This is a genomic window from Amycolatopsis sp. NPDC043889 (genome assembly GCF_056435645.1).
In genome coordinates this window covers 56390-109099 of record NZ_JBWKEC010000027.1, presented here as the reverse complement: position 1 = coordinate 109099, position 52710 = coordinate 56390, and the positions used below count along the sequence as shown (strand labels likewise).

General features: G+C 69.2%; 53 protein-coding genes and 3 tRNA genes (1 of these 56 running past the window's edge). 25 read left to right on the top strand and 31 right to left on the bottom strand.

Annotation, left to right across the window (positions count from 1 at the left end; all coding sequences use genetic code 11):
- Positions 1 to 204 precede the first annotated feature (204 nt).
- Positions 205 to 278: transfer RNA gene (locus AC0685_RS33975), tRNA-Gly, on the bottom strand.
- 84 nt (positions 279 to 362) lie between these two features.
- Here AC0685_RS33975 and AC0685_RS33970 point away from each other — a divergent pair.
- Positions 363 to 439: transfer RNA gene (locus tag AC0685_RS33970), tRNA-Pro, on the top strand.
- Between the two features lie 62 nt (positions 440 to 501).
- Here the strand turns inward: AC0685_RS33970 and AC0685_RS33965 are convergent.
- Together AC0685_RS33965 and AC0685_RS33960 are read right to left on the bottom strand one after the other, a co-directional pair.
- Positions 502 to 744: a hypothetical protein gene (locus tag AC0685_RS33965; protein ID WP_478229236.1), complete on the bottom strand. Its 243-nt coding sequence runs from the start codon at positions 742 to 744 to the stop codon at positions 502 to 504.
- Positions 745 to 985: 241 nt separating this feature from the next.
- Positions 986 to 1384: a hypothetical protein gene (locus tag AC0685_RS33960; RefSeq protein ID WP_478229235.1), complete on the bottom strand. Its 399-nt coding sequence runs from the start codon at positions 1382 to 1384 to the stop codon at positions 986 to 988.
- 20 nt (positions 1385 to 1404) lie between these two features.
- Between AC0685_RS33960 and AC0685_RS33955 the strand changes: the two genes are divergently transcribed.
- The 3 genes from AC0685_RS33955 to AC0685_RS33945 all read left to right on the top strand — a co-directional run bounded on the left by AC0685_RS33955 (position 1405) and on the right by AC0685_RS33945 (position 3666).
- Positions 1405 to 1845, top strand: coding sequence for an N-acetyltransferase family protein (locus AC0685_RS33955; RefSeq protein ID WP_478229234.1), 441 nt, complete (start codon positions 1405 to 1407; stop codon positions 1843 to 1845).
- 234 nt (positions 1846 to 2079) lie between these two features.
- A complete protein-coding gene (locus tag AC0685_RS33950; protein WP_478229233.1) occupies positions 2080 to 2325 on the top strand; it encodes a TauD/TfdA family dioxygenase in 246 nt (81 codons plus the stop codon).
- Between the two features lie 126 nt (positions 2326 to 2451).
- Positions 2452 to 3666 (top strand): RNA polymerase sigma factor, encoded by a 1215-nt coding sequence (locus AC0685_RS33945; protein WP_478229232.1) that lies wholly within the window; start codon positions 2452 to 2454, stop codon positions 3664 to 3666.
- Here the strand turns inward: AC0685_RS33945 and AC0685_RS33940 are convergent.
- A complete protein-coding gene (locus AC0685_RS33940) occupies positions 3663 to 4109 on the bottom strand; it encodes a nuclear transport factor 2 family protein (RefSeq protein WP_478229231.1) in 447 nt (148 codons plus the stop codon). The two genes, AC0685_RS33945 and AC0685_RS33940, sit on opposite strands and share 4 nt — an antisense overlap.
- Before the next feature lie 3 nt (positions 4110 to 4112).
- Positions 4113 to 4988: a TIGR03619 family F420-dependent LLM class oxidoreductase gene (locus tag AC0685_RS33935; protein WP_192745900.1), complete on the bottom strand. Its 876-nt coding sequence runs from the start codon at positions 4986 to 4988 to the stop codon at positions 4113 to 4115.
- A 110-nt stretch (positions 4989 to 5098) separates the two neighbouring features.
- Here AC0685_RS33935 and AC0685_RS33930 point away from each other — a divergent pair, with 110 nt between their 5' ends.
- Entirely contained in the window at positions 5099 to 5869 is a 771-nt protein-coding gene (locus AC0685_RS33930; RefSeq protein ID WP_340687634.1) for a hypothetical protein, read from the top strand.
- Between the two features lie 185 nt (positions 5870 to 6054).
- On the opposite strand, the gene AC0685_RS33925 is transcribed toward AC0685_RS33930, so the two are convergent.
- Positions 6055 to 6864: an Fpg/Nei family DNA glycosylase gene (locus AC0685_RS33925; RefSeq protein WP_478229230.1), complete on the bottom strand. Its 810-nt coding sequence runs from the start codon at positions 6862 to 6864 to the stop codon at positions 6055 to 6057.
- Position 6865: 1 nt separating this feature from the next.
- Positions 6866 to 7339 (bottom strand): ribose-5-phosphate isomerase, encoded by a 474-nt coding sequence (locus tag AC0685_RS33920; protein ID WP_007034718.1) that lies wholly within the window; start codon positions 7337 to 7339, stop codon positions 6866 to 6868.
- 45 nt (positions 7340 to 7384) lie between these two features.
- Between AC0685_RS33920 and AC0685_RS33915 the strand changes: the two genes are divergently transcribed.
- Positions 7385 to 8104 carry a 2-phosphosulfolactate phosphatase gene (locus AC0685_RS33915; protein WP_478229229.1) on the top strand — a complete coding sequence of 240 codons (720 nt, stop codon included), beginning with the start codon at positions 7385 to 7387 and terminating at the stop codon, positions 8102 to 8104.
- A complete protein-coding gene (locus tag AC0685_RS33910; protein WP_478229228.1) occupies positions 8101 to 8904 on the top strand; it encodes an MBL fold metallo-hydrolase in 804 nt (267 codons plus the stop codon). The genes AC0685_RS33915 and AC0685_RS33910 overlap by 4 nt, the downstream gene beginning before the upstream one ends.
- On the opposite strand, the gene AC0685_RS33905 is transcribed toward AC0685_RS33910, so the two are convergent.
- Positions 8901 to 9521 carry a mycothiol-dependent nitroreductase Rv2466c family protein gene (locus AC0685_RS33905; protein WP_340687630.1) on the bottom strand — a complete coding sequence of 207 codons (621 nt, stop codon included), beginning with the start codon at positions 9519 to 9521 and terminating at the stop codon, positions 8901 to 8903. The genes AC0685_RS33910 and AC0685_RS33905 overlap by 4 nt on opposite strands.
- A gap of 170 nt (positions 9522 to 9691) precedes the next feature.
- Here AC0685_RS33905 and pepN point away from each other — a divergent pair, with 170 nt between their 5' ends.
- Positions 9692 to 12265 (top strand): aminopeptidase N, encoded by a 2574-nt coding sequence (gene pepN / locus AC0685_RS33900; RefSeq protein ID WP_478229227.1) that lies wholly within the window; start codon positions 9692 to 9694, stop codon positions 12263 to 12265.
- 73 nt (positions 12266 to 12338) lie between these two features.
- Here the strand turns inward: pepN and AC0685_RS33895 are convergent, their stop codons facing one another.
- Together AC0685_RS33895 and ctaJ are read right to left on the bottom strand one after the other, a co-directional pair.
- Positions 12339 to 12821, bottom strand: coding sequence for a DUF5130 family protein (locus AC0685_RS33895; protein ID WP_478229226.1), 483 nt, complete (start codon positions 12819 to 12821; stop codon positions 12339 to 12341).
- Positions 12808 to 13065 (bottom strand): aa3-type cytochrome oxidase subunit CtaJ, encoded by a 258-nt coding sequence (ctaJ, locus tag AC0685_RS33890; protein WP_340687628.1) that lies wholly within the window; start codon positions 13063 to 13065, stop codon positions 12808 to 12810. Before ctaJ ends, AC0685_RS33895 begins: the two co-directional genes overlap by 14 nt.
- A 291-nt stretch (positions 13066 to 13356) precedes the next feature.
- Between ctaJ and AC0685_RS33885 the strand changes: the two genes are divergently transcribed.
- Positions 13357 to 13701, top strand: coding sequence for a hypothetical protein (locus AC0685_RS33885; protein ID WP_478229225.1), 345 nt, complete (start codon positions 13357 to 13359; stop codon positions 13699 to 13701).
- A 118-nt stretch (positions 13702 to 13819) separates the two neighbouring features.
- Here AC0685_RS33885 and AC0685_RS33880 read toward each other — a convergent pair whose 3' ends face one another.
- The gene (locus tag AC0685_RS33880) at positions 13820 to 14314 is read right to left on the bottom strand and encodes an HNH endonuclease (RefSeq protein WP_478229224.1); all 495 of its coding nucleotides are present in this window, start codon (positions 14312 to 14314) and stop codon (positions 13820 to 13822) included.
- 410 nt (positions 14315 to 14724) lie between these two features.
- On the opposite strand from AC0685_RS33880, the gene AC0685_RS33875 reads away from it, so the two are divergent.
- Genes AC0685_RS33875 through AC0685_RS33865 form a run of 3 tightly spaced genes read left to right on the top strand, consistent with a single transcriptional unit; the run spans position 14725 to position 17671 of the window.
- Positions 14725 to 15702, top strand: coding sequence for a mechanosensitive ion channel family protein (locus AC0685_RS33875; RefSeq protein ID WP_478229223.1), 978 nt, complete (start codon positions 14725 to 14727; stop codon positions 15700 to 15702).
- 20 nt (positions 15703 to 15722) lie between these two features.
- Entirely contained in the window at positions 15723 to 16118 is a 396-nt protein-coding gene (locus tag AC0685_RS33870) for a globin (RefSeq protein ID WP_125676391.1), read from the top strand.
- Positions 16118 to 17671, top strand: a complete 1554-nt coding sequence (locus AC0685_RS33865; RefSeq protein ID WP_478229222.1) for a glycoside hydrolase family 13 protein — start codon at positions 16118 to 16120, stop codon at positions 17669 to 17671. Before AC0685_RS33870 ends, AC0685_RS33865 begins: the two co-directional genes overlap by 1 nt.
- A 71-nt stretch (positions 17672 to 17742) precedes the next feature.
- Here the strand turns inward: AC0685_RS33865 and AC0685_RS33860 are convergent, their stop codons facing one another.
- Complete coding sequence (locus tag AC0685_RS33860) at positions 17743 to 19197, bottom strand: LVIVD repeat-containing protein (RefSeq protein WP_478229221.1); 1455 nt, start codon at positions 19195 to 19197, stop codon at positions 17743 to 17745.
- Positions 19198 to 19284: 87 nt separating this feature from the next.
- On the opposite strand from AC0685_RS33860, the gene AC0685_RS33855 reads away from it, so the two are divergent.
- On the top strand, positions 19285 to 19926 hold the full coding sequence (locus AC0685_RS33855) for a DUF305 domain-containing protein (protein WP_478229220.1): 642 nt from the start codon (positions 19285 to 19287) through the stop codon (positions 19924 to 19926).
- A gap of 74 nt (positions 19927 to 20000) precedes the next feature.
- Here AC0685_RS33855 and AC0685_RS33850 read toward each other — a convergent pair whose 3' ends face one another.
- The 9 genes from AC0685_RS33850 to AC0685_RS33810 all read right to left on the bottom strand — a co-directional run bounded on the left by AC0685_RS33850 (position 20001) and on the right by AC0685_RS33810 (position 34203).
- Positions 20001 to 20288: a hypothetical protein gene (locus AC0685_RS33850; RefSeq protein ID WP_478229219.1), complete on the bottom strand. Its 288-nt coding sequence runs from the start codon at positions 20286 to 20288 to the stop codon at positions 20001 to 20003.
- 62 nt (positions 20289 to 20350) lie between these two features.
- Entirely contained in the window at positions 20351 to 20986 is a 636-nt protein-coding gene (locus AC0685_RS33845; RefSeq protein WP_340687621.1) for a DUF8010 domain-containing protein, read from the bottom strand.
- Positions 20979 to 21398 (bottom strand): acyl-CoA thioesterase, encoded by a 420-nt coding sequence (locus AC0685_RS33840; protein WP_340687620.1) that lies wholly within the window; start codon positions 21396 to 21398, stop codon positions 20979 to 20981. The genes AC0685_RS33845 and AC0685_RS33840 overlap by 8 nt, the downstream gene beginning before the upstream one ends.
- Positions 21398 to 26371 carry an NAD-glutamate dehydrogenase gene (locus AC0685_RS33835; protein ID WP_478229218.1) on the bottom strand — a complete coding sequence of 1658 codons (4974 nt, stop codon included), beginning with the start codon at positions 26369 to 26371 and terminating at the stop codon, positions 21398 to 21400. The genes AC0685_RS33840 and AC0685_RS33835 overlap by 1 nt, the downstream gene beginning before the upstream one ends.
- Before the next feature lie 345 nt (positions 26372 to 26716).
- Complete coding sequence (locus AC0685_RS33830) at positions 26717 to 29197, bottom strand: hypothetical protein (protein WP_478229217.1); 2481 nt, start codon at positions 29195 to 29197, stop codon at positions 26717 to 26719.
- A gap of 16 nt (positions 29198 to 29213) precedes the next feature.
- A complete protein-coding gene (gene ettA / locus AC0685_RS33825; RefSeq protein WP_478229216.1) occupies positions 29214 to 30890 on the bottom strand; it encodes an energy-dependent translational throttle protein EttA in 1677 nt (558 codons plus the stop codon).
- 96 nt (positions 30891 to 30986) lie between these two features.
- Positions 30987 to 31436 (bottom strand): single-stranded DNA-binding protein, encoded by a 450-nt coding sequence (locus tag AC0685_RS33820; RefSeq protein WP_340687617.1) that lies wholly within the window; start codon positions 31434 to 31436, stop codon positions 30987 to 30989.
- Positions 31437 to 31491: 55 nt separating this feature from the next.
- Positions 31492 to 32088 carry a hypothetical protein gene (locus AC0685_RS33815; protein ID WP_478229215.1) on the bottom strand — a complete coding sequence of 199 codons (597 nt, stop codon included), beginning with the start codon at positions 32086 to 32088 and terminating at the stop codon, positions 31492 to 31494.
- Between the two features lie 93 nt (positions 32089 to 32181).
- Positions 32182 to 34203 (bottom strand): bifunctional copper resistance protein CopD/cytochrome c oxidase assembly protein, encoded by a 2022-nt coding sequence (locus AC0685_RS33810; RefSeq protein WP_478229214.1) that lies wholly within the window; start codon positions 34201 to 34203, stop codon positions 32182 to 32184.
- 42 nt (positions 34204 to 34245) lie between these two features.
- Between AC0685_RS33810 and AC0685_RS33805 the strand changes: the two genes are divergently transcribed.
- Complete coding sequence (locus AC0685_RS33805) at positions 34246 to 34884, top strand: histidine phosphatase family protein (RefSeq protein WP_478229213.1); 639 nt, start codon at positions 34246 to 34248, stop codon at positions 34882 to 34884.
- Here the strand turns inward: AC0685_RS33805 and AC0685_RS33800 are convergent.
- Positions 34875 to 36047 (bottom strand): sensor histidine kinase, encoded by a 1173-nt coding sequence (locus AC0685_RS33800; protein ID WP_478229212.1) that lies wholly within the window; start codon positions 36045 to 36047, stop codon positions 34875 to 34877. The two genes, AC0685_RS33805 and AC0685_RS33800, sit on opposite strands and share 10 nt — an antisense overlap.
- 62 nt (positions 36048 to 36109) lie before the next feature.
- Complete coding sequence (locus AC0685_RS33795; protein WP_478229211.1) at positions 36110 to 37288, bottom strand: MFS transporter; 1179 nt, start codon at positions 37286 to 37288, stop codon at positions 36110 to 36112.
- A 121-nt stretch (positions 37289 to 37409) separates the two neighbouring features.
- Here AC0685_RS33795 and AC0685_RS33790 point away from each other — a divergent pair, with 121 nt between their 5' ends.
- From AC0685_RS33790 to AC0685_RS33775, 4 genes are all read left to right on the top strand, one after another.
- Positions 37410 to 38459 (top strand): LacI family DNA-binding transcriptional regulator, encoded by a 1050-nt coding sequence (locus AC0685_RS33790; RefSeq protein ID WP_478229244.1) that lies wholly within the window; start codon positions 37410 to 37412, stop codon positions 38457 to 38459.
- A gap of 186 nt (positions 38460 to 38645) precedes the next feature.
- Complete coding sequence (locus AC0685_RS33785; RefSeq protein WP_340687611.1) at positions 38646 to 39035, top strand: peptidase inhibitor family I36 protein; 390 nt, start codon at positions 38646 to 38648, stop codon at positions 39033 to 39035.
- A 243-nt stretch (positions 39036 to 39278) separates the two neighbouring features.
- A tRNA-Arg gene (locus AC0685_RS33780) sits at positions 39279 to 39352 on the top strand.
- Between the two features lie 240 nt (positions 39353 to 39592).
- Positions 39593 to 40210, top strand: coding sequence for an MFS transporter (locus AC0685_RS33775; RefSeq protein ID WP_478229210.1), 618 nt, complete (start codon positions 39593 to 39595; stop codon positions 40208 to 40210).
- A gap of 3 nt (positions 40211 to 40213) precedes the next feature.
- On the opposite strand, the gene AC0685_RS33770 is transcribed toward AC0685_RS33775, so the two are convergent.
- The gene (locus AC0685_RS33770) at positions 40214 to 40624 is read right to left on the bottom strand and encodes a MarR family transcriptional regulator (protein WP_478229209.1); all 411 of its coding nucleotides are present in this window, start codon (positions 40622 to 40624) and stop codon (positions 40214 to 40216) included.
- 87 nt (positions 40625 to 40711) lie between these two features.
- On the opposite strand from AC0685_RS33770, the gene AC0685_RS33765 reads away from it, so the two are divergent.
- The 3 genes from AC0685_RS33765 (at position 40712) to AC0685_RS33755 (ending at position 43481) form a co-directional block, all read left to right on the top strand.
- Positions 40712 to 41788, top strand: a complete 1077-nt coding sequence (locus tag AC0685_RS33765; RefSeq protein ID WP_478229208.1) for a substrate-binding domain-containing protein — start codon at positions 40712 to 40714, stop codon at positions 41786 to 41788.
- Between the two features lie 84 nt (positions 41789 to 41872).
- Positions 41873 to 42496: an AmiS/UreI family transporter gene (locus tag AC0685_RS33760; RefSeq protein ID WP_478229207.1), complete on the top strand. Its 624-nt coding sequence runs from the start codon at positions 41873 to 41875 to the stop codon at positions 42494 to 42496.
- Positions 42483 to 43481 (top strand): aliphatic amidase, encoded by a 999-nt coding sequence (locus tag AC0685_RS33755; protein WP_478229206.1) that lies wholly within the window; start codon positions 42483 to 42485, stop codon positions 43479 to 43481. The genes AC0685_RS33760 and AC0685_RS33755 overlap by 14 nt, the downstream gene beginning before the upstream one ends.
- On the opposite strand, the gene AC0685_RS33750 is transcribed toward AC0685_RS33755, so the two are convergent.
- Positions 43462 to 43707, bottom strand: coding sequence for a hypothetical protein (locus tag AC0685_RS33750; protein ID WP_478229205.1), 246 nt, complete (start codon positions 43705 to 43707; stop codon positions 43462 to 43464). The two genes, AC0685_RS33755 and AC0685_RS33750, sit on opposite strands and share 20 nt — an antisense overlap.
- 307 nt (positions 43708 to 44014) lie before the next feature.
- On the opposite strand from AC0685_RS33750, the gene AC0685_RS33745 reads away from it, so the two are divergent.
- On the top strand, positions 44015 to 44479 hold the full coding sequence (locus AC0685_RS33745) for an SRPBCC family protein (protein WP_478229204.1): 465 nt from the start codon (positions 44015 to 44017) through the stop codon (positions 44477 to 44479).
- Here the strand turns inward: AC0685_RS33745 and AC0685_RS33740 are convergent.
- Positions 44419 to 45867, bottom strand: a complete 1449-nt coding sequence (locus AC0685_RS33740) for an MFS transporter (RefSeq protein WP_478229203.1) — start codon at positions 45865 to 45867, stop codon at positions 44419 to 44421. The genes AC0685_RS33745 and AC0685_RS33740 overlap by 61 nt on opposite strands.
- A gap of 91 nt (positions 45868 to 45958) precedes the next feature.
- Between AC0685_RS33740 and AC0685_RS33735 the strand changes: the two genes are divergently transcribed.
- Both AC0685_RS33735 and AC0685_RS33730 read left to right on the top strand, forming a co-directional pair.
- Entirely contained in the window at positions 45959 to 46387 is a 429-nt protein-coding gene (locus AC0685_RS33735) for a winged helix-turn-helix transcriptional regulator (RefSeq protein WP_083649928.1), read from the top strand.
- A gap of 8 nt (positions 46388 to 46395) precedes the next feature.
- The gene (locus tag AC0685_RS33730) at positions 46396 to 47370 is read left to right on the top strand and encodes an ROK family transcriptional regulator (RefSeq protein WP_478229202.1); all 975 of its coding nucleotides are present in this window, start codon (positions 46396 to 46398) and stop codon (positions 47368 to 47370) included.
- Here the strand turns inward: AC0685_RS33730 and AC0685_RS33725 are convergent.
- The 5 genes from AC0685_RS33725 to ligD (AC0685_RS33705) all read right to left on the bottom strand — a co-directional run bounded on the left by AC0685_RS33725 (position 47348) and on the right by ligD (AC0685_RS33705) (position 52106).
- Positions 47348 to 48736: an amino acid permease gene (locus AC0685_RS33725; protein WP_478229201.1), complete on the bottom strand. Its 1389-nt coding sequence runs from the start codon at positions 48734 to 48736 to the stop codon at positions 47348 to 47350. The two genes, AC0685_RS33730 and AC0685_RS33725, sit on opposite strands and share 23 nt — an antisense overlap.
- Before the next feature lie 36 nt (positions 48737 to 48772).
- A complete protein-coding gene (locus AC0685_RS33720; protein ID WP_478229200.1) occupies positions 48773 to 50137 on the bottom strand; it encodes a pyridoxal phosphate-dependent decarboxylase family protein in 1365 nt (454 codons plus the stop codon).
- Positions 50138 to 50216: 79 nt separating this feature from the next.
- Entirely contained in the window at positions 50217 to 50750 is a 534-nt protein-coding gene (locus AC0685_RS33715) for a MarR family winged helix-turn-helix transcriptional regulator (protein WP_478229243.1), read from the bottom strand.
- A 105-nt stretch (positions 50751 to 50855) separates the two neighbouring features.
- Entirely contained in the window at positions 50856 to 51128 is a 273-nt protein-coding gene (locus tag AC0685_RS33710; RefSeq protein WP_478229199.1) for a hypothetical protein, read from the bottom strand.
- A 60-nt stretch (positions 51129 to 51188) separates the two neighbouring features.
- The gene (ligD, locus tag AC0685_RS33705) at positions 51189 to 52106 is read right to left on the bottom strand and encodes a non-homologous end-joining DNA ligase (RefSeq protein ID WP_478229198.1); all 918 of its coding nucleotides are present in this window, start codon (positions 52104 to 52106) and stop codon (positions 51189 to 51191) included.
- Between the two features lie 46 nt (positions 52107 to 52152).
- On the opposite strand from ligD (AC0685_RS33705), the gene ligD (AC0685_RS33700) reads away from it, so the two are divergent.
- On the top strand, positions 52153 to 52710 hold the 5' portion of the coding sequence (gene ligD / locus AC0685_RS33700) for a non-homologous end-joining DNA ligase (RefSeq protein ID WP_478229197.1). 408 nt of this gene lie beyond the right edge of the window; the window shows 558 of its 966 coding nt (coding positions 1-558); the start codon lies at positions 52153 to 52155; its stop codon lies off the right edge, out of view.

Below are 52710 nucleotides of genomic sequence, written 5' to 3'. Positions count from 1 at the left end.
GGGGCACCCCTTCTCCCAGAAAGGGCTCTTTCCGGGGTGGGGGGGGAGGGGGGGGGGGGGGGGGGGGGGGTTGGGGGGGGGGGGGGGGGGGGGGGGGTTGGGGGGGGAAAACAAAAAACCCCCCCCACGACCACCCCGGCCGATGCTTCCCTCTACACAAAAGAACCCGCAGGCCAGGCGCCTGCGGGTTCGGATGTGAAGCTGTGGAGCGGGTGACGGGAATCGAACCCGCGTAGCTAGTTTGGAAGACTAGGGCTCTACCATTGAGCTACACCCGCGTGCCCCCGGAGTACCGGGTGCGAAAACAGCTTAGCGTGACCCGCTAGGCTGTGCGCACACCCCCCGGGAGATCGGGGAAGTCACGGGATGTGGCGCAGCTTGGTAGCGCATCCGCTTTGGGAGCGGAGGGTCGCAGGTTCAAATCCTGTCATCCCGACCAGATGGGGCCGGACCTGCGGGTTCGGCCCTTTCGGATACCGCCGCTCGGCGACGTCGGAACGCTCAGTCCCACCACAGCACGATTGCCAGTCGACGGCGGGCGGCTTCCTCGTAGAAGTCGCGTAGGACGGTGTGTTCCCGAGTCAGTTGTCCGGCCAGATCACCGCCCATACCCAGCGCGCTCTTGCCCAGCTCGGCCTCGATCCGGTCCGGGTCCGACGGCACGACGGCGCGGACCGCATCGGGTGTCACGGCACGCAACGCTTCGGCGACCTCGCCGACCTGCGGTGGCTCCAACGCGGTCACCGGGTGTTCCCAGATCGTGTGGGGATGATCCCGGTAGGCCGAATTGACTTCTTCCTCACCGTTGAAACAACGCCGCAGCCGTGCCAAGGTCCGGCCATCGGCTCCGGTCAGCGCCCAAGCCCGTTCCAGGGTGGCAGGCCACCAATCCATAAGGAGCAGAGCTCGTGCAGCGCGTCGACCGACCGACGACATGCGGCGAGTCGCGTGGCCGGGATGTGCCAAGATCGTCGGCGGCGCCGGCTCAGCCCTGGGAGGGCCGCAAGCGCAGGAAGCTCCGGACGTCGTCGAAACCGTCCATCGCCCGCCCGTCCACGTCGGCCGGGTCCGCTTCCTCGCGGACGGCCAGGGATTCGGCGAGTTTCGCCGCCTCGTCGCCGAGCCGCCCGAAGCGCCGAGCGGTATGCCCCAAGCACAACCCTGCGAGCCCGAGCAAAGGGCCGCCCGGCTCGGCCCGTGTCCCCACCTCGGCACACCAAGGCTCGACGAACGCGTAGTCGTCGTCATTCAACGCGGTCCCGACCAAGGTCTCCGCCGCCTCGCCTTCGAACGATCTGTCCCGCAGGGCACGCTCCAGCGTCTCGACGACCGCGGCGTGGGGCAACGCGGGCGGGTTCTCGAAGCTCCGATGCGGCCGTCGCAAATCCGGGCAGGATGAGGATCATGGAAATCCGCCACGCCCTCAGCACCGACGCCCCCGCCGTGACCGCCCTCCTCACCGAGCTGGGCTACCCGGACAACGACGTGGAGGACGTGCGCGGCCGGCTCGAACGCTGGGCCCGGCATCCCGAAGGTGCCGCGTTCGTCGCCGAGGCGCACGGCAAGGTGGTCGGTGTCGTCGCGGTGGTCGCGATCCCACTTCTGGAGCGGCCGGGTTCCGGCGGGCGGATCGTGGCCTTGGTGGTGGACGAGACCCGGCGAGGCTCGGGTATCGGACGCGAGCTGGTCGCCGCGGCCGAAGCGGAGGCGCTGCGCTTGGGCTGCGACACCATGGAGGTCACCAGCTCCCGCCACCGGACCGCCGCGCACGCCTTCTATCGCGCGCGGGGATACGACGACCATTGTGAGCGCAGCGCCCGGTTCATCCGAAGGTTGACCGCCTGACCACTCCCGGATGCTGAGAGGCCCTAGGCCCACCAGCACCCGCTTGCGAACATCGGCACCGTGACCGGCAGGCGGAGCGCCAGTGCCGGCGCGGTGCCGGACGAAGGGGCGATCGCGCGCAGCACCATCGCGCCGCGCGAACCAGTGGCACACCGACGTCACCTTCGTGCTCGACCCGCCGAAGGCCAGCACGCTGCGCAGCCTGGTCGTCCCTCCTGCGAGGGGGCGCCATCGATGAGTGAAACGCTGATCGCCAACTCGGCCGCCGCCTACCGCGACCTGCCCGAACCGCTCCGGGCGTTCGCGGACACGCTGCGCGCCGAGCACACCGACGACTACGACTGCGCGAAGGCGCCGGAGACCCTCGACGAGGCGGAGCAGGAACGCCGCAAGGTGTTCGTGTCGCGGAAGTTCCGCACGGTCCACCCGGTGGTGCGGGTGCATCCGGTGACCGGCGAGCGCGGGGCTGTCCAAGGGTGAGTCGCGGGACATCCTGCGGCTGCTGCAGTCCTACGCATCGACGGGCTGCCGAGCGAATCCCTCGAAGGCGACGCTTCGCACTACTCCCCCGCCGCCTGACGGCGCGCATGAGGTAAGACTGGCGTCGTGAAGGACGATCGTCAGGTGGAAGCGCTCCTGCGGGAGCTGGCCCCGCAGGTCATCGGGTTGCTGGTGCGCAAGCACGGGCAGTTCGACGCCTGCGAGGACGCCGTCCAGGAAGCCCTGCTCTCGGCCGCGCAGCAATGGCCGGAGCAGGGTATCCCGGACAGTCCGAAATCCTGGCTCGCGACGGTCGCCTCCCGGCGGCTGGTGGACGAGTGGCGCAGCGAGAGCGCGCGACGGCGGCGCGAGGAGAACAACGCGCTGCTGGACCTCGCCCCGTCCCCTGTGTCCGATTCGGACGACACGCTCACCGTCCTCTTCCTGTGCTGCCACCCTTCCCTGTCCCCGCCGTCGCAACTGGCGCTCACCCTGCGCGCCGTCGGCGGCCTGACCACGGGCGAGATCGCGAACGCTTTCCTCGTCCCGGAATCGACGCTGGCCCAGCGGATCAGCCGGGCGAAACAGACCATCAAGAAGGCGGGCGCCGAGTTCGTCCTGCCGCCCGCCGGAGAACTGGCCGAACGGCTCCGAGTCGTCCTCCAGGTCCTGTACCTGATCTTCAACGAGGGCTACACGACCAGCGGCGGCCCCGACCTGCACCGCGCGGACCTGACCGCCGAAGCGATCCGGCTGACCCGGCTGCTCCGGCGGCTCATGCCGGACGAGGACGAGGTCACCGGCCTGCTCGCGCTCATGCTGCTGACCGACGCCCGCCGCGGCGCCCGCGCCGGTGAGGACGGCTCGCTCGTTTCCCTCGCCGAGCAGGACCGTTCGCGCTGGAACGCGGAAATGATCGCCGAAGGTGTGTCGCTGGTGAGCGAGGCCCTGGAGGCGGGCCCGGTCGGGCCGTACCAGGTGCAGGCCGCGATCGCCGCCGTCCACGACGAGGCGCCCACCGCGGCGGACACGGACTGGTCGCAGATCCTCGCGCTCTACGACGTGCTCGAGAAGGTCTCGCCCGGCCCGGTCGTCACGCTCAACCGCGCCGTCGCGGTCGCCGAGGTCAACGGGCCGGGAGCGGGCCTCGAACTGCTGGCCACGCTCGACGACGACAGCCGGATGAGCCAGACCCACCGGCTCGATTCCGTGCGAGGACATCTGCTGGAACTGGCCGGGGACACCGGCGCCGCGCGCGAGGCCTACCTCCGGGCCGCCGGCAAGACCGCGAGCGAACCGGAGAAGCAGTACCTGACGCGGCGCGCGGAGCGGCTCGGCTAGGCCGTGTCCTTGCGGGCCGTGGCCATGGCACGCTCGGTTTCCCAGAACGCGCGCATCGACACGATCAGCCCGTCTTCGCGCACCCGGTAGACGAACACGCCGTCGGTGTCCACGCGGTAGCCGCCGGGCAAGTACGTCGTGATCGTGCCGACGTTCGCGACCTCGTCACCGGCCGCGTGCGAATCGCGGATGGTGAACCGGAAGCGTTCGACGTTCGCGATCGTCTTGTCCCAGAAGGCACTGATCCCGTCCTGCCCGTGATGCCCTTTGCCCTCCTCGTCGAACATCGACGGGCCGACCGGGTCCTCGACGACGGCGTCTCCGGCGAAGAGCGCGAGCCAGGCGGCCTTGTCCCCGGCGGTGACGGCGGTCATCGAGCGGAACGCGGCCTGGCGCGCGGGCGGCTGCGCGGCGGACGGATCCCAGCAGACGTCGACACCCATGGTTCAGTCTCCGATCTTCGCGATGATCTCGTCGCCGAACTTCTTGATGGAATCCAGCTTGGGGCCGACTTCGGCGTCGAAACCGAGGCCGTCGAACACCCACGGCATGGTGATGATGTCGGTGACGCCGATGTCGCCCTGCTCGCGGTAGCCGTCGAGACCGAACTTGTCGATGCAGACGGCCTGGTACTCGAAGGGATCGTCGGCGCGGCCCTGGTCGGCCAGCAGCCCGCGCAGTTTGGCGATCGTGTCGCGGAGGTCGTCGAACTTCATCATCGCCGACGACCAGCCGTCGGCGACGCGCGCGGCCCGGCGCAGCGCCACGTCGGTGTGCCCGCCGATGTAGAACGGCACCCGCGACGGCGGCGTCGGGCTCATCCGGAGCTTGTCGAAGTCGAAGAACTCGCCGTGGAATTCGACCATCCCGCCGTCGAGGATCAGGCGCAGCACCTCGATGGCCTCGTCCACGCGTTTGCCGCGTTTTTCGTACGGCGCGCCGCACCAGCGGAATTCCTCCGGCGACCAGCCGACGCCGAGACCGAGCCCGAAGCGGCCGCCCGTCAGCGCCGCGACCGAGTTGACCTGACGCGCGAGCAGGACCGGGTTGCGGGAGCCGAGTTTGAGCACGGAGGTGTAGAAGGTGAGCCGTTCGGTGACCGCGCCCATCGACGCGGCCGCGATCAGCGGATCGGCCCAGGGCGTCTCCTCGGTCCAGAAGCGGCTGCCGTCGGGCGTGTACGGATAGTCGGCCGAGACCGTTTCGGAATAGAACAGGGAATCCGGGAGCGCGATCGAGGAGAAACCCGCCTCTTCGGCCGCACGGGCGAGCTCGCCCAGCTGATCGAGCGGGTTCATCGCGATCGACAGGGTGAACTTCATGGAGCCGAACTATAACGTGTTCTAGTTTCTCCCGCCAGTGCGCGCGGGAACCACCGGCGGGCTCTCGGCGTTGATCCGGGCAAAGGCCGAACGATTCCTGGAGTGAACCCATGGGCACCGCGATCTTCCTGATCGTGCTCCTCGTCGTCGTGGTCGGCGGCGGCATCTACTTCGCGAAATCCCAGGCGGCGGCCAAGAAGCGCCAGCTGGACGACGCGAAGGCCGACGCGCGGCGCCTCGTCGAGCGGCTCGGCGGTCAGGTCATGAACCTCACCGGCACGGACACCGCCTCCCAGCAGGCGATGGCGGACGCGTCCGAACGCTTCACCGCGGCAGGCTCCCAGATGGAGCAGGCGCAGACCATCGAACAGGCCCGTCTGGTGCGCGAGACCGCCATCGAAGGGCTCTACTACGTCCGCGCGGCCCGCCTCGCGATGGGCATGGACCCCGGTCCGGAACTGCCCGGCAGCGAAGAGCGCGACCGGGCGGGCAAGGTCACCGAGTACCGCTCGGTCGACGTCGAGGGCGAGCACTACGAGGCTTCGCCGGACCCGAGCCAGCGGACGCCGCACTACTACCCCGGTGGCCGCGTGGCCGGCCGTCCGGTGCCGCAGGGCTGGTACAGCGAGCCGTGGTGGAAGCCCGCGCTCGTCGCCGGTGCCTGGGGGCTCGGTTCGATGCTGCTGTTCAGCGCGATGTTCTCCGGGATGGCGGGGATCGCGAGCGCGTCGGCCTGGGAATCGGGCTATGACGCGGGCCAGGAGGACGCGGCCGCGGACGCGGGCGGCGACGCCGGAGGCGACATGGGCGGGGACGCCGGTGGATTCGACGGCGGCGGCTTCGATGGCGGCGGTTTCGACGGCGGCGGGTTCGACTTCTAGCCCGCTGCTGCCGGGTCCGTGAAGGCCCCCTTCCCTACTCTCAAGGTAGGGAAGGAGGCCTTCACGGCTTATGTCGATCCGCCCGGCCAACGTCGCGGTGTCAGGCCACTGTGGCACGTTGCGAAAGTGGCTTTCGCAAACTTTGGCGAGCGTGGCCGTCGGTCAGGTAGGGGTCGGTGCCGACGTCAGGCGGGCTGGCACGTCGGGCACCAGAAGAGGTTCCGCGCCGCCAGATCGCTCCGCAGCACCGCCGTCCCGCACACGAGACAAGGCATCCCTTCGCGCCGGTAGACGTAGACCTCGCCCCCGTGCCGGTCCTGCCGCGGCGCGCGGCCCGTGGCCTCGGGCAGGTGCTCCGGCGCGACCGTGTCGATCCGTCCCACCCGGACACCGTGCCGCATGAGCGTCACGAGATCCGCCCACATGTCGTCCCACAGCCCGCGATCGAGCGCGCGGCCGGGGACGAGCGGGGCGACACCGTGCCGGAACAGCACTTCGGCGCGATACACGTTGCCGACGCCCGCCAGCACCGACTGGTCCATCAGCAGTGCCGCGATCGACGTCTTCGACCGCGAAATCCGCTCCCACGCCTTCTCCGGCTTCGCGTCCCGGCGCAGCGGATCCGGGCCCAGCCGCGCCTTGATCGCGTCGACTTGGGGCCGGTCCATCAATTCGCACTGGTTCGGGCCGCGCAGGTCGGCCGAATGCGTCGGGCCGACCAGCCGCATCCGCACCTGTCCGACGGGCTCGGAAACGGGCAGCGGCACGTCGGAAAACGTGCCGTAGAGGCCGAGGTGGACATGCACCGTCCCGTGTGGACCGTAGTCGTGGAACAGGTGCTTTCCGTACGCCTCGGCCTTCACCAGCACCCGGCCGTCCAAACGGGACGCTTCGGCGGCGAAGCGTCCTTGCGGACTGCTCACCTCGATCGGGTGCCCGGCGAAACGGCGTTTGTGCAGACGTGCCAAGCGATGGAGCGTGTGCCCCTCGGGCATGTCAGTGCTCGGGCAGCGGCGGCGGCCAGCCGGTGTTCTCGTAGTCCAGGATCTGCTGGACGCGGCGGCCGTGGCGCTCGTCCGGGCTCGGCGGGGTCGCGAGGAACGCCTCGACGATCTCCGTGGCCTCTTCGGTGGTGTGCATCCGCGCGCCGACGCCGATCAGCTGGGCGTGGTTGTGCTCGCGGGTGAGCTTCGCGGTCTCGACGCTCCACGCGAGGCCGGCGCGAGCGCCCTTCACCTTGTTGGCCGCGATCTGCTCGCCGTTGCCGGAGCCGCCGACGACGATTCCGAGGCTGCCCTCGTCCGCGACGACACGACGGGCCGCCTCGATGCAGAAGGCGGGGTAGTCGTCGGCCGCGTCGTAGACGAAGGGACCGACGTCCTCGACGTCGTGGCCCTGCTCCTTGAGGTGGGCCACGAGGTGGTTCTTCAGTTCGAAACCGGCATGGTCAGAGCCAAGGTAAACACGCACAGCGCGGAGTCTGCCATCACGTTCCGGGGCGAGCATGCTGTGGGGGTGGACATCAGACTCGAATGGGGAAGCGAGGGCGTCACCGCCCTGGGCGCGGACTGTGCCGTTCTCGTCATCGTCGACGTGCTTTCCTTCTGCACCACAACGGATCTCGTGCTCGGCAACGGCGGCCGCGTGCTGCCGGTCCGCTGGCGCGACCAGCGCGGTGAGAAGGCCGCGAAAGCGCGAGGCGCCATCCTCGCGGGTGAAGAACACTGGACCTTACGACCTTCGTCTGTGACGGAAATCCCTTCCGGCACCCTCCTGGCGCTCCCCTCGCCCAACGGCGCCACGCTGTGCGACACCGCCGCCACGACCGGTGCCGTCGTCCTGGCGGGATGCCTGCGCAACGCGGCCGCCGTCGCCGCCCGCGCGGCGGAGCTGGCGAACGGTCGGCCGATCGGCGTCGTCCCGGCCGGGGAACGCTGGGGCATCGACATCCGCACCGAAACCAAGACGTTCGGGCCGCTGAGGCCGTGCGTCGAGGACCAGCTCGGCGCGGGAGCGATCGTCTCGGCGCTGGACGGCTACGGCCGGCTGTCCGCCGAAGCCCGTCTCGCCGCCATCGCGGCAGAAGCGATCGACATCGCCGAAGTACTGACAGAGTGTTCTTCAGGACGCGAGCTCGCCGCGGCCGGGCACGCGAACGACGTGCGGCTCGCCGCGATACTCGATAGCAGCGGCACGGTTCCTGTGCTGCGCAACGGAATTCTGGAGGATTCGTGACTTGGCTCGAACTCGCGGACGGCGTGTACGCCCGCCGTTACGAGGAGCTGGACCTGACCGTCGGCCTCGTCGTGGGCAGTGAGCGCTGCCTGGTCGTCGACGTCCGCGGCGACGTCGACCAGGGCGCCGAACTGGCCGCGGCGGTACGGGAGATCACGCCGCTGCCGTGGTCGGTCGTCTACACCCACGCGCATTTCGATCACGCCTTCGGCACGACGGCGTTCCTGCCGTGCGACGTCTGGGCGCACGAAGGGTGCCTGACGGAGCTGGCCACCTACGGCGACGGCGCGCGACGCAAGTGGATCCAGCACTACCTCGGCGAAAACCGGCCTGAGATGGCGGAGGCGCTGGAGCGCACCGAGATCACCCTGCCGGACAAGCCCGTCACCGACAGCGCCGAGATCGACCTCGGCGGCCGCGCCGCCGTGCTGCGGTTCCTCGGCCGGGCGCACACCGATCACGACCTGTTCGTGCACGTGCCGGACGCGGGAGTCGTCTACGCGGGCGACGCCGTCGAGAACGCCGAAGCAGGCTTCAGCGCGTTCTCGTTCAACGACGGCAGTTTCCTGGCCGAATGGCCCGGCGTGATGGACGCGATCCTCGCGCTGGAGCCGAAGATCATCGTGGCCGGGCACGGGGACCCCGTCGATACCGCGTTCATCGAGAAGCACCGCGACGGGCTGCGCGAACTTGTCGCGCTCAAGAACCGGATCGCGGCGGGAGACCTCACGACGGACGAAGCCGTCGCGAGGTCCTCCTACCCCGGCGATGTCACCAAGGCCGCCCTGGAAACGCCTTAGTCGAAGTTCAGCTCACCGGACCGGGTGCGCTTCAGCTCGAAGAAGTCCGGGTAGCTCGCCAGCGCGCGGGCGCCATCGAAGACCTTGACGGCGTCCTCGCCACGCGGGATCGAGCTGAGCACCGGGCCGAAGAAGGCGACCCCGTCGATGTGGATGGTCGGGGTGCCGACGTCCATTCCGACCGGATTCATACCTTCGTAGTGACTCTTCCTCAGCGCTTCGTCGTACTCGGCCGACTCCGCGGCGTCGGCCAGTTCGGCCGGCGCGCCGATGGCTTCGAGGGTCTCCTTGATGACCTTCGGGATGTCCTTGTCGCCCTGGTTGTGGTGGCGCGTGCCGAACTCCGTGTAGAAGTCGCGCAGGGCCTCCTCACCGTTCTTCTGCGCGAGCGCGGTGGCGACGCGGACGGGGCCCCAGCCGCGGTCCAAGAGCTCCTTGTACTGCTCAGGCAGGTCGTCGCGGCCGCTGTTGAGCTCGGACAGGCTCATGATCCGGAACCTCAGGTCGAGGTCGCGGTGCTTCTCCACTTCGAGGATCCAGCGCGAGCTGATCCAGGCGAAGGGACAGATCGGATCGAAGTAGAAGTCGACCTTGGTCTTCTCGGACGGGGCGGTCATCAGGTTCTCCCAGTGCCATCGTCTTGGGGTGGGCCGGTACACACACAGGGTGCTACACAGCGAGCCAACATCGCGGCCGTCGGCGTTGTTCCCGTCGTCAGCACGGGCCTCGACATGATTGGATGCCTGTAGTTGGAAACCAAAACCGATACCGATGACCAGAGGTGCCAGTGCCCGCCCCCAACCTGACCCGAGACCAAGCCAAGCTGCGCGCGGAGCTGCTCGACGTCGAGTCCTACGACATCGAGCTGGATCTGACCGACGGCCGCGGCGGTCCCGGTGAGAAGACCTTCACGTCGAAGACGACGATCAAGTTCGCCAGCGCCAGAAGCGGCGAAGCGTCGTGGGTCGACATCGTCGCCGAGGGGATCGAGTCGGCCGTCCTCAACGGGACGGAACTCGACGTCAGCGGGTACGTCGAGGACAAGGGCGTCGAGCTGCCCGCGCTCGCCGAGTCGAACGAGCTCGTCGTGGACGCGGTCTGCCGGTACATGAACACCGGCGAGGGCCTGCACCGGTTCGTCGACCCGGTCGACGACGGCGTCTACCTCTACACGCAGTTCGAGACCGCGGACGCGAAGCGCATGTTCGCCTGCTTCGACCAGCCCGACCTCAAGTCGGTCTACCGGCTCACCGTGACCGCGCCGAAGGACTGGAAGGTCATTTCGAACGCGCTGGTCGAGTCGGCCGAGGAGACCCCGGAAGGGGCCGTCCGCACCGTGTTCAAGGTGTCCGAGCGGATCTCGACCTACCTGGTCGCGCTGATCGCGGGCCCGTACAGCGAGTGGCGCGACGAATTCACCGACGAGCACCGCACCATCCCGCTGGGCATCTACTGCCGCGCCTCGCTCGCCGAGCACATGGACGCGGACAAGCTCTTCACCGAGACCAAGCAGGGTTTCGCCTTCTACCACGAGAAGTTCGCGACCCCGTACCCATTCTCCAAGTACGACCAGCTGTTCGTGCCGGAGTTCAACGCGGGCGCGATGGAGAACGCCGGCGCGGTCACGTTCCTGGAGGACTACGTCTTCCGCAGCCGCGTCACCCGCTACGCCTACGAGCGCCGCGCCGAGACGCTGCTGCACGAGATGGCGCATATGTGGTTCGGCGACCTGGTCACCATGCGCTGGTGGGACGACCTGTGGCTGAACGAGTCGTTCGCGACCTTCGCGAGTGTGCTGGCCCAGGCCGAGGCCACCGAGTACAAGAACGCGTGGACCAGCTTCGCGAACATCGAGAAGTCGTGGGCGTACCGGCAGGACCAGCTGCCCTCGACGCATCCGATCGCCGCGGACATCGTCGACCTGCACGCGGTCGAGGTGAACTTCGACGGCATCACCTACGCCAAGGGCGCGAGCGTGCTCAAGCAGCTCGTCGCCTACGTCGGGCTCGAGCACTTCCTCGAAGGCCTCAAGGTCTACTTCGGCAAGCACGCCTGGGGCAACGCGACCCTGGCGGACCTGCTGGGCGCGCTGGAAGCGGCCTCGGGCCGCGACCTGTCGTGGTGGAGCGCGCAGTGGCTGGAGACCACCGGTCTCAACTCGCTGAGCCCGCGCTACGAGGTCGGCGCCGACGGCACGTACACCTCGTTCGCCGTCACCCAGACCGGCGCCAAGCCGGGTGCCGGTGAGCTGCGGACACACCGGGTCGCGGTCGGCGTCTACGACGAGGACGAGAACGGCAAGATCGTCCGCAAGTACCGCGTCGAACTCGACGTCGACGGCGAGCGCACCGAGGTACCGGGGCTGATCGGTCTCCCGGCAGGCAAGCTCGTGCTGGTCAACGACGACGACCTGACCTACTGCACGATGCGGCTCGACCCGGCGTCGCTGACCACGCTGATCGACCGCATCGCCGACATCACCGAACCGCTGCCCCGCACGCTGTGCTGGTCGGCGGCGTGGGAGATGACGCGCGAGGCCGAGCTCAAGGCCCGCGACTTCGTCACCCTGGTGCAGCGCGGCGTGCACACCGAGACCGAGGTCGGCGTGGTGCAGCGGCTGCTGCTGCAGGCGCAGACGGCGCTGAACTCGTACGCGAACCCGGCGTGGGCGGCGGACAAGGGCTGGCCGGAGTTCTCCGCGCGGCTGCTGGAGCTGGCGCAAGGCGCCGAGGCCGGTTCGGACCACCAGCTGGCGTTCGTGAACTCGCTCGCCGGATGCGTGCTCGACGACAAGACGCTGGCGATCATCGCGGGCTGGCTCGACGGCACGGCGCCGCTGGAGGGCCTGACCGTCGACACCGACCTGCGCTGGCGCCTGCTGCACGCGCTGGTCGCGCACGGCAAGGCGGAGAACCCCGAGATCGACGCGGAACTCACCAAGGACGACACCGCCGCCGGACGACGTCAGGCGGAGCGCTCGCGGGCGCTGCGGCCGACCGAGGAAGCGAAGGCCGACGCGTGGCAGCGGGCGGTGTACGACGACGAGCTGCCGAACGCGGTCAGCGACTCGCTCATCACCGGCTTCTCCCACCCCGGCCAGAAGCACCTGCTCGGCGGCTACGTGACGCGCTACTTCGAGGTCATCGACGAGGTGTGGCAGCGGCGGTCCAGCGAGCGGGCGCAGCCGACCGTGGTCGGGCTGTACCCGTCGTGGGCCGTCGAGCCGTCGACGGTGGAGGCGTCGGACGAGTGGCTGGCCGGGGAGCACCCGGCGGCGCTGCGCCGTCTCGTGTCGGAAGGCCGGGCCGGGATCGTGCGGGCGCTGGCCGCCCGAGAGTTCGACTCGCAGGCCGGGATCTAGTCCCGTAACGCAATGAAAGGTCCCTTCCTTGCAAATTTTGCAAGGAAGGGACCTTTCATTGCACTTGAGAGCGTCAGTGCTGCGGAGCGCCCGCCTGGTCGCTCAGCATGCGGAGGGCGTTCACGAGGCCGCCGATGAGGTCGCCTTCCTTGAAGGAGGCGACCATGCTGGCCACGGCGAGCTTCGCGCCGCGGTCGGGCAGGCGGTGCCGGGCCTGCGAGCCCGTCACGATCTCGATGACGCGCTGGCCGGGCGACACGGCGACGATCACGCCGTCGGCCGGGTTGTCGGTCGAGCTCAGCAGGCCTTCGGCGGTGGCGCGGGTGTCCTCGCCGAGGTCACCGAGGTACACACTGAAGTCCAGGCCGGTCTCGCGGCTGGCCAGGGTCAGCGCCTCGTCCAGCCGGGCAAGCTGCTGGGTCGTGAATGGGCTGTTCGGACCAGCCGGTTCGTACATCTTGGCGGCGGAAATCCGGCCGCTCGAAGTAACGGCGGCGCCGTAACCGGGCTCTTCGTCAACAGCGGTGGACGAATGGGTCAGTTCACCAGTTGCCACGAGCGCCTCCCGTCACCGAAGCTCCGTCCGCCGCACCCACGGCGGTCGCGCCGCCCGCGTGCGAATGCCTGGCGCCGACACCGTCGGGGTTGGCGCTCCACCACATGGCCGGGTACTCCCACGGCTGCCCCGGCCGGTACCGGGCGGCGCCCGCGCCCTTCGACCGCAGCGTGGCCACCCCGCAAAGCGCGTAGATGACCAAGGGGATCACCGCGAAGACCAGGATCGTCTCGACAAGGTTCACGCGCGTGAGCGTATCCGATGGCGCGAGGCCGCACCCGCTCGCACGGGTATGGGCCGCGGCACCTACCGCTCGTCGTCCGGAGGGGGCCGTCCGCCGCTTGCCGCGAAAGCGCTCCCACGTTGGGGCGAAGCCCGCAAGGCCGAAAGGTTGCAACTCAACGTACGGGCGGCCGCACCCGGCGCTGTCGTCTTGTCGCGGCCTTGAAATCCTCGTAGCTTTTTCACCTGTACGGGCCTTGCGCCCAGCTCCCCCACCCCAGCAGGTAACGCACCGGTCGCAGGAGGATATGTCATGCAGAGCACCCAGACACCCGGCCAGGCGATCATCGACGACATTTCGTCACTCTTCGAAATTGAATTCGTCCCCGGTACGCGTGTGACGGCGGGCACACGGGTTACGCGCGGTACTCGTGTCACTCGCGGTACGCGGGTCACCGCCGGAACCCGGGTCACCCGCGGCACCCGCGTCACCCGAGGCACTCGCGTCACCGCCGGAACCCGGGTCACCCGCGGCACCCGGGTCACCCGCGTGACCGCCGGAACGCGCGTCACCTGCGGCACGCGTGTCACTCGCGGCACCCGGGTCACCCGTGGCACCCGCGTCACCTGCCAGAGCGACTTCTCGCTCGCCGCCTGAGATCGAGCACGACCGGCTAAGCAGGGGACGGCGCACTCGTAACGAGCTTCACCACGGCATCATCGGCCCGCCCCGGCCGCCGCGAGGCAGCCGGGGCGCCGACGTGTTCACAATGCGATCAGGCCGCGGTTCCCAGGTACGGCCGCCACAACGGGTCGGCCTCCTTCGAATGCGCGAGCAGCCGCCAGTGCGGCCCGTGCGGGGCCCTCGGCACGACGCGCAGGCGCCAGCCGATCTCGGAAAGCAGCTTGTCCGCTTTCCGGTGGTTGCACTTGGCACAGCAGGCCACGCAGTTCGTCCAACTGTGGGGGCCACCGCGACTGCGCGGGAGGACGTGGTCGATCGTCTCGGCCCGCCCTCCGCAGTAGGCGCAGCGGTACCGGTCGCGGTGCATCAGCCCGGCCCGGGTCAGCGGCACCTGCGCGCGGTAGGGCACGCGCACGTAGGTGCTCAGCCGGATCACCGAAGGCACGGGCAGCGAAACCGTGGCGGCGTGCAGTTCGAGCCCCGCCGGGTCGCCGTGCACCACCTCGGCCTTGCCGCACATCACGAGGACCACCGCCCGCCGCAACGGCAGCGCCGTGAGCGGTTCGAACGTGGCGTTCAACAGCAATACCCGTCTGCGGCCCCACGAATTCGTGGTGGGTGCCGCCGTGGTCGACGGGTCCCGCCCTCTACGCTGTCCGGGCGGGCGGGCAACACCCCCTGGCCGCGTTCCCGGCCCGCCCGGTGGAGCCCCGTGCGAGGGGGCACCTCCCGGATGGGCGCGCAGCACGACCTCCGGCGCCTGTCCGGCCAAGGCTTGGCTCGGGACGCCGAGGGGGATGGGTTGTCGGTCTGGCACTCGACCACCTCCACCGGTGCAGGCATAGTCGACCACAGATCAGCCCCAAAGTGCACGTGTGTTACTGGACGTGTCACATGCGCGCGACCCGGCGGCCACTTGAAGTTGGGTGCTCCGCCTCCGCCGGGGCCGAGCGGCGTGACCGATCCCCGCCGAGTACGAAAGGACATTTCCTCTCCGTGAACCTGCTGCCCACCGAACCCCCGGCCTGCACGCGCGAGGCCGGCAGCCTGTGCTACCAGGTGTTCCAGGTCACAAAGAACGAATGGCTCTCCGCCTCCGCGGGCTGGCTGCTGACGAAGCCGCTCAGGATCCTGATGATCGTCGCCGTGGCGTTCCTGCTGCGCTACCTGGTGCGACGCCTGATCAACCGCGTGACGCGGATGCCGAGCGGCTCGTCGAAACTGCCCGCCCTGTTGAGACCGCTGCGGGAGAAGGCTCCCGAAGTGCTCGGGTCGGCGGTGATGGAACGGCGCCGTCAGCGCGCCGCCACCATCGGCTCGGTGCTCAAGTCGATGGCGACGTTCCTGATCTACGGCCTCGCGTTCATCCTGGTACTGGGCGAACTGGGCATCGACCTCGCGCCGATCATCGCTTCGGCGGGCATCGTCGGCGTGGCGCTCGGGTTCGGCGCGCAGAACCTGGTCAAGGACTTCCTGTCCGGCATGTTCATGATGATCGAGGACCAGTACGGCGTCGGTGACGTCGTCGACGTCGGTGAGGCGTCCGGCACCGTCGAGGCCGTGGGCCTCCGGATCACCACCTTGCGTGACATCAACGGCACCGTCTGGTACGTCCGCAACGGCGAGGTGCTGCGGGTCGGCAACTCGAGCCAGGGCTTCGCGGTCGCCGTCGTCGACGTCCCGCTCAGCTACTCGGCCGACGTCGAGAAGGCCACCGAGCTGATGGCCGAGAAGGCGAAGACGCTCCTGGAGAGCGAAGGGCTCGCACCGAACGTGCTGGAGCCGCCGGAGATGCTCGGCGTGGAGACCGTCACCCCCGAGAGCATCAAGCTCCGCCTGACGGTGAAAGTCCGGCCGGGCAAGCAGTGGGCCGTGCAGCGCGCACTGCGGGCGCATCTGCTCGCCGCGTTCGACGAAGCAGGCTTCGAGCCACCTCTGGGGCGCTTCATGGCGTCCGGCCCCGCCGGGCAGTAGGACAAGGGCAGAATGGAGCTGTGTCCGTGACCGAACCTGACCCCACCACCTTGTACGAAGCGATCGGCGGCGAACCCGTCTTCACCCGGATCGTCGCTCGGTTCTACGCCGAAGTGGCGGTCGACGAGGTGCTTCGCCCGCTGTACCCCGAGGAGGACCTCGGCCCGGCCGAGGAGCGTTTCCGGCTGTTCCTCATGCAGTACTGGGGCGGCCCGCACACCTACTCGGACCAGCGCGGCCACCCTCGGCTGCGGATGCGGCACGCTCCGTTCAAGATCGGCCCGATCGAGCGCGACGCCTGGCTGCGCTGCATCAAGATCGCGGTCGACGAGGAGAACATCGAGGAGCCCTACCGCTCGCAGCTGTGGGCGTACCTGGAGATGGCCGCCAACAGCATGATGAACAGCTTCGTGTGATGGAACGCGACGTGGCTTGGTGGGCCCAGGCGGTGTTCTACCAGGTCTACGTACGCTCGTTCGCCGATTCGGACGGGGACGGCGTCGGTGACCTCGAAGGCATCCGCGGCAAGCTCGGGTACCTGGAGCTGCTCGGGGTCGACGCGCTGTGGCTGGCGCCGTTCTACCGCTCCCCCATGGCCGACCACGGCTACGACATCGCCGATCCGCGCGACGTCGACCCGATGTTCGGCACCCTCGGCGATTTCGACGTCCTGCTGACCGAGGCGCACAAACGCGGCATCAAGGTCACCGTCGACGTCGTCCCCAACCACACCAGCAACACCCACGCCTGGTTCAAATCGGCGATGGCTGCGCCGCCGGGCAGCCCGGAACGGGATCGCTACATCTTCCGCGACGGGCTCGGCCCGCGCGGCGACCAGCCGCCGAACAACTGGGTCAGCGCTTTCGGCGGCCCGGCGTGGACGCGGGTCCCGGACGGCCAGTGGTACCTGCATCTGTTCTCGCCGCAGCAGCCGGACCTGAACTGGACCAACCACGAGGTCGCCGCCGATCTGGAGCGGACCCTGCGGTTCTGGCTGGACCACGGCGTGGACGGCTTCCGCGTCGACGTCGCGCACGGCATGGCGAAACCGCCGGGCCTGCCGGACATGGACCCGCGGGTGAACGCGCTCGGGCCGAGCGAGTACTACGATCCGCGGTTCGACAACGACCGTGTCCACGAGATCCACCAGATGATCCGCAAGGTTCTCGACGAGTACCCGGGCACCATGGCCGTCGGCGAGATCTGGGTGACCGACGAGGAACGTCTCGCGCGCTACCTGCGGCCCGACGAGCTGCACCTGGCGTTCAACTTCCGGCTCGTGCTCACGCATTTCGACGCGGACGCGCTGCGGACGGCCATCGAGCGGTCGCTGGCGGTGCCGAAGTCCGCCGGAGCGCCCGCCACCTGGACGTTGAGCAACCACGACGTCTGGCGGCAGGTCAGCCGGTACGGCGACGGTGAACGCGGCGTCCGGCGCGCGCGGGCGATGGCGCTCGTCGAGCTAGCGCTGCCCGGAGCGGTCTATCTGTACAACGGCGAAGAACTGGGGCTCGGCAACGTCGACCTCCCGCCGGAAGCTCTCGCGGACCCGCGCGCCAAGATCTCCGGCGTCGAGTTCGGCCGGGACGCGTCACGGGTGCCGCTGCCGTGGGAAGGCGACCTGCCGCCCTTCGGGTTCTCGCGCAATCCGCGCACGTGGCTGCCGATGCCCGCTTCGTGGGCGTCGGTGACCGTGGAAGCGCAGCTGGAGGATCCGGCGTCGACGCTGTCGCTGTACCGGCGGGCGATCGAGATCCGTAAGTCGCACAAGGCTTTCCGCGGCGACGACCTCGAATGGTACGGCGCGCCCGCGGGGTGTTTCGCGTTCCGGCGGCGCGGCGGCGGGCTGGTGTGCGCGCTGAACACGTCGGCGAGCCCGATCGCGCTGCCGCCGGGTGAGGTACTGCTGTCGAGCGTTCCGCTGGTGAACGGCAAACTGCCGCCGGACGCGGCCGCCTGGCTCGTCTGAGCCCCCTGCAATGAAAGGCCCCTTCATCGCAAATTTTGCGATGAAGGGGCCTTTCATTGCACGCTAGTGGATCACTTGTTGAAGCCCGGGTGCAGCTTGTACTGCGTCTGGGCGTTGAACTCGTTCTGCCGGACGAGCTTCGCCGGGAAGGTCCGCCAGTCGTTGAGGTCCAGGACGTCCAGCCCCTTCACGATGTCGGACGAGTAGATGTGGCCGTTGTACCAGTACGCCGACCACGTCCCGCCGCCGACGAGCTTCTCGTTCGAGAGCGGGCCACGCTCCCAGAACGCGATCTCCTTCGGGTTCTTCGCGTCGGTGAAGTCCCACACCGAGACGCCGCCCTGGTACCAGGACTGGACCATGATGTCCTTGCCCGGCACCGGGATCAGCGAACCGTTGTGCGCGACGCAGTTCTCGGTCTCGGACTGCAGGCGCGGGATCTTGTAGTAGCTGACGAACTCCAGCTTGCGGTCGTCGCCGCGGCCGGTGATCTGGTAGATGCCGTTGGCGCCGCGGGTGGAGCCGAACTTCTCCAGGCAGGTCGCCATCCCGCCGCCACCGAGCTCGTCGGTGAAGACGATCTTGGTGGCGTCGTTGTTGAAGGTGGCGCTGTGCCAGAACGCGAAGTTCACGTTGTCCTGCACGCGGTTGAGGACACGCGGCTTGAGCCGGTCGGAGATGTCGAGCAGGACGCCGTCACCCATGCAGGCACCGGCCATCAGATCCTTCTCCGGCAGCGCCGTCAGGTCGTGGCAACCGGTGGTCGCGGACCGGCGGGTGCCGTCGGGGTTGGTACCACCGGGGTTGCCGCCGTCGTCCGGGAACAGCACCGGCGTCGCGACCAGCGAGGCCTTCGCCGGGTCCTTCACCGGGACCTTGATGATCGACAGCTTGTCGTGCGGCGGCTGGCAGTCGGGCAGGTTGGCCGCCGGCGCGTACGACGAGACGTAGATGTAGACGTCCTTGCCGCGCTTGTCCGGCACCAGGGTGTTGGTGTGCGAACCGCAGTCGGTCTCGATCGCCGCTACGTACTTCGGCGCCGCGAGGTTCGAGATGTCGAAGATCTTGATGCCCTCCCACGCCGACTTCTCCGAGGCGGGCTTCGAGACGCTGTTGCACGAGTTGTCGCTGCGCGACGAGTCGGTCGACAGGAAGAGCAGGTCCCCGGAGATCGACACGTCGTTCTGCCCGCCGGGGCAGAGGACCTGGCTGACGATCTTCGGGCGGTACGGGTTGCGGACGTCGAAGACGTTGAACCCGTCGTAGGTGCCGACGATCGCGTGCCCCTTGGTGAACGCGATGTCGGTGCCGGTCGAGTCCTTGGTGAACGGTCCCTGCTGCGGGACGTTCGCGATCGACCGGAGATTGGGGCTGTGGACGATCTCGTCCACGCCCGGAATCGCGGTCGCCGACGGTTCGGCGATGACGGCCGGCGCGGCGAGCGCGCTGGAGGCACCGAGGGCGGCGACTGCGGCCGCCGACACGAAGACCCTGGTCAAGCGGCGTTTCAGCCCAGGCTGCAGCACGATATGGCTCTCCTTCCACCCAGCTTTACGCGCACCTTATTCCTTATTTAGGCTCAACAGATACCGACCAACGGAGGAACTCCCGGGATGAGAAATAGTTTGACATCGGCACTGGTCGCCGCTGCTTTCGTAGTCTCGGGCTGCACCGGCGACGAAACTCCGGCGCAACCGGCCCAAAGTGCTCCGGTGATCGTGCCCGGGAAGCCCGGCGAGCAGGCGGGCACCGGCTCCCCCGCCCCGGTGAACCGCGATCAGCCGAACGAGGCCGACGTCGAGTACATGACGATGATGATCCCCCATCACCAGCAGGCGAAGGTGATGACCGATCTGGTGCCGGGAAAGACGGCGAACGAGCAGATCCGGGCGATCGCCGGGCGGATCTCGGTCGCGCAGGACGGCGAGGTCACGATGATGAAGACCTGGTTGTCCGACCGCGGCAAGCCGGTGCCGGGCGAAGGGCACGCGGGCCACGGTGGCGGGCACGATCACGCGCTCATGCCGGGCATGGCGACCGAGGCTCAGCTGGCGGACCTGCGCGCGGCGAACGGGGCGGCGTTCGAAAAACTGTTCCTCGACCTGATGATCGCGCACCACCAGGGCGCGCTGACCATGGCCGAAGCCCAGCTCGGCAAGGGTGTGGAGATCAAGGCGCAGGAGATGGCGCAGGAGGTCATCACCGGCCAGTCCGCCGAGATCGAGCGGATGAAGACCATGCGCGGAAAGCTCTGAACCCTCGCGTTTCGTCCTCTGAACGCGGTAGTTCGTAACGCCAACTACCGCATTCAGAGGACGAAACGCGGGAGTCAGGCGTCGCCGGAGGAGCCCATGTCGAACCCGGAGTCGTCGGAGTCGTCGAGGGTGCCCGAGACGATCCAGGTCGCCAGCGCGGCGGCCTGGACGTAGGGAGCCGCCTTCGCCGCGGCCCGTCCGGCGGATTTGGCACGTCCCCACTTCTCCGGGCGTTCGGCGCGTTCCGGCGCCTCCTCACCCGGCGGGCGCTCGGTCCGCCACGGGGTCTCCTCCGGCCGGACCTCGGCGAGGAAGTCCGCGGTCGGGTCCTCCCCGTCCTTACCGGCGTCCTTATCGCTCATGGAGACAGCCTGACACCGCGGGCGGCCGGAAGCCACCCGCGGTGCGAAGCGTAAGAAAGCCGTCAGAAGAGCAGCGGCAGGAGCGCGTGACGGCGCTTGAGGACCGCGCCGTACCGCGCGTCGATGCGCATCCACGAATCCGTCGCGGTGACGCGGACGACGTCGCCGTCGATGGACGAGTCCACGAAGCCCATCCCCGACAGCGCGAACAGGCACCGCATCTGGACCTTGATCTCCAGCTCGTTGCCCGAAACGGTGAGCACCGCCTGATCCATCAACGACGCCGGCGGCGTGCCGTGCGGGCCGACGTTGTCGCGGGCGAGGGTCACCCCTCGATCGGCCAGCTCCGAGATCACCGTCGCCGGCAGCTCGTCCACCAGCTGCCAGCGGCCGGGGGCGGGCAGTTCGGAGTGCCACATCAGGTCGCGGGCAGGCCCCGGATCCATGCGCTCGCCGCCGGCGACGGTCAGCGCGGCGAGCAGCTCGTTGCCGGACACCGTGATGTCCGAAGGCGAGATGTCACCGGCCACGGCCCTGGTCGCGAGGACCTCGAACGGCGTCGCGCACCACGCCTCGACGACGCCGTCACCGCGCTGCCGCAACCGCACCAGCGTGTTCTGGTCGAGCCGGACCGCCCTGGCCACGAACGCGCCGAGCGTTTCGCGGTCGCCCGCGTCCGGGATGACGAGCTCAGGCATCCGCGAACCCCTTCTCCAGGAAGGCACGTTCGTCCTCGGTCAGCCGCCGGGGCCGCTCCGACGCGGTGTCGAACGGCGCGAGCACCGTCTCGGCGGTGACCGCGACCTTGTCGGCCTCTGCCGGGCCACCGTGCACCCGGTAACCGAGGGTGAAGCTGGCGTGCTTCAAGTCCTTCAACGAGATCTCCACCCGGATGTCCTGATCGGACACCACGATCGGCGAACGGTAATGGACGGCCAGCTTCACCACCACGATGCCCTTGGGCAGTTCGGTGAGCCCCGCGCGGACGGCGTCCCCGAACAGCAGGGGGATCCGTGCCTCTTCGAGCAGGGTCACCAGATTCGCGTGGTTGACGTGCCCGTAGACGTCCATATCCGACCAGCGCGGCCGGATCAGGGAAATGTACGCCACTACCTCACCGTGCTCCGGATCTGCCTCGCCGCCACCGACAGCGTCGCCAGGTCGAGCTTGCCGGACTGGCTGATCTCGTCCAGTGCGACGCGAGCCCGCTGCAGCCGCGAAGCGTTCGTCTTCTCCCAGTGGGCGATCTTCTCGTCCGGGTCGGTACCCGAATCGCTGTGCCGCAACGCGTCCAGCGTGATCGTCCGCAAGGAACCGTAGACGTCGTCCCGCAGCGCCAGCCGCGCGAGCGCGTGCCAGCGGTTGCCGCGTTCGAGGCCACTGATCGACGTCAGCATCTTGTCGATGCCGAGGTGGTCGGAAAGCGCGTAGTACAGGCCCGCGGTCTCCGCCGGGGTGTGCACCGCGTCGATCCCCACCTGCTGCTCGGCCAGCTCCGCGACGTCGGTCACGTCGAGCAGGCCGTAGGTGTGCAGCAGCAACGCCACCCGTCCGGCGAGTTCCGCCGGGACGCCCTTCTCGATCAGCCGCTCGGTGTTCGCGTCCACCGAAGCGCGCTCGACACCGCGAAGCAGCTCGTGCGCCCGCGGGGCCAGCTCACCGACGACGCGGCCGAACCGGTTGATCTCGGCGAGCGGGGCCAGCGGCTGCGGCCGGTTGGTGAGGAACCAGCGGGCGGCCCGGTCGAGCAGCCTGCGGGTCTCCAGCATCATCTCGTCCGCGACCTCGGTCGGCACGACGTTGTCCAGCGCGTCGATCTGGGCCCACAGCGACGGCAGGTCGTACACGTGGGCGACCACGGCGTACGCGCGGACGGCGTCGGTCGCGGTCGCGTTCATCTCCTCCATCAGGCGGAAGACGTACGAGATGCCGGCGCCGTCGACGACCTCGTTGGCCACCATCGTCGTGATGATCTCGCGCTTCAGCGGGTGCTGGAAGATCGCGTCGCCGAAGCGCTCCCGAAGCGGCTTCGGGAAGTACTCGGGCAGACGACGCGAGAACACCTCGGAGTCCGGCAGCTCGCTCGCCAGCAGCTCGTCCTTCAGGTCGAGCTTGACGTGCGCGAGCAGCGTCGCCAGCTCCGGCGAGGTGAGGCCTTCGCCCGCCTTCTCCAGCGCGCGGAACTCCGCCGAACTCGGCAGCGCTTCGAGCTTGCGGTCCAAAGCGCCCTTCGCGACCAGCGCCGCGACGAGCCGCTGGTGCACCGAGACCATCGGGCCGGCGTGCGCCCGGCTGACCCCGAGCACGGCGTTCTGCCGGTAGTTGTCGGCCAGCACCAGCTCGCCGACCTCGTCGGTCATCTGCCCCAGCAGTTCGTTGCGCTGCTCGGCGTCCAACGATCCGGTCGAGACCAGGTGGTCCAGCAGGATCTTGATGTTGACCTCGTGGTCCGAACAGTCGACGCCCGCCGAGTTGTCGAGCGCGTCGGTGTTGATCTTGCCGCCCGCGCGGGCGAACTCGATCCGGCCGAGCTGGGTCAGGCCCAGGTTCCCGCCCTCGCCGACGACCTTGACGCGGAGCTGCTTCCCGTTGACGCGCAGGGCGTCGTTGGCCTTGTCGCCCGCGTCCGCGTGGGATTCGGTCTCGGCCTTGACGTAGGTGCCGATCCCGCCGTTCCACAGCAGTTCGACCGGGGCCAGCAGGATCGCCTGCATCAGGTCGTTCGGAGCCAACGCGGTGACGTCCCCGGCGAGCCCGAGCGCCTCGCGGACCTGCGGGCTGACCGGGATCGTCTTCGCGGACCGCGAGTAGATCCCGCCGCCCTCGCTGATCAGCGAGCGGTCGTAGTCCTCCCACGACGACCGCGGCAGGTCGAACAGCCTGCGCCGCTCGGCGAACGAGGTCGCCGAATCCGGGTTCGGGTCGAGGAAGATGTGCATGTGGTTGAAGGCGGCCACGAGCCGGATGTGCTCCGAGAGCAGCATGCCGTTGCCGAAGACGTCACCCATCATGTCGCCGATGCCGACGACGGTGAAGTCCTCGGTCTGAGTGTCCTTGCCCAGCTCGCGGAAGTTGCGCTTGACGCTCTCCCAAGCACCCTTCGCGGTGATGCCCATGGCCTTGTGGTCGTAGCCGACCGAGCCACCGGACGCGAAGGCGTCGCCGAGCCAGAACCCGTAGTTCGCCGAGACCTCGTTCGCGATGTCGGAGAACTTCGCGGTCCCCTTGTCCGCCGCGACCACGAGGTAGCTGTCGTCGCCGTCGTGGCGGACCACCCGCGGCGCCGGGACGGTCTTGCCCTCGACGCGGTTGTCGGTCACGTCCAGCAGGCCGGAGATGAACATCCGGTAGCAGGCGATGCCCTCGTTCAGCTGGGCGTCACGGTCCAGCCCGGGGTCACCGGTGGCCGCCGGCGGGCGCTTCACGACGAAGCCGCCCTTCGCGCCGACAGGCACGATGACCGCGTTCTTGACCGCTTGTGCCTTGACCAGGCCGAGGATCTCGGTGCGGAAGTCCTCACGGCGGTCGGACCACCGCAGGCCACCGCGCGCGACGTCGCCGAAGCGCAGATGCACACCCTCGATCCGGGGCGAGTACACGAAGATCTCGTACTTCGGCCGCGGCTCGGGCAGTTCGGGCACCGCGCTCGGGTCGAGCTTGAGCGCCAGGTACTGGCGGGAGTTCTCGTCCTCGTCGGTGACGTGGTAGTTCGTCCGCAGCGTGGCGAGGATGACCGACATCAGCCGTCGCAGGATCCGGTCCTCGTCGAGGCTCGTCACCTCGTCGACCAGCTTGCCGATCTCGGTGGTGAGCTGCTCGGCCTGCGACGCGCGGGCCTCGTCGCCGAGCGCGAGGTCGAACCGCGTCTCGAACAGCCGCACCAGCGCGGTGGCGATGTCGGTGTGCGCGAGGACGGTGTTCTCGATGTACTCCTGCGAGAACGGGATCTTCGTCTGACGCAGGTACCGTGAGTAGGCCCGCAGGATGGCCGCCTGGCGCCAGGTGAGCCCGGCGCGCAGGACGAGGCCGTTGAAGCCGTCGACCTCGCAGTCGCCGCGCCACGCGGCGTGGAAGGCGTCCTGGAAGCGGGTACGGAGGTCGTTGTCCGCGTGGTCGAGGACCTGCGGGTCGATCCGCAGGCCGAAGTCGTAGATCCACGACCGGCCGCCGTCCTCGCGGCGCAGTTCGTACGGCCGTTCGTCGACGACCTCGACGCCCATCCGCTGCAGGACCGGGAGCACCTGGGAGAGGGTGACGCCCTCGCCGCGCAGGTACAGCTTGAAGCGCCGCTCCCCCGCCTCCGCGTCGGCGGGCAGGTAGAACGACATCGACAGGTCGCCCTCGTCGGTCAGCGACTCCAGGGCACGGAGGTCGGCGAGCGCTTCGAGCGCGGTGAAGTCCTCCTTGTAGCCCTCGGGGAACACCGCGGCGAACCGCTGCCCCTGCTCACCGGCGGACTCTTCACCCATCAGGCCGATCGGGGCGCCGCCGTCCCCGGCGCGCCCGCGGCGTTCGGCGAGGATCGCCTCGACCATCCGGTCGTCCCAGCTGCGCACGGCTTCGTTGAGCCGTTCCTGGATGCGCAGGGTGTCCGGTTCGGACCACTGCGACGGATCGGTGTGCACGATGAAGTGCACCTGCGCGAGCACGGTCTCGCCGATGCGCGCGCTGTACTCCAGTTGTGTGCCTTCGAGTTCTTCGAGCAGGACCTCCTGCATCGCGAGCCGCGAACGGGTCGTGTATCGGTCACGCGGGAGGTACACGAGGCACGAGTAGAAACGGCCGTACGGGTCGCGGCGCAGGAACAGGCGCAGCCGTCTGCGATCCGAAAGCGTGATCGCGCCCGTCGTCGTCGAGTACAGCGAGTCGGTGTCGGCCGAGAACAGGTCCGCGCGCGGCCAGTTCTGCAGCACTTCGAGCATCCGCTGGCCGGAGAAGGACTCCATCGGGAAGCCCGCGCGGTGGATGACCTCGCGGACCCGGTTGCAGACCACCGGGATGTCGAGCACGTTCTCGTGCAGCGCGGTGGTGGTGAACATACCGAGGAACCGGTGCTCGCCGGTGACGTTCCCGTTGTCGTCGAACGTCTTCACACCGACGTAGTACGGATACACCGGGCGGTGCACCGTGGACGGCGCACTCGCCTGGGTCAGCACCAGCAGCGTCGGCGCGAGCGCGGACGCCGCCGTGTCCGGACCGGCGGTGAGACCGCGCGCGGCCAGGCTGTCCTGGCGCAGCACACCCAGCCCGGTGGCGAGCACCGCGCGCAGGGCGGGCTCGTCGCTGTCCGGGTGCGGGTTGTCGATCAGCTCGTAACGGCGGTAACCGAGGAAGGTGAAGTGGCCGTCGGCGAGCCAGCGCAACAGCCGGGCGCCCTCCGCGACCTCGTGCGCGGGCAGCCGCGGCGGGTTCCCGTCCAGCTCGTCGGCGAGACGGCACGCCGTCTCCGCCATCTTGTCGGTGTCCTCGACGACCTCACGCACATCGCCCAGCACCGACGACAGCCGGTTGTCCAGCTCGCGGGCACGGTTCGGGTCGGTCACCAGGTCGATCTCGATGTACATCCACGACTCGGCCGCCGAATTCGACGGTGGCTCCGCCGGATCCGCGTCCGGGTGGACCTCCAGCAGCTCACCGGTCAGATCCCGGCTCACCACGACGATCGGGTGCACGATGCGCTGCACCTGCACCCCGTCCCGCGCGAACTCGGCCGCGACCGAATCCACCAGGTACGGCATGTCGTCCGTGACGACCTGCACGACGGTGGCCTCCCGCGTCCAGCCGTCTTCGGGGCCCGTCGGGTTCAGCAACCGCACCGCGGGACGGCCTGGCATCCGGTCCTTCGCGAGCTGCAGATGCGAGCGGACGGCGCCGACGAGGTCGACCGGGTCGTCACCGAGAATCTCTTCGGCCGGGATGTGCCGGTAGTACAAGCGGATCAAGTCGCCGATCTCCGGGGCGTATGCCGCGGCGGCGTCGATCAGGTCGTCCCGGATCTGCTCCGGGTTCGCCGACCGGCGCCGGGCGCCATCCTCGGTGCCGACATCTTTTCCGGGCGGGGACGAGACTCCCGTCGAGCTCATTGAGGCAACTCTCCACTGTAGCGAGATTGACACCGCGACCGGCACGACTCTGTACCGGCCCAGACCCAACCTACAGCTCCGGACAGTCGGCTCCACAAGGCCGGGTCCTTCCCTGCCGTCGAAGATTTCCCTGCTCAGATACCGGAATCGCCGTGATCGGTTCAGCTACTCGCGGGTCACATCGGCGGTCTGTCCGGGCCTCGCGGCGGCCCGCCGCACCGGGGTGACCAGCACCCATTGCCGCGCGGTGCCGCTTCGGGCGACCTCACCCGGCCAACTGAATCGTTCAAGCCGACCGCCACTTCCACCGAAGTGGGAGCAAGGGACCTTTGCTACCGCCCGGGGTCAGTCGCTGCCGTTGGCGCGGTGCCGGTCGTGGCCGTTGACGGGACGCTTTCCCGAGTCCTGGGAACCGAGCTGCTTCACGAGCGCGGCGGCACTGGCGGTACCTGCCTGGTGCTCCGCGAGCGCGCGGGCGAGCAGGTCGGCGAGACCGGCGTCCGGCGGCGGCTCGTCCTCCGCGATCGCGCGAGCGTAGCTCTCCGGAAACGGCGTGATCGGCCGCCAGGAGCCGGTGTCGGTCAGCGGGTCCAGCGCCGGCGGCATCCGCAACCGCGGCAGCCACGGATCAGCGACCTCTTCCTTGGCGCTCGAACGAGAGCTTTCCTGGACCCCGGCCGGGTCCTCCCGAGGCGGCGGCGCGAGCGGGACGGCGGGTTCGCTGTACTCGACGGGAGGCTGCTCCCGGCGGGCACGGCCGGTGCCGGCGCGTTCTTCGGTGACGGGTTCGGGGAGCACGGGATCCGCGACGCCGTCCGCGCGGCGGCGGCCACCGCCCTGCCCGCCCGTGCTGGAGATCCCAAGCCGGTCCAGTACCGATTTCGCCGCCACGGACCCGTGTTCGACGTCGTGCCTGGTCTTGCGCGAGACCGGCGCCGAGGATCGGCGCGCCCGCTCTTCGGCCGCCCACTCGTCGCTCTCCCACAACGGCGCGGCGGTACCCGGCGGACGGATCTCCGCGGCCACGCGCGGCCGTGGTTCGGCGGCGGGTTCGGGAGCGAGAAGCAGTTCCGGCGGGACGGTTTCCGACGCCGCGACGGGCACCGGTTCCTCGGCCCGGCGCCGCGTGACCGGAGCCGGGGTTTCCGGCCGGGCGATCGCCGGTTCGGGAGCGACGGTCTCGCGAGCCGCGGGCTCCTCCTGACGGCGACGGCGCACGGGCTCCGGTTCCGGACGCGACACCGGTTCGGGGCGCGGCGCGGGCTCCGGCTTCGGCGGCGGCAGCAGTTTCGGCGCGACGGGTTCGGCCTTGGGCTCGAACCTGATCGACGGCTTGGTCTTCTTCGGCACCCGACGGCGCCAGTCGCTGTCGGACGTCACCGCTTCCCTGGCGGGCTCGGGGCGGGACGGCGGCTTCAGCACCGGCGCTTCGCTCTTTTCCGCGACCGGCGCCACGGGAGGCTCCACCGGGCGCGGAGGTTCGACCGGCGTATGCCGCGCAGACACGGATTCCGCATGCCTGCTCTGCCGCACGGGCCGCGGCGGCTCACGGCGAACCGGCGGCTCGGCAGCGGCACGCTTCGGGGGTGCCGCGTCGATCGCCGGGATCACCGCGGTCACCTCGGCCGGTTCCGGCGCGGGAACGGGCGCCGCGGCGGCGGTCGGCCGCGCGGCGACGGCACGCAGGACGTCGTCGAGGTCGACGGCCGCGTTCTCGGCCGCGCCGAATTCGCCGACCAGGACGTTGCACGCCTGCCGGCGCGCACGGGCGTGCAGATGTTCGGCGGCACGCGAACGGTGCAGGCAGCCGATGGCCTCCTCGGCCCGGCCGAGCCGTTCCTCGATCTGCGCGAGTTCCAGCCACAGCCGTGCCGTGACGGCGTGCAGGTTGTGGTCCTCGGCCCCAGCGACCGCCTCACGGACGAGCATTCCCGCGGCTTCACCGGATCCCGTGGGCAGCAGGACACGAGTGGCCACCGCCAGCCGCAGCCACGCGGCGGGCGCGATCCCGGCGGCACGGACGGGCGCGTCGAGGATCGGCTGCGCGACCTCCCGCGCCATCTCCGTGTCGCCCCGGTCCAGCAACGTGCAGACGAGTTGCAGGATCAGCCTGATCCGGACGAGACCTCCGTCGTCCTCCGGGTTTCCGAGCTTTTCGAGCATGCCGAGCCCGGTCCGCGCGGCGTCGGCGGCCGACGTCAGGTCACCATGCCGTCGACGGTGCGCCGACACCCCGACCCTCAGCAGCGCGCGGATCAGCAACTGGGAATCCGCCGCCATCGAGCCGTCGCCGAGCACGAGCTTGTCCGCCTCGGCGAGCACCCGGTCCAGTTCCGCCTTGCGGCCGAATTGCGCCAAGCAGCCCACGAGGTGACACAACGCCTCCGCCCGGTGCGAGGGCGAAACCGCCGGATCCGCCAGCAACGGACGCAGCGCGGCCAGACCCGTCAACGGGATGCCCACGCTGCGCGCGCAGACCGCCAGATCGATCCTCAGCCGGGCGGCGATGTCGCCGTAGCCCGCGTGTTCCGCGGCGCGCAGGGCGGCCACGGCCCGGCCGACCGTCCGGGGACGGCCACCGAGCCGGACCCGGGCGCTCACCACCAGGCTCTCCGCGCGGATCCACTGCTCGTCGGCACCGGCGGCCTCGGCGAGCGCGGCCGCGCGCTCCCCGAGGACCAGTGCGAGCTCGGGCGCCCTCAGGTGCAGGGCGTCCGCGCGTTCGATCAGCCTGCCGACAGCGGACAGGGTTCCCCCGGTGGCAGCCGTCCGCCCACCCACCATGGTGGTGGGCGAGCCCGGCCGTTGGCGCTTGCTGGCTTCCACGGGGAACCCCCGGCCCTCAGTCGCGGGTCAGCTTGCGATGGGTGACGCGGTGCGGACGAGCCGCCTCGGCACCGAGGCGTTCGACCTTGTTCTTCTCGTAGCCCTCGAAGTTACCTTCGAACCAGAACCATTGCGAGGGGTTCTCGTCCGTGCCTTCCCAGGCGAGGATGTGCGTCGCGACCCGGTCGAGGAACCACCGGTCGTGCGAGATGACCACGGCGCAGCCGGGGAACTGCTCGAGAGCGTTCTCCAGGGAGCTCAAGGTCTCGACGTCCAGGTCGTTCGTCGGCTCGTCGAGCAGGATCAGGTTCCCGCCCTGCTTGAGGGTCAGCGCCAGGTTCAGCCGGTTGCGCTCGCCACCGGAGAGCACGCCCGCCGGCTTCTGCTGGTCCGGCCCCTTGAAACCGAACGCGCTGACGTAGGCACGCGAGGGCATTTCGGTCTGCCCGACGTGGATGTAGTCCAGCTTGTCCGAAACCACCTCCCATACCGTCTTCTTCGGGTCGATCCCGCCGCGGTTCTGGTCCACATAGGACAATTTGACCGTCTCGCCGATCTTGACCCGGCCGTCGTCCGGCTCCTCGAGCCCGACGATCGTCTTGAACAGGGTCGTCTTGCCGACACCGTTCGGCCCGATCACGCCGACGATGCCGTTGCGCGGCAGGTCGAACGACAGCCCGTCGATCAGCACCCGGTCGTCGAAACCCTTGCGCAGCTTCTCGACCTCGACGACCACACTGCCCAGCCGGGGCCCCGGCGGGATCTGGATCTCTTCGAAGTCGAGCTTGCGGTGCTTGTCCGCCTCCGCGGCCATCTCCTCGTAGCGGTCGAGCCGGGACCGCGACTTGGTCTGGCGCGCCTTGGCGTTGGACCGGACCCATTCGAGTTCGGACTTCAGCCGCTTGGCGAGTTTGGCGTCCTTCTTGCCCTGGACCTCGAGACGCTCGCGCTTCTTCTCCAGGTACGTCGAGTAGTTGCCCTCGTAGCCGACGACGCGGCCGCGGTCGAGCTCCATGATCCACTCGGCGACGTTGTCCAGGAAGTACCGGTCGTGGGTGACGGCGAGGACGGCGCCGGCGTAGTTCGCGAGGAACTGCTCCAGCCACAGCACGCTTTCGGCGTCCAAATGGTTGGTGGGCTCGTCGAGGAGCAGCAGGTCGGGAGCGGACAGGAGCAGCTTGCACAGCGCGACCCGGCGGCGCTCACCACCGGAGAGGTGGGTGACCGGCTCGTCCGGCGGTGGGCAGCGAAGCGCGTCCATGGCCTGCTCGACCGTGGAGTCGATCTCCCACGCGTCGGCGTGGTCGAGCTCCTCCTGGAGCTTGCCCATCTCCTCCATCAGCTCGTCGCTGTAGTCGGTCGCCATGAGCTCGGCGACCTCGTTGAAGCGGTTGAGCTTGACCTTGATGTCGCCAAGGCCCTCTTCGACGTTTTCGCGGACGGTCTTTTCCTCGTTGAGCTCCGGCTCCTGCATGAGGATGCCGACGCTGGCGCCAGGCTGGAGGAAGGCTTCGCCGTTGCTGGCCTGCTCGATCCCCGCCATGATCTTCAGAACGGTGGACTTACCCGCGCCGTTCGGCCCCACCACGCCGATCTTGGCGCCGGGGTAGAACGCGGTGCTGACGTCGTCGAGGATGACCTTGTCCCCGACGGTCTTGCGCACCTTCTTCATGGTGTAGATGAACTCGGCCATGCAAACGATCGTAGAGCGAGGCGATCGCGGCCTTGACGGCGGTCACCACCGAGCTACCGACAGTCAGCCCGATATCACTGAGTGAGCATCGGAACCTCAGCCCACGGGCGCCTCCTCCAGCGCGGTGACCATGGGATTCCCGGCGGGCGGCGGCACCGACGGGATCGCCCTGGGCCGGTCACGTCCCAACCGGTGGATCTCGGCCGAGCAACGCGCCAGGTTGGGGCCGATGGAGAAGGCCTCAAGCTCAGGTAGACCCAGAGGTGCCGGGATCTCCTCCGCGGTCTCGGCGCCGCGTAGCCGCCCGGCCACGATCACCGGGTCGCCTTTGCTCAGGCAGGAGAACGCCGCCATCGCCAGCTTGCGCCAGCAGGTGACCTTGACCGCGAGCTGCCGTCCCTCGCCCCACTCCCCTCTTTCCTTGTCGTACCGGCGTTCGACACTCCGCAAGCCGAACGACACGACGTCGTGCCCGTGCCCCCGCTCCGGATGGTGGACCGGTTCGCTGGTCAGGTTGCCGATCATGGTCACCCACGTTTCGCCCATCGCCATCACACTCGCCCTTCTCCTCGTTCCGGGACCTTCCCGGCGTTTCCCTTGATCACAGAGTGCCTCGGACTCGAGGGCGGAAAGGGACGAAAACCGGATCTGTGGACAACTCCGGGCGTTGTGGGCTTCCTGTGGACAACTCGGGGCGGAAGAGCGGGCTTTGTCGGCGAGGCGTGGTAAGGGGCACTACCGATCGCGTGTCAGCTTGTAGGGCACCAGATCGACCACGAGCTCGTCTGCCGAGGTGGGTGATGCCCTGGGGTTCTTCCAGCGTGGTGAGCCATTCGGCGTGCCCCGGGTCCACGATCGCGGTGTAGGTCTTCGCGGCCGCTCCCGGACGCCGTTCGACGGCTCGGAGGATGTCGGCGGACCGAGCGTGGTCGAGAACGGCACGGATGGCCGCGTCGAACGTCGGCAACCCGACGGCCACCTGGGCGATTTCGTGGAAGCCGCCCTTGGGGATACGGGCGTAGGCGAGCCACGCCCCGCCACCCGCCGTCGCGATGACATGGCCGACCGGGAAACCGCCCGGTGTCCTGTCGTCGACGCAGACGTACACGGCCTTCCCGAAGTCGTCGTGTTCCGGCTTCAGGAAGAGCTTCCGTTGCTCCAGAAGCCTGCGGACGGTTGCTCCGATTTCGTCTGCCACCGCGGTCTCCCCACGATGGTGAACCTGCCACCGAAACCCAGGTTCCCACCGTGACGGGCGCCGCCGCCCCGTTGTCCGGTTGCGGCCAAAGCTCTAGGAGCCGGGCCCCCGTTCCTGATCGGCGAGTTTCTTCAGCATCGCGTTGTAGGCGTTCAGATCCGCGTCACCGGAGGCCTCTTCGCGGCGATCCCGGCGCCGCGCCTCCCGCTCGTCCTGCCGCGCCCACTGCACCAGCAGCGCGATGAGCACCAGCAGTACCGGCAGCTCACCGGACGCCCACGCGATCCCGCCGCCGAGCCGCTGATCGGTGAGGAGGTCGGTGACCCACGGCAGTTTCAGCCCGCGGTAGAAGTCCTGTCCGAGCACGGTCTGCATGCTCATCAGCGCGATCCCGAAGAACGCGTGGAACGGCATTGCCGCGAACATCATCCCCAGCCGTCCCAGCGGCGGGAGCCGTCGTGGCGCCGGGTCGACACCGATCACCGGCCAGTAGAAGACGTACCCGGCGAGCAGGAAGTGCGCGTTCATCGCCAGATGCGCCCAGTGGTAGTTCAGCGCCGAATCGAACAGGCCCGAGAAGTACAGGCCGTAGAAGGAACCGACGAACAGCAGTAGCGCGACGATCGGATGCGTCAGGAACCTCGACAGCGGCGAGTGCACGAAGGCGAGCAGCCATTCACGCGGTCCGGGCGGGGCGTCCTTGCCCGCCGTGGGCAGCGCGCGCAGCGCGAGCGTCACGGGCCCGCCGAGCACGAAGAGCACCGGCGCCACCATGGACAGCAACATGTGGTTGCCCATGTGCACGCTGAACATCGCGGGCGCGTATCGGCCGATACCGGACGACGTCGCGATCAGCAGCACGAAACAGCCCGCGAGCCACGCGACCGTCCGGCCGGTGGCCCAGGTGTCACCGCGGCGCCGCAGCCGCCGGACTCCGGCGAGGTACAGCCCGGCGAGAACGAGCGCGAGGGTGCCGTAGACGAGGTCGAACCGCCAGTCCGTGAGCAGCCGGAAGACCGTCGGAGGACCGTAGAGGTCGTACCCGATCAGCAGTTCCGTTGTCGACGGCTGGGTCAGCGATTCCTGCGGCGGCGGGGTCTTCGCGAGCCCGGTCGCGATGCCGATCGTGACGAACATGATCAGCACCTCGACCGCGGCGAGCCGCAGCAGCTGACCACCGCCCGCTCCGTTCACCAGCCCGGCGACCCCCTTCTGCCGTTGCTGATGGCCGAAGACGCCGAGCAGCAGCAACGCGACGACCTTCGCGACCACCAGGAGGCCGTAGTCGGTGGTGAACAGGTCGGCGATCCTGATCCGCACCAGCGCGTTCACGATGCCGGAGACCGCCATCACGATCCAGCACACCAGCGCCAGCTTCGAAAACCGCGTCGCGGCGAGCTTGAGGTTCTCGCCGCGGCGCCAGCCGAGTGCCAGCAGCGCCACCAGCCCGCCGACCCACAACGCGGCGGCGACCAGGTGGTACAGCAGGCTGTTGGTCGCCATGTCGTGCGAGCCGCCGCTCGCGGAATGCCCCGTGACCGCGACCGGGACCAGGCCGCCGACGGACAGGAAGAAGACCACCGTCGTCCAGCCCCAGGTCAGCGCGAGACGGCAGCCGAGCGCGACCAGCAACGCGATCAACGCGGTGAACAGCCAGGCCTTCGGCTGCTCGATGGCGTCGACGAGGTCGACCAGTACCTGCGGCGAGAGCACCTCGGTGAACGGGCGGCCCGCGCCGTCGGCCGCGGAGAAGAAGATCGACGCGGCGGCCGCGAAGAACCAGACCCACGCCGCGACGCCGGCGACCCGGATGGCGGCGTAACCGTCGGCCGCGAGCGTGCCGGACTTCTGCGGCGGGACGAGGAACGCGGCGAGCAGCAGCGAACCCACGCACAGCACCGAAGCCGCCTCGGCCAGTACCCGGACGACGGTGATGCCGTAGCGGGTCACCAGGCCCGGGTCCGGGAGTCCGGCGATGACGTAACCGGCGCCACCGGTCAGCGCGACGAGGCCGACGGCCACCACCGCGGCCAGGAGCGCCCCGATCGACACCAGCGGCAGGACACCGGCCTTCCGCGCGGGTGGGGCCGGTTTCGTCTCGGGGTCTGAAGGCACGTCACGAGGGTATGCCGAACGCGCAACCGGCAAGATGGCGGCGTGCGGATCATCCTGCTGAGGCACGCCGAGTCACTCGGCAACGTCGACGAACTCGCCTACACCCGGATCCCCGACCACGCCCTGCCGCTGACCGACGCCGGTCGTGAGCAGGCGAAGCTGGCGGGCCCGGAGCTCAAGGAGGTCCTCGGCGGGCAGCGGACGGCGGTCTACGTCAGCCCCTATCTGCGGACACGGGAAACGTTGCGGCTGCTGGACATCCGGGAGGCCTGCGAGCGGATCGTGCCGGAGCCGAGGCTGCGGGAACAGGACTGGGGCAACCTCCAGGACCCGCTGGAGCAGGAGGTCCAGAAACAACGCCGCCACGAGTTCGGCCACTTCTTCTACCGGCTCCCGTTCGGCGAGTCCGGGGCGGACGTCGACGACCGGGTCGCGGCGTTCCTCAGCGAGCTGGCGGCGTGCGGCGAAGATCACCCCGAAACCGTGCTGGTCGTCTCACACGGGCTCACCATCCGCTTGCTGTGCCGACGGCTCTTCGGCTGGAGCATCGAGCTGTTCGAGTCCCTGTCCAACCCGAAGACCTGCGAATACCGCGTCGTGGAGCGGGTCGACGGCAAGTGGACGCTGGACCGCCCGTTCCGCCAGTGGCGGGACTCACCCGACGGGGAGACTCAGGTTTGAATCAGTTCAGCGGCGCGCAGCGCCCCCTTTGAGGGCGGCGGCGGGGGTATGGATGGAGGGGCGAGGAGCACCACCCTCGTTCCCAGCCCAGGGCTGGATTCGATCCGCGCGAATCCGCCGATCTCCGCCATCCGCGCGATGATCGAGTTCTCGAGGCCGAAGCCACGCCGCCGGGCCCCGACGTCGAAACCGGCGCCGTGATCGCGCACCGTCAAGGAAACCCCGCCGCCGATCTCTTCGACACTCACCACGGCCCGTCTGGTCCCGGAGTGCTTCAACGTGTTGCGCAGGGCTTCCCTGGCGGAGTCGTGCAGCGCCATGGCCGCCTCCTCCGAAAGCTCTGGAGCGGCGTCGTCCTGAACGACGACCTCGACGCGCAGCCCCTCCGCGGCCATTTCGGCGGCGAGCAGCCGCAGCCGCTGGCGCAGTCCGATTCCTTCGGTGGATTCGTGTTCGAGGCTGATCCGGATGCGCATCGCCTGAGCGCGTGCGATGCGGCGGACGCGGTCGAGGCTGGCCGCCGGGTCGAGTTCGTCGGCGGGTGCGGGGATCGCGAACGACTCCATCACCTGCAGGACGGTGTCGTGGACGTCGCGGCGGTGCCTCTCACGTTCCGCGGCCCGGCCCCGCTGCTCCCCGAACCCGACCGCGAACCGCATCGACGCGCCGACCAGGCCGGCGACCGCGAGCGACACCACCAGCGCGGTCGCGAGCGTGAGAAGGAGACCGAGTGAGGAGGCCGGATCCAGCAGGACGTGCGGTACCACCGCGGCCCCGATGGCCAGTGCCCCGGCCGCCGCGCCGCGCAGCAGGGTCCAGACCATCACCGTGCCCATCAGATGGGTCCAGGTGATCGACGTGATCGCGGTGTCCTGCGCGAACGGCGCCGCCCCGAGGACGAAGAGCGCGGCGAACGCGCTGTCCACCAACGGAACCAGCCTCGTCCCGGCCGCGGACCAGCGGAAGGTCCAGACGGTCGCGACGACGTTGGGCACCAGATGCAGCGCCACGAACGTCCACAGCACCGAAGATCCCAGGCCCGCCACCCACAGCGCTTGCACCAGCATCGCCAGCCGGAACGCCACCGGGACCAGGACCAGCCAGGGCACCGTGGTCCGCACCAGTCGCGCGGGGATACCTCTGCCGCCGCCGAGCATCAGCACCCTCCCGGATTAGCCTCACTGAAACAGCGACCGAAGCGCATTCATTTCAGTTTACCGAGATGTCAACGGGCGACGGGGTCGACCGCCTCCTCACGTTTCCGCGCCCGCGCCGCGGCCACCGCGGACGGCACGATCAGCGCGGCGGTCAGCCCGACGAACAGGAACGACACCGAAAGCGATGTCACCTGCGCGATCCCGCCGATCAGCGGCGGTCCGGCGAGGAAACCGGTGTAGGCGATCGCCGTGACGAAGGCCAGTTCGCGCTCGCCTCCCGTCCCGTCGGCGCGTTTGCCCGACGCGCCCGCGAGACTCAACGCGATCGGGAAGGCCGCGGCGAGCCCGGCACCCGCCAGCGCGAAGCCGACGAAGCCGAACACCGGAACGTGGGCCAGCGCGGCGAGCACGAGGCCGGCGGCGGCGATCCCGGCACCCACCGCCAGCGCACGCGTCGCGCCGAAACGGTTCTGAAGCCAGGCACCCGCGAGCCTGGCGAGCGCCATGGCCAGGGCGAATCCCGAGTACGCGAAGGCGGCGGCGCCGTCGCCGACCCCGTGCACGGACGTCATCAGCAGGGCGGACCAGTCCGAACTCGCCCCCTCCGCGATCGCCGAGAACAGCGCGATGGCGGCGAGCAGCCAGAGGACGGGACGTTTGATCGGCGCCACTCTCGGCTTCTCGACGGGTTCGGTGTGTACGGGTCGCGCGCCGGGCACGGCGGCGATGACGAAGGCGAGCACCACCAGGGCGGCCAGCGCGGCGACCGTGAGATGCCTCCCCGGCGACCAGTGGTGCGACGCGGCGAACCCCGCGGCGACGGAGCCCGCCAACGCGCCGAAGCTGAATCCGGCGTGCAGGATCGGCATGATCGCGCGTCCGGTCCGGCGCTCCACCTCGACTCCGGCGACGTTCATCGCCACGTCGAGCGCGCCGACGCTCGCCCCGAGGACGAACAACGCCCCGGCGAGCAGGACGACCGACGTCGAGAAACCGATCATCGGCAACGCCGCGCAGGCGATGATCGTGCTGCCCGCGACCACCGCGCGGGCACCGTACCGCTCGATCAGCCGCCCCGAAACCGACGCCGCGATCAGCATGCCGACGCTGGCGCCCAGCAGGGCAAGACCGAAGACACCCGGCGAGGCGTCCACTCTTTCCGACAACGCCGGAGTCCTCGGCGCCCAGGAGCCGAGCGCCGCCCCGTTGAGCGCGAACACGACGAAAACGGCCGTACGGTCACGCATAGACCCCAGTCTCCTTTCGATTTCCTCTTCCCCAGAATGACTTAAGCGCTTCAGAAAGTCCACTGGCGCCGTCAGCGCCTAGACTGCGGCGGTGACCAGCACGCGACGGCGTAGGCCGACGTTGGACGATGTCGCCGACGCCGTCGGGGTGTCGCGCGCGACCGTCTCCAACGCCTACAACCGGCCCGATCAGCTGTCCGCCCAGCTGCGGGAAGAGGTGCTTCGCGCGGCCAAGAAAATCGGGTACGCGGGGCCGAACCCGACCGCCCGCAGTCTCGCCACCAGCCGCACCGGCGCGATCGCCGTCCTGCTCGACACGAATCTTTCGACGGCGTTCTCGGATCCCGCGTTGTCGGTCACCCTCGACGCGCTCTCGACCGTCGTCGATCCCGAGGGGCACGCCCTTCTGCTGCTGCCCGGCGACGGCGAGAGCGGCGGCCCGCGCGCGGAGCGGATCCTGACCGCGCAGGCCGACATCGCGGTGGCGTATTCGCTGGCCGACGGCGCGCCGGCGCTGACCGCGGTCCGGGACCGGGGCCTGCCGCTGGTGGTGATCGACCAGCCGCATATCCGCGGTTCGGCGAGGATCGGCGTCGCGGACCGGGCGGGAGCGGCCGCCGCGGCCCGGCACCTGGTGGAACTCGGGCACCGGCGGATCGGGATCTTCTCGGCGCAGTGCCTCTCGGCGCCGCGCGGCGGCGAACTGAGCGCGGCCGAGGCCGGGAACAGCCGGTTCCACGACAACCGCGAACGGATGGCCGGCTACCTGGAGACGCTGGCCGAGGCGGGGATCCCGACGGCGGACGTGCCGATCTGGGAGGCGTCCGGGCTCTCGGTCGAAGGAGCTCTCCCGAGCGCTTTCGGCCTGTTGGATCGGCTGCCACGGCCGACGGCGCTGCTGTGCATGTCGGATCTGCTGGCCCTGGCGGCGATTTCGGCCGCCAGACAGCTCGGCCTGTCCGTCCCGGGCGACCTTTCGGTCGTGGGCTACGACGACGTCCCGCCCGCCCGGTGGTCCGAACCACCGCTGACGACGGTCCGGCAGGACCTGGCCGCCAAAGGACGGGCGGCCGGCGAACTGGTGCTGGCCCTGCTGCGCGGGGAGAAGGTCCCCGCGCCCGCCGAGGTACCCGCCGAACTGGTCGTCCGGGATTCCACCGCGCCCGCTTAGCAGCCGATTCCGGCGCGCGCAAGGCGCCCCGGTGATATGTGGACAACTCGCCCCGATCGAGCGGCGCACAACTACTTATCCACAGAAGTAGAAATGCGGGCAGACAAACCCTTCCCCGCGCGCCATCGTGGAATCACACATTCACCGACGGCGATCGAGCGCCGATTCACGGGGGAGAACCCAGCCATGCAACGACGTTTGACCAACCTGCGCGCCCGCCTCCCACACGTGCTCCTGCTGGCCATGGTCGGCCTTCTGACCAGCGCCGGAGTCGCGAGCGCCGCCACGGCGCCGCCCGAACCCGCCTGCCAGAAGGGCGAGTTCTGCGTCTGGGGCGAAGAATCGTACGGCGGCGCGGTGCACAAATTCGACCTGCGCACCTCCAATCCCGACGAATGCATTCCCTTACCCGAAGGCTTCGACGGGCATTCGTTCGTCAACCGGCTGAGCAGGGACGTGACGATTTACCAAAGCGAGGAGTGCACGACCGAAGGAGATTTCATCACCTATCCGGGTGGCGGCACCTACGTGCCCCAGGGTCCGTTCGTGATTCGCGCCCTCAAGATCTGGGACTGACCACCCCGGCGGTTCGCGCCGGTCGCTCGCGGAAGAGTCGACTCGCGACCTGCGCGAACCCAGGGGCCGCTCCCCCGAAGCGGCCCCGGCCCGTGAGCGCGTCACCCCGCGTCGTGACGCGCTCACGGGCGTTCCAAAAAAAGGGTGGGCTCGACCTGAAACGATCTGGCGGTGTCGAACGATCGACAGGTAGGCGACGGCTAAGCTGCCGATGCTGGGCGACACCCAACGTCGCCGACGTCGGCCCTCGTAGCTCAGCTGGATAGAGCAAGAGCCTTCTAATCTCTAGGTCGCAGGTTCAAGTCCTGCCGGGGGCACGTCGCGGCTGGTCACAAGCACTTTGTGACCAGCCAACTCAAACGCAGAAGGGGCTGGGTCAGCACAAACCCAGCACTTTCGATCCGCGTCACGCTCGCGCGGGCGGCGCCGCTGGGGCCTCTCCGGATGCCCCAGCGGTGGCGGTCCGTGACGCCTTACCCTTGTTGTTGGTCACTGTCACACCGGCAAGGCTTCGTGAAGTGGTCCACCCACCTCGCCGTGCGCTATAGGTTGTGCCCATGTACGTGCCGACGCCGACCCAGCGCGACTCGCAGCCGACCGCCGCGCCTCCCTGGTGGCTCGTCATCGGACCCGGGGTCGCCGCGCTCATCGGCCTGTTCCTGCTCACCGTGATCTACCGGTTCGACGGCGAGTCGGCCCTGCAGATCGATCTGGCCATGTCCAGCCAGTCGCTGCTGCTGAACGGTCTCGTGGCGTACGTCGTCGCGGCCGCGATCGCCTTCCCCGCGGGCCTGCTGCTCGGCGCGCGCTTTCCGACGTCGGTGACCGTGCCTGCGATCGTCTTGATGCTCCTCGGCGTGCTGCTGGTCGCCTTCGGGCCCAGCAGCGGCCTGCTCCTGGTCGGGCGGGTGCTCAACGGACTCGGCGCGGGCGCCGTCCTCGGTGTGACCGTCGCGCTGATCCGGCGTCTCAGAACCGGTCGCGGCGTCGCGGCCGGCGTGACGGCGGGCCTCGGTGTCCTCGCCTTGGTGGCCGCACCGGTTCTCGGCGGGCTGCTCTCGGACGCCACCGGCTTCCGCGTGGTGTTCGTGGTGGCGGCGCTGTTCGTGTTCGTCGCGCTCGTCGTCGCCGGGGTCATCGGCATCGTCGCGCTGGCCAGGCCGAAACACCCCTGACCTTCAGTCGCCGAGCCCCCGCAACGCCACGAGCACTTCGTCCGGCACGTCGAGCCGGGCTTCCACCTCTGACACCTTCGCGGCCACGCGCCGGTGCGTCGCCCGGCCGCGGGCGCTGAGGTGGACGAGGACGCGGCGTCTGTCGGCGGCGTCGACCTCGCGGTAGGCCTGCGCGGTGGTCACGAGTTTGTCGACCACCCTGGTCAACGTCGGGGCGGTGGCGAGCGTCCGGTCGGCGAGGTCGGCCATGGCGAGGCCGCCCTTGCCGCTCAGCGTGTCCAGCACCAGCCATTGGTCCAGGGTGAGACCTTCCTTGGCGAGCACCTGCTCCACCCTGGCGGCGACGGCGCGGGCGGCGCGGGTGAGCGAGCCGGTGAGCGACGTTCCGGCGGTCGTGACGCCGCGTGTCCCCATATCCCGCCCCCTTGCCAAAACCGGACACCCTCGCAATACTTCCAGGTGAAAGCACTTTGACCTTACCGGGCCACCGCACGGAGCGCCATGCCCCCACGCCTCGCCACCCGGCCCCGCGACGACACCTGGCGTGTGGCCATGGTGATCCCGTTGCAGGGACCGGCCGGGCTGTTCGGCCCGTCGTGCGAGGCGATCACGGAGCTGGCCGTCCACGAACTCAACGAATCCGGCGGCATCCTCGGCAGGCGGGTCGAGGCCGAGGTGGTCGACGGCGGTGGCACTCCCGCGCGAGTAGCCGACGAAGTGCGGCGCCTGGTCGCCGGTGGGCGGGTCGACGCGGTGAGCGGCTGGCATATCTCGTCGATCCGGCACGCGCTCGCGCCGGTGGTGGCCGACAGGGTGCCGTATGTCTACACCTCGCTCTACGAAGGCGGCGAGCGCCGCTCGGGCATCTTCTGCACGGGCGAGACGCCGCGCTGCCAGATCGAGCCGGCACTGCGCTGGCTGCGCGATCACCTCGGCGCCCGGCGCTGGTTCGTCGTCGGCGACGACTACGTGTGGCCGCACCGATCGACCCGCGCGATCCACCAATACGCCAAGGATCTCGATCTGCGCATCACCGGAGAGGCCTTCGTCGGGCTCGGCGCGGGCGATATGTCCACAGTGGTCCGCGAGGTCGAACAGTCCACAAGCGACGGTGTGCTCATGTTGCTGGTCGGACAGGACGCGGTGCGCTTCAACCGGGCTTTCGCCGCGCACGGGCTCAGCGACCGGCTGCTCCGCTTCAGCCCGCTGATGGAGGAGAACATGCTTCTCGCCAGTGGCGCGAACGCCACCGGCAACCTCTACGTCTCCGCCGCCTACTTCCGCTCGATGGTCACCGCCGACGCGATGGACCTCCTCGGCCGCTACGTGGGCCGCAACGGCCCCGGCGCGCCGGCCTTGAACAACGCCGCCGAATCCTGTTACGAGGGGCTGCATACACTGGCCCAACTCGTCGGCAGGGCGGGGACGTCGGAGCTTCCGGCGCTCAACGCGGCGATCGACGGCGTCGCTTATCACGGACCGCGCGGCACGATCGAGTTCCGCGGGCAGCAGGCCGATCAGCACGTCCATCTCGCGGTCGCCGACGGCTACGACTTCGAAGTCCTCACCCGGCTCTGAAATCCACCCTCTTGACTCGCTCCGGCACACCACTTACTTTCATTTGAAACTATTCCATATGACGCACGTTATGCGGAGGTGAGCATGGGCAACGTGGGCCTGCTCTACGTCGGCGCCGCCTTGATGATCAACGGCCTGATGTTGCTCGGACGGGTACCATCGCGTTCGGCGGCGGTGCTGAACCTGTTCGTCGGCGCCCTGCAGTGCGTCACCCCGACCGTGCTGATCGTCCAGGCGAACGGGAATCCGGACGCGATCCTCGCCGCGTCCGGCCTGTACCTGTTCGGTTTCACCTACCTTTACGTCGGCATCGCGAACCTCGCGGGCCTGGCACCCGAAGGTATCGGCTGGTTCTCGCTCTTCGTGGCGGGCGCCGCCGTGGTGTACGCGGGAATCGCCTTTTGGCACGACAACGACCCGGTGTTCGGCGTCATCTGGTTGTCCTGGGCGTTGCTGTGGGCCCTGTTCTTCGTGGTGCTCGGCCTCGGGAAAGAACAGCTGACCCGGTTCACCGGCTGGACCGTCCTGCTGCTCAGCCAGCCGACCTGCACGGTGCCCGCCTTCCTCGGCCTGACCGGCGCTTACCGCAGCGACGGCGGCACCGCGCTGCTGGCGGCGGCGATCGCGGTGGCGCTGGTCGCGGCCGCCGGTTCCCTCGACGTCCTGAAAAACCGTTCGGAGAAAAGGAGTCTTCATGCGACACGGTGACATTTCCGCCAGCCCGGACACGGTCGGTGTCGCGGTGGTCAACTACAAGATGCCGCGGCTGCACACCAAGGCCGAAGTCCTCGACAACGCCCGCAAGATCGCCGAAATGGTGGTGGGCATGAAGTCCGGGCTTCCCGGCATGGATCTCGTGGTGTTCCCCGAGTACTCGACGCAGGGCATCATGTACGACCCGAAGGAAATGTACGAGACCGCGGCGACGATCCCCGGCGAGGAGACCGAGATCTTCGCGGCCGCGTGCCGGGAAGCCCAGACCTGGGGCGTCTTCTCCATCACCGGCGAGCGGCACGAGGACCACCCGGACAAGCCGCCGTACAACACGCTCGTGCTCATCAACGACCGCGGCGAGATCGTCCAGAAGTACCGCAAGATCCTGCCGTGGTGCCCGATCGAAGGCTGGTACCCGGGCGAAGACACCTACGTCAGCGACGGCCCGAAGGGCATGAAGATCTCGCTGATCATCTGCGACGACGGGAACTACCCGGAGATCTGGCGCGACTGCGCGATGAAGGGCGCCGAACTGATCGTGCGCTGCCAGGGCTACATGTACCCGGCCAAGGAGCAGCAGGTCCTGATGGCCAAGGCGATGGCGTGGGCCAACAACTGTTACGTCGCCGTGGCGAACGCCGCCGGTTTCGACGGCGTGTACTCGTACTTCGGCCATTCCGCGATCATCGGCTTCGACGGCCGCACCCTCGGCGAGACCGGCGAAGAGGAATACGGGATCCAGTACGCGCAACTGTCGGTCTCGGCGATCCGCGACGCGCGCACCTACGACCAGTCGCAGAACCACATCTTCAAGCTGCTGCACCGCGGCTACACCGGGGTGCAGGACGCGGACGAAGGCGACAAGGGCGTGACCGAGTGCCCGTTCGACTTCTACAAGCTCTGGGTCACCGACGCCAAGAAAGCGCAGGAGAAGGTCGAGTCGATCACCCGCGACACCATCACTCCTCGGCACCCATGATGAGGACGGTGAGCCGGACACCCCTCGACGTGTGGGCGAAACTCAGCGCGAGCGGGACGAGCACGAGCGCGAAGTAGGTCCACAAAGGCCAGTGGTACAGGTGGTTCAGGTGCCACGTTTCCTTGAGGGCGATGAAGAAGGCGCCCGCGGTCACGATGAACCAGCCGCGGGCCTTGTTGGCGAAGGTGGCCATGGTGCGCCGCTGCTCGGCCGTGAACGAGTTCATGACCTCGCGGTGCACCTTGCGCCGCCGTCGCCGTTCCTTCGATGGCCACCGGCGGCAGCAGCCACCACCAGCGGGAAGCAGGCTCCCCGAAATCGGGCCGGGGCACCTCGACCGACCGCAGGTCGCGAAAGCGCTCGCTCTCCTCACGGAGTTCGAGCGCGCCCTGGTACATGGGTCCGGCGACGAGGAGCCAGCCGCCGAGAAAGGCGGACCAGGCGATGAAGTAGTCGATGCGGATCACCCTTCCCCGGACCACCGCCGTCCGTGATCCGCGATGATCGGCCTATCCGCCCTTAGACTCGGCGTCATGGACAGGATCGACAGCGGCAGCCGGAGGATCGCCGCCCCGCCCGAGACCGTCTACCAGGCACTCCTGGACCGCGAGTCGCTCGAAGCCTGGCTGCCGCCCGAGGGGATGCGCGGCCGGATCGAGCACTGGGATCCGCGTCCCGGCGGCGGTTTCCGCATGGTCCTCACCTACCTCGACGCGTCCGCCGCGCCCGGCAAATCGTCGGACGCGACGGACGTGGTCGAAATCGGGTTCGCCGAGCTGGTGCCCGCGGAACGCGTGGTGCAAAAGGCCGTCTTCGAATCCGAAGACCCGGCGTTCGCGGGCACCATGACGATGACCTGGAGCCTGGCCGCCGCGGATCACGCCACCGAGGTGACCGTCACCGCGACGGACGTGCCGTCCGGCATCGGCCAGGCCGATCACGAGGCCGGTATCGCCTCTTCACTGGCCAACCTGGCCTCCTTCGCCGAAACGCGCTGACGGCCGGACGCGATCACGATCGCGGCGAGGACGGCCATGACCAGCGGCACGACCAGCGCAGCCCGGAAACCGCCGAGCGCGGCCTCTCGCGAACCGTCACCGAGCGCGGCGACGTTGACGGCGGTCACCGCGGACAGCCCGAGCGCCGCGCCGAACTGGAACGCCGTGTACAGCAACCCACCCGCGAGTCCCTGTTCGTCCTCGGCGATCCCGTCGGTGGCGACGATCGTCAGCGGACCGTAGGCGAGCGCGAACCCGAGGCCCAGGATGATCATCGACGGGAACATCGCCGCATATGTCCAGTCCAGGCCCAGCGGCAGGAAGAGCGCGTACGCCACGGCGGCGAGCACGAGTCCGCCGAAGATCAGCCGGGTGTTGCCGAACCTCGCCACCAGCCGCGGGGTCAGCGTCGGCGCGAGGATCGCGTCGATCCCGACGGCCAGCAGCGCCAGGCTCGTCTCCAGCGTCGACCAGCCCCGCAGTTCCTGCAGATACAGCGTGACGAGGAACTGGAACCCGAAGAACGATCCCGCGAACAGCAGGGCGCCGGCGTTCGCCCGCACCAGCGTCCCCGACTTCAGGATGCCCAACCGCACCAGTGGCGCGGGCGAGCGGCGTTCGACGGCCACGAAGGCCGCCAGCGCCGCCACTCCCCCGGCGAACGACGCGAGGGTCCAGCCCCAGCCCTGTCCGGGGTGTTCCAGGCGGACCACCGCGTAGGCGATCAGCAGCATCGCCACGGTCACGGTGAGCGCTCCGGGGAAGTCCAGGCGACGCGGCACGCGTTCCTCGCCCGCCGGTTCCTTGATGAGCCACAGCGCGGCGAGCAGGATGACGGCGGACAGGATCACCGGCGTGAAGAACACCCATCGCCAGTCGATCCTGGTCAGCAGGCCGCCGATGACCAGGCCGAGCGAGAAACCGCCCGCTCCGGTGCCGGCGTAGAACAGCAGCGCCTTGTTGCGTTTCGGGCCTTCTTCGAAGCTCGTGGTGATGATGGACAGCCCGGCCGGGGTCATGAAGGCCGCGGCGACGCCGGTGACGAACCGGGCGAGCAGCAGCATCCAGCCTTCGGTGGCGAACCCGCCCAGCCCGGAGAAGACGAGGAACACCACCAGCCAGGCGAGGAACATGCGACGGCGGCCGTACATGTCGGCGGCGCGTCCGCCCAGCAGCATGAACCCGCCGTAGCCGAGCACGTAGGCGCTCACGACGCCGCTCAGCGTCGCCGTCGACAGCCCAAGTTCGGCCCGGATGGACGGCAGCGCCACGTTCAGCATCGCGACGTCGATGCCCTCCAGGAAGATGGCGCCGCACAGCACCAGGAGCACGCCCCAGGCCCGCCCGCCCATCCGGTCGGCGCGCGGCGGCGTTCGTGTGTTGCTCAAGATCGACTCTCCCTCAGTGAACGGGAACCGACGGTTACTCATCAGCCGGTCGGTTCCCTCTTGTAACCAAAGGGATCGTCCGTCACTATCGATGACCATGGAAGAAGGCACTTTGAACTCACCCAGTCGTTGCGAACTCACCGAGGAGGACTACGAGGCCTTCCAGTGGGACACGCGCGAGGACTGCGAGGTCCGCCAGATCCTCGACCGGGTGGCGGACAAGTGGTCGCTACTGGTGATCGCGCTGCTCGACCGGAACACGCTGCGGTTCACCGAGCTCAAGTACAAGATCGACGGCATCAGCCAGCGCATGCTCACCACCACGCTGCGGCATCTGGAACGCGACGGGCTGGTGAACCGGACCGTCTATCCGGTGGTGCCGCCCCGGGTCGAGTACGCGCTGACGCCGCTGGGCATGACACTCCACCAGACCATCCAGTCGCTGGTCACCTGGACCGAGGACCACCAGAGCGAAATCGCCCTCGCGCGCGCCCAGTACGACAAACGCGTCACCGCCTAGGGAGTCGCATGGCCAGGCTGTCCGGAGGGGATCCGTCACTGCTGCGGCGGCTCAACGCCATCGCCGTCCTGCGGGCGCTGTACGCGGCCGAGGACCTCACCCTCGCGGAACTGGTCAAGGCGAGCGAGGTCTCCCGGCCGACCGTCGAGGAGATCGCCGCGGACCTCGGCGAACAGGGCCTGGTCGAGGAGGTCCCGCTCTCCCCCGGCGCGCCGCGGCCGCGGGGCAGACCCGCCAAGCGGTACCGGTTCCGCCAGGAGTCCGGGCACGTCGCCGGCCTCGAAATCGGCCCGCATCAGGCGTCGTGCCTGGTCGCCGACCTGCGGGGCGAGGTCGTCGGCCGGGCGAAGGCCGGGCTCACCCCGGAAATGGCCGCCGCGGACCGGCTCGGCACCGCGCACCGGGTGCTCGGCACGGCCGTCGAAGGCCACGTCAACGTGCGGGTGCTCGGCATCGGCACCACCGGCGTGGTGTCCGGCGGCAAGGTCGTCCGCGACGACCGCCTTCCCGGCTGGACCGGCGTCGACCTTCCCACGGAGTTCGGCGGCGGCTGCCCGGTGCTGGCCGGGAACGACACCAAGCTCGCGGCACTGGCCGAACACTGGCGCGGGGCCGCGCACGGCGTCGACGACGTCGTCTACGTGCGGGCCGGGCGCACCGTCTCGCTGGGCCTGCTGCTCGGCGGGAAGCTGCACGCCGGCCACCACGGCGCGGCCGGCGAGATCGGCGCCCTGCGACAGGCCGGCGGATTCGTCGAGCTGGTCGCCGCCACGGTCCTCGCCGTAGACCCCGAGCTGGTGGTGATCGGCGGCTCGGACGACCTGTTGACGGCGAGGCTTCGCACCGAACTGGCCCGGCTGGCGCTGTTCCCGGTGCGCGTCGAAACGTCGGCGCTCGGCGAAGACGCGGTCGCGCTCGGCGCGGTCCGGCTGGCGCTGAGCCGGGTGGAGCGTGAACTGTTCAGCGTCGCGGACGTCGCCTGAGCAGGCTGATCACCACGATCAGCACGGCCACCGCACCACTGGTGAACAGCTGCGTCCGCGCGTCGGCGTCCGTCCACATGAGAACGAGGACACCCGCCATCGCGAGCAGCGCGACCCAGCTGAGCCACGGGAAACCCCACATCCGCACCGGCAGGCCGGCGGCCGTGCCGTCGCGTTCCGCCGCCTTCCGCAACCGCAACTGGGAGACGGCGACGAAGATCCAGACCAGCAGGATATTCGCCCCGATGGCGTTGAGCAGGAACGGAAGCACGTGTTCGGGAGCGAGGAAGTTCAGCAATACGGCCACGAAACCGAAGGCCACCGACGCGAGCACCGCCGTCCGCGGGACGCCCGCGCCGGACAGTTTCAGCATCGCGCGCGGCGCTTCACCGCGTTCGGCCAAGGAGAACACCATCCGCGAGGCACCGTAGAGGTTCGCGTTGAGCGCCGAGAGCAACGAGGTCAGCACGACGAAACTCATCAGCAGCGCCGCCGACGGCACCCCGATCTTCTCCAGAATGGTGACGAAGGGGCTGGTGTTGGCCGAAGCGGACTCCCACGGCAGCAACAACACCATCAGCGCCACGGAACCGACGTAGAACAGCAGCAGCCGCACGATGACCGTGCGCGTGGTGCGGCGGATCGAATCCGCCGGGTCCTCGGACTCCGCCGCGGCGATGGTGACCAGTTCCATGCCGCCGAAGGAGAACGCGACCGCGAGCAGGCCGGTCAGCACGCCTTGGAGACCGTTGGGCAGGAAACCACCGTGCCCGGTGAGGTTGTCCAGGCCGACCGGCGTCGTGCCCGGCAGGATCCCGAACACCGCGAGCGTGCCGAGGACGAGGAAGCCGACCACGGCGGTCACCTTGATCGCGCCGAACCAGAACTCGAACTCCCCGAACGAGCGCACCGCGAACAGGTTCACCACGGTCAGCACGGCCATGAACAGCAGCACCCAGGTCCACTGTGGAATCCGCGGCAGCAGGCCGTTCGCGATCCCCGCCGCCGCGGTGGCCTCGGCCGCGACCACGACCACCAGCAGCGACCAGTACAGCCAGCCGACGGTGAACCCGGCCCAGCGGCCGAGCGCCTTCTCCGCGTACACCGAGAACGAGCCGCTGCTCGGCTCGGCGGCCGCCATCTCGCCCAGCATGCGCATCACGAGCACCATGAGCAAGCCCGCGACCACATAGGACAGCAGGATGCCGGGGCCCGCGGTCTTGATCCCCGCGCCGGTGCCGACGAACAGCCCGGCGCCGATCGCCCCGCTGATGGCCAGCATGGTGACGTGCCGCCGTCGGAATCCGGTGCCGAGCGATCGGGTCTCGATCGCGGTCACGGGCTCGGCGGGACCTGGTGCGGGCATGGCGGATCCATTCGTCTGCGGCGGTACTGGAGAAGCTCAACCGCGGGACAACTCTTCCAGCCGTTCGTGCAGCCGGTCGACGTGGTCCTCGCTTTCGGGCTTCATCAGCACGCTACGCAGGATCCTCGCGCCGTCCGCATCCGCGTCGACCCCGGTGTGACGCAGACCGAACCGCGCCTCGCTCACCCGCAGTGTGCTGAGGAACACCGGCTCCCTCGCCGCGGCCATGCCGGTGCGCAGGATCCGCGCGCTCTCCTGGTCGATCTTCGACAGCGAAAGCGGCTCCGTGCGGGGGAAGTAGGTGACGATGTCGAGTTCCGGTGGCTGGTACAGGTCGAACCGCTCGGAGTCCTCCAGCAGCTTCGCCCACCGCAACGCCGCGCGGCGCCCGGCCGCGAGCACCCGGCCCAGTCCGTCGGGAGTGGGCGGCAGGACCCGGAAGGTGAGCCACAACGCGGCGGCGGCCGCGCCCGCCCGGGAGCATTCGAGGCTGATCTCGCCGAGATGCAGCCCTTCCGAGGTGAAGTAGGTGTACGGCGAATCGTGCAGGTAGAACCGGCCCGCCCCGGGGTCCTTGAACAGCACCGCGCCGCACCCATAGGGCTGGAGGCCGTGCTTGTGCGGGTCGATGACGATCGAGTCGGCCTCGGCGATGGCGAGCCACGGGGCTTCGGGCAGCCCTTCCGGACCGTCCAAACCGGACAGAAGCCGGAAGAACCCACCGTAGGCGGCGTCGACGTGCACCCGGACGCCGTAGCGTTCGCGCAGCGCCAGCGCCTCGTGGATCGGCTCCACCGTGCCGAGCGCGGTCGTCCCGGCGGTGAGCACGACGGTGCCGATCTTCCCGGTGCGCAGCAGATCTTCGAGCGCGTCGAGGTCCATCGCGCCGCGCGCGTCGACAGGCACCGTGTGCCCCTCGACGCCGAGGACGCCGCACATCCGGCCGTGCGTGTAGTGCGCCTCGGCGCTGTACGCGATCCCCTTGCCCGGATGCGTTTCCCGCGCGACGAACAGCGCTTCGAGGTTCGCCACCGTGCCACTGGTGGTCAGATGCCCCAGATGCTCGGTGTAGCCGAACATCGTGGCCAGCTCCCGGACGACCTCGCGTTCCATCTCGGCGGTCGCCGGGCCGCCGTCGAGGGCGTGGTTGTTGGGGTTGACCAGCATCGCGGCCAGGTAGCCGACCACCGCGGCCGGATGCGGCGGTTTGAGCATCTGGCCCGCGTAGGACGGGTGGAAGAACGGGTAGTTGTCCTTCAACCGCTCGGTGAGCTCTTCGAACGCGGCCTCGAACCGCCCGTCGGAGATCTCCAGCGACGGATGCGGCCGGAAGGAGCCGAACGTCTCCGCCCACGCCTCGTTCGACGTCAACGCCTGACCGAGCCAGTACCGGAAGTCCATCAAGCGCGCCCTTCGCTTCGTTCGGCTCCAAAAAACGTAGGAGTCGGCGGAGGCCTCGCGCAACCGTCTTCGGTAGGGGTCAGCTCTTCCGGGTACGCCGTTCCTCGCCCTTCTCCTCCAGTTGCCTGACGATCTCCCGCAGCGAACCGGCCAGCGCGGTGCAGTCCGCGGGGCTGAGCCGTTCGGTGACGAACGCTTCCTCCTGGTTGAACTCCGGGAAGAGCTCCCGCATCAGCCGCTCCCCTTCCGGGGTCAGCGCGAGCAGCACCAAACGTCCGTCGACGGGATGTTTCCGCCGGGTGACCAGTCCGTGCGCCTCCAGGGTTTTCATGACCCCGGTGAGCGTCCCCTTGGTGATGCCGGATTCCGCGGCGACGTGCCTGGTCTCCTTCTCACCGAAGATCCACACCACCCACAGCACCACGAACGCGGTCCAGGTGAGACCGGCGGTGCGCAGAACCGAGTTCTCGAAATGCAGCCGGACGGCCGTCGCGGCGCGGTGGAGATTGGCCACCGCCTCCATCCGCTCCCACAGCAGCGGAATCCCGCCCAGTTTGGCCCGCACGGCGTTCTCGGTCTCGGCCAGTGTGTGATACCCGGTCAACAGCCACATCCTCACCGGCCCCGGAGGTACCAGCCCGATGGGCACGCACCCCCGCGCACCCGCTCCGCAGATCGTATGCGGAACGGGCGTGAGTCCACAGTGGTCTTTCCGGGCCTAGGCGGCGGACGCCAGCGGCTCAAGGAGATCTTGTCCTGTTTCGGACAATTCCGCGGGTACCCGGCTGCCGGGAACGCCACCGGCGGGCAGCCGGATCAGCCCGGCGTGGGCGAGGTGGTGGGCCGTGCTCTGGTCGCTGCACGGCAGGCCGTCGACATAGAGGTCCGGCTCCAGACTGATGGTGATTTCAGCCCGGCCCTGAGCCACGGCTCGCAGCATGGCCAGGGCCCGGCATGAGAGGTCTTCGGGGTCTTTCGCTGTCTCGTTCATTCGGGGTCACTCCTCTGAAATGGGAGTTTCCCGTCGGCCACGGTTCAAACATGACACCGGTCACCGTTGGGGGACGGCCGCCCGATGCTCGGCGATGTCGCCGAACAGGTCACCCATCTCCTCCACGCGCTCAAGCACCTGCTCGGCGGTGAACAGCAGGTCCTCGGCCTTGCGGCAGGCTTCGACCTCCTCCCAGGTCACCGGCGTGGAGACGGTCGGGATGGCACGGCCCCGCAGCGAGTACGGCGCGATGGTGGTCTTGGCGGTGTTGTTCTGGCTCCAGTCGATGAACACGCGACCGGGGCGGATGGCCTTCGTCATCCTGGCGACCACGGTTTCCGGTGAGCGGCGCTCCAGTTCCTCCGCGACGGCCTTGGCGTACTCGGAGGTGCGTTCGTCGGACCGCGTGCGCACCGGGCAGTACAGCTGCATTCCCTTGTTGCCGCTCGTCTTCGCGTACACCGTGAGACCGTCTCCGATGAGCAGGTCGCTGAGGGTCTCGGCCACCCGGCAGCAGTCGACGACGTCCGCGGGCTGCCCGGGATCGAGGTCGAACACCAGCAGATCAGGCGATTTCCGCGCGCCGCGGGGGCCGACCATCCACTGTGGAATGTGCAGTTCCAACGCGGCGAGATTGGCCGCCCACATCAGGGTCGGCAGGTCGCCGACGACCGGGTAGTCGAGCGTCTCGTCCCCGCCCCGGCGGCCGCGGTTGGTGAGCCGCGCCGTGCGCACCCAGCCGGGGGCGTGCCGGGAAACGTTCTTCTCGTAGAACGGTTCGCCGTCGACACCGTCGGGGAACCGGCGGAACGTGGCTGCGCGGTCGCGCAGATGGGGGAGCATGACGGGGGCTATCCGGCGGTAGTAGTCGAGGACCTCGCGTTTCGTGAAACCGTGCGCGGGGTAGAGCACCTTGTCCAGATTGGACAGGCCCAGCCGCCGCCCCTCGACCTCGACCGTTATCCGCTCCTCAGGCACCCTTCGACGATAGATCACCGGCGGGGTTTCCGGGGTACCGTGAGGCATGAGCACCGTGCCGGACGCGATCGCCCCGATGCTGGCGACCGACGGTGACCTGCCCACCGGCGGATGGGGCTACGAATACAAATGGGACGGCTACCGCTGCTGCCTGCGTGTCGCGCGGGACGGCGAGACGCGCCTGACCAGCCGCCGCGGCCTCGACGTCACGGCGACGTACCCGGATGTGACCGCTGAGGCGCTCAGCGGCCGCGAGGCCGTCCTCGACGGCGAGATCGTCGTCCTCGACGACCAGGGACGGCCCAGCTTCCCGCTGCTGCAAACGCGGCATCTGCGCACTCCGGACGAGTCGCTGCTGGAACGCAGCCCCGTGCACTTCTTCGCCTTCGACGTGCTGTTCCTCGACGGAGACGTCCTGCTCGACGAGCCGTACGAAGCCCGGCGCGAGATGCTGACGTCCCTGGGCGCAGGCGGCCGCATCGCCGTCCCGCCGGGGTACACCGACGGCGACATCTCCCCCGATCAGTTGCTCGAAGTCGTCCGGCAACACGGACTCGAAGGGCTGATCGCGAAGAAGCTCGACAGCCGGTACTACCCCGGCAAG

Bases quoted from the DNA above. Each gene is read 5' to 3' on its own strand.
- AC0685_RS33730 (WP_478229202.1), top strand. From the start codon at position 46,396: ATGGCCAGGCTGTCCGGAGGGGATCCGTCACTGCTGCGGCGGCTCAAC.
- AC0685_RS33795 (WP_478229211.1), bottom strand. From the start codon at position 37,288: ATGCGTGACCGTACGGCCGTTTTCGTCGTGTTCGCGCTCAACGGGGCG.
- AC0685_RS33885 (WP_478229225.1), top strand. From the start codon at position 13,357: ATGCAGAGCACCCAGACACCCGGCCAGGCGATCATCGACGACATTTCG.
- AC0685_RS33850 (WP_478229219.1), bottom strand. From the start codon at position 20,288: ATGAGCGATAAGGACGCCGGTAAGGACGGGGAGGACCCGACCGCGGAC.
- AC0685_RS33745 (WP_478229204.1), top strand. From the start codon at position 44,015: ATGGACAGGATCGACAGCGGCAGCCGGAGGATCGCCGCCCCGCCCGAG.
- AC0685_RS33775 (WP_478229210.1), top strand. From the start codon at position 39,593: ATGTACGTGCCGACGCCGACCCAGCGCGACTCGCAGCCGACCGCCGCG.
- AC0685_RS33855 (WP_478229220.1), top strand. From the start codon at position 19,285: ATGAGAAATAGTTTGACATCGGCACTGGTCGCCGCTGCTTTCGTAGTC.
- AC0685_RS33770 (WP_478229209.1), bottom strand. From the start codon at position 40,624: ATGGGGACACGCGGCGTCACGACCGCCGGAACGTCGCTCACCGGCTCG.
- AC0685_RS33940 (WP_478229231.1), bottom strand. From the start codon at position 4,109: ATGGGTGTCGACGTCTGCTGGGATCCGTCCGCCGCGCAGCCGCCCGCG.
- AC0685_RS33835 (WP_478229218.1), bottom strand. From the start codon at position 26,371: ATGAGCTCGACGGGAGTCTCGTCCCCGCCCGGAAAAGATGTCGGCACC.
- AC0685_RS33755 (WP_478229206.1), top strand. From the start codon at position 42,483: ATGCGACACGGTGACATTTCCGCCAGCCCGGACACGGTCGGTGTCGCG.
- AC0685_RS33925 (WP_478229230.1), bottom strand. From the start codon at position 6,864: ATGCCCGAGGGGCACACGCTCCATCGCTTGGCACGTCTGCACAAACGC.
- AC0685_RS33905 (WP_340687630.1), bottom strand. From the start codon at position 9,521: ATGACCGCCCCGTCCGAGAAGACCAAGGTCGACTTCTACTTCGATCCG.
- AC0685_RS33735 (WP_083649928.1), top strand. From the start codon at position 45,959: ATGACCATGGAAGAAGGCACTTTGAACTCACCCAGTCGTTGCGAACTC.
- AC0685_RS33715 (WP_478229243.1), bottom strand. From the start codon at position 50,750: ATGTGGCTGTTGACCGGGTATCACACACTGGCCGAGACCGAGAACGCC.
- AC0685_RS33845 (WP_340687621.1), bottom strand. From the start codon at position 20,986: ATGCCTGAGCTCGTCATCCCGGACGCGGGCGACCGCGAAACGCTCGGC.
- AC0685_RS33725 (WP_478229201.1), bottom strand. From the start codon at position 48,736: ATGCCCGCACCAGGTCCCGCCGAGCCCGTGACCGCGATCGAGACCCGA.
- AC0685_RS33930 (WP_340687634.1), top strand. From the start codon at position 5,099: ATGGGCACCGCGATCTTCCTGATCGTGCTCCTCGTCGTCGTGGTCGGC.
- AC0685_RS33765 (WP_478229208.1), top strand. From the start codon at position 40,712: ATGCCCCCACGCCTCGCCACCCGGCCCCGCGACGACACCTGGCGTGTG.
- AC0685_RS33720 (WP_478229200.1), bottom strand. From the start codon at position 50,137: ATGGACTTCCGGTACTGGCTCGGTCAGGCGTTGACGTCGAACGAGGCG.
- AC0685_RS33710 (WP_478229199.1), bottom strand. From the start codon at position 51,128: ATGAACGAGACAGCGAAAGACCCCGAAGACCTCTCATGCCGGGCCCTG.
- AC0685_RS33750 (WP_478229205.1), bottom strand. From the start codon at position 43,707: ATGAACTCGTTCACGGCCGAGCAGCGGCGCACCATGGCCACCTTCGCC.
- AC0685_RS33865 (WP_478229222.1), top strand. From the start codon at position 16,118: ATGGAACGCGACGTGGCTTGGTGGGCCCAGGCGGTGTTCTACCAGGTC.
- AC0685_RS33760 (WP_478229207.1), top strand. From the start codon at position 41,873: ATGGGCAACGTGGGCCTGCTCTACGTCGGCGCCGCCTTGATGATCAAC.
- AC0685_RS33955 (WP_478229234.1), top strand. From the start codon at position 1,405: ATGGAAATCCGCCACGCCCTCAGCACCGACGCCCCCGCCGTGACCGCC.
- AC0685_RS33935 (WP_192745900.1), bottom strand. From the start codon at position 4,988: ATGAAGTTCACCCTGTCGATCGCGATGAACCCGCTCGATCAGCTGGGC.
- ettA (WP_478229216.1), bottom strand. From the start codon at position 30,890: ATGGCCGAGTTCATCTACACCATGAAGAAGGTGCGCAAGACCGTCGGG.
- AC0685_RS33820 (WP_340687617.1), bottom strand. From the start codon at position 31,436: ATGGGCGAAACGTGGGTGACCATGATCGGCAACCTGACCAGCGAACCG.
- AC0685_RS33785 (WP_340687611.1), top strand. From the start codon at position 38,646: ATGCAACGACGTTTGACCAACCTGCGCGCCCGCCTCCCACACGTGCTC.
- AC0685_RS33950 (WP_478229233.1), top strand. From the start codon at position 2,080: ATGAGTGAAACGCTGATCGCCAACTCGGCCGCCGCCTACCGCGACCTG.